The following is a 48686-nucleotide window of genomic DNA, read 5'->3' on the forward strand; positions in this document are numbered from 1 at the left end:
CCGCGAGGGAGGCCGGACGGTGGGCGCCGGGGTCGTCACCGCCATCCACGACTAGCGGAAAGCCCCGGAAAACGAGACGGCGCACAGATATGGCGCAGAAGATACGGATTCGGCTGAAGGCCTTCGATCCAGCGGTGATCGACCAGACGGCGGCGGACATCGTTCGGACGGCGCAGAAGACCGGTGCGTCCGTCAGCGGGCCGATCCCGCTCCCGACGCGCCGTCAGCTGTTCACGGTCCTGCGGAGCCCGCATGTGGACAAGAAGTCGCGGGAACAGTTCGAACTGAAGACGCACAAGCGGCTCATCGATATCCATGACTCCCGTCCGCAGACGATCGACGCGCTGACGAAGCTGGATCTCGCGGCCGGCGTCGATGTGGAAATCAAAGTCGAGTAGCGAGATGCCCGGGTTGATCGGCCGCAAAATCGGCATGACGCAGATCTTCGACGACGACGGGAAGGCCGTCGGCGTCACGGTGCTGGAAGTCGGACCCTGTCCGGTCGTCCAGATCAAGACCGCCGAGCGCGACGGATACGATGCCGTGCAGCTGGGCTTCGGTCGCGTGAAGGAAGGGCGCGTGCGAAAGCCGACGGCGGGCCACGCCGCGCGCGCCGGACTCGACTACGTACCGCGCGTCCTCGCGGAGTTCGACTTCGAAGGCGAGGAGTTCGAGCTGGGCCAGGAGCTCACGGTCGGCATGTTCGATGCCGGATCGCGCGTGAACGTGACGGGAACGACCAAGGGCCGCGGGTTCCAGGGCGTCGTGAAGCGGCACGGCTTCGGCGGAGGTCGCGGCTCCCACGGTGGAACGTCCGTTCTCCGGGCCCCCGGCTCGATCGGGGCCGGCACGGACCCGTCCCGTGTCATCAAGGGGCGGAAGATGGCGGGCCGCATGGGGGGAACGCAGCGGACGGCGATGAGCCGGAGGATCATTCGGGTCGACGCCGAAAAGAACCTTCTGATCGTTCAGGGTTCCGTCCCGGGTGGGCGAAACAACCTCGTCATGGTGAGGCCGGGCCGATGAAAGTCGCGACGTACGGTTCCGACGGCACGGCGGGGGCCGAGCGGGCCCTGCCCGAGACGCCGTTCGACGGCGTGGTCAACGAAGATGTGCTCCATCAGGTCGTCACCGCCGTGCTGGCGAACCGTCGACAGGGGACCGCATCGACGAAGACCCGCTCGACCGTTCGCGGAGGATCGCGGAAGCCCTGGCGGCAGAAGGGGACGGGACGTGCCCGCGCCGGCTCGATCCGTTCGGCGCTGTGGCGCGGCGGCTCGGTCGTCTTCGGCCCGCAGCCGCGCTCCTATCGCGTGCGCGTGCCGAGGCGGATCCGTCGACTGGCGATCCGTTCGGCACTCAACACGAGAGCCATGAACGGCGACCTCGCGCTCATCGAGCCTCTGGGTTTCGATCCGCCGAAGACGCGGCACGTCGCGGCCCTGCTGGCCGGCATCGGCCGCGCTTCGGAGAACATCCTCTTCCTGACGGCGGGCCACAAACCCGACGTCCACCTGTCGGCCAGGAACCTGCCCGGCGTGCGCGTGCTCCCATGGGGAGGGGCGTCGGCGTACGACATCCTCTGGTCCGACCTGGTGCTCGTCGAGTCGTCGGTCTTCGATGCGGCGGGAGACTCCGCCGGGGAAGGTGAAGCATGACGCGCGCGCCGAACGAGATCATCCTGCGTCCGCTCTTCACAGAGAAGACATCTACGAGCCTCCAGTCCGAGGGGACCGACGGGGTGGGACGGCGTCTCCAGGCGCGCATCGACCTCGGCGAGGTGGAGCCCCGTCCGAAATACACCTTCGAGGTGGCGCCGGACGCGAACAAGATCGAGATCCGCCGCGCCTTCGAGGCGATCTTCGAGGGAAGGCGGGTCACCTCCGTGCGCACGATGAACGTGCGGGGGAAGAAGAAGCGCATGGGGCGCACGATGGGCCGTCGGCCGCACTGGAAGAAGGCGATCATCGAAGTCGCGGACGGTCCCGTCGATGTGCTGGAGGGAATCTGATCGATGCCGATTCGCAAGTTCAAGCCGGTCACGGCGGCCTCCAGACACCGGAGCGTATCGACTTTCGAGGAGATCACCCGCAGCGAGCCGGAGCGGTCGCTGACGGAGGGTCTGCCGAAGAAGTCCGGTCGCAACCATCATGGGCATATCACGAGCCGGAGGCGCGGGGGCGGTCACAAGCGGCGTTATCGCCGCATCGACTTCAAGCGCAGGAAGGACGGCGTGCCCGGCGTCATCGCGGAGATCGAATACGATCCGAATCGCTCGGCCCGCATCGCGCTCATCCATTACGCGGACGGGGAGAAGCGCTACATCCTCCACCCGCGGGGTCTCGGTGTCGGTGACACCATCCTCTCCGGGTCCGGGGTCGACCCGAACGTGGGCAACTGCCTGCCGCTGGGCGAGGTTCCGCTCGGGACGGTCGTACACGGCGTGGAACTCGCCCCCGGCAAGGGCGCGCAGCTCGCTCGCTCGGCCGGCGCGTCAGTCCAGGTCGTCGCGAAGGAGCGGGGAACGGTCACCTTGCGGCTCCCCAGCACCGAGATGCGCATGGTGCCGGAATCGTGCCGCGCCACGGTGGGGCAGGTCGGCAACGTCGACCACGAACTCGTTCGAGCCGGGAAGGCGGGCCGCTCGAGGTGGAAGGGCCGGCGGCCCAAGGTGCGCGGCGTAGCGATGAATCCCGTGGACCATCCCCTCGGAGGTGGGGAGGGGCGGAGTTCCGGCGGTCGTCCGCCCGTGTCGCCGTGGGGCAAGCCGGAGGGTCGCAAGACGAGGAAGAAGCACAAGCCGAGCAACAAGCTGATCGTGCGCGGCCGCAAGCGCGGCAGGGCCACGAAGTAGGAGCGAGAGATCCGATGCCGAGAAGCGTGAAGAAGGGACCGTACATCAATGAGAAGCTGCTGATGAAGGTGCAGCGGATGAACGATTCCGGAGACAAGTCGGTCATCAAGACGTGGGCCCGGGCTTCGACCATCAGCCCGGATTTCGTCGGACACACGCTTGCGGTGCACAACGGCAACAAGTTCATCCCGGTCTACGTGACGGAGAACATGGTGGGGCACAAGCTCGGAGAGTTCGCGACGACGCGGACGTTCCGCGGGCACGCCGGTTCCGCGCGAGACCGGAGGGGCAGAGTCTGATGCAGGCGACAGCCAGGGCGAAGAACCTCGGCATGTCCGCCCGGAAGATGCGTCTGGTCATCGACCAGATTCGCGGGCGGGACGTCAACGAGGCCTACGCCATCCTGCAATTCTCGAAGAAGAAGGCGGCGCGCTCGATCGGAAAGCTGCTCCGTTCGGCCGTCGCCAATGCCGTCTACAGGGCGGACGAGGGCGGGGAGACGCTGGACGTGGACGAACTCTATGTGCGCGAGGCCTACGTGGACGAAGGCAGGACGCTTCGGCGCTGGCGAGCGCGCGCCTACGGAAGAGCGACCCCTCGGCTCAAGCGGAGCAGTCACGTGACGGTCGTCGTGGACACGAGAGACTAATGGGCCAGAAGACACACCCGTACGGATTCAGACTCGGCGCGGTCAAGCCGTGGCGGTCGCGCTGGTACGCACAGGGCAAGGAGTTTCCGAAGCTGCTCGCGGAAGACGAGAAGCTGCGGAAGTACCTGCAGGCGCGGCTCGGTCACGCGGCGATTGCCCAGGTGGAGATCGAGCGCAAGCCGTCGAAGATCGTCGTCACGATCCACACGGGTCGCCCCGGCGTCGTCATCGGCAAGCGCGGGGCCGAGGTCGACAAGCTGCGTGACGAACTCGCTCTGCTGACGGACGCGGAAGTTTCCGTCAATGTCGAGGAGATTCGCCGTCCGGAGACCCAGGCTCAACTCGTGGCGGACAACGTGGCCCACCAGTTGACGCAGCGGATCAGCTTCCGCCGCGCGATGAAGCGGGCCGTGCAGGCGGCGATGCGAGCGGGTGCCGGCGGCATCCGCATCCAGTGCGGCGGGCGGCTCGGCGGCGCCGAGATCGCGCGCTCGGAGGGCTATCACGAAGGGCGCGTGCCGCTGCACACGCTGCGTGCGGACATCGACTACGCGGAGCGACAGGCCCGGACGACGTTCGGCACGATCGGCGTGAAGGTGTGGATCTTCCACGGCGAGATCGTGGAAGACCGCCGTGGTCAGACGTACACCGCGGGCGGGCGCCGCCGCGCGGGTCGTGGGCGAGGATAGAGACACATGCTGCAACCGAAGCGGATCAAGTACCGGAAACAGCAGAAGGGGCGCATGCGCGGCGCCGCGCATCGCGGCAACAAGGTCTCGTTCGGCGACTACGCGCTTCAGGCCGTGGAACCGGGCTGGATCACGAACCGTCAGATCGAAGCCGCTCGAGTCGCCATGACGCGGCACATCAAGCGTGGCGGAAAGGTCTGGATCCGCATTTTTCCGGACAAGCCGCTCACGCAGAAGCCCGCGGAGACCCGGATGGGGAAGGGTAAGGGGAATCCCGAGTACTGGGTCGCGCCGGTGAAACCGGGTCGCGTGATGTTCGAGATCGAGGGAGTCGACATCGAACTCGCTCGGCGGGCGATGCAGTTGGCGTCGGCGAAGCTTCCGGTCAAGACACGCTTTCTGGAGCGGGAGGACTAGGTGTCGCTCGAGGCGATGGAGATTCGCGAATTCACCGACGAGGAACTCGACGAGGAACTCGCCCGCGCGAAAGACGAAATCGCTCGTCTGCGCTACCGGGCCGCGTTCGAGGAACTTGAGAACCCGTCGCTCCTGAAGACGTTGCGTCGCGAGATCGCGCGACTGAAGACCGTGCAGGTCGAGCGAGCGCGTAGCGAGGAGAATCAGGTTGGCTGATCAATCGGCGACGAAGGGCCGGCGCAAGGTTCGGGTCGGAACGGTCGTGAGCGACCGCATGGAAAAGACCGTCGTAGTGTCCGTCGAGCGGCGGCTCGCGCACCCGCTGTACGGCAAGCAGGTGAGCCGCGGGAAACGGTACCAGGCACACGACGAAGAGAACGAATACCGGGTGGGTGACGTGGTGCGGATCGAAGAGACCCGCCCGCTCTCCAGGCTCAAGCGCTGGCGCGTGCTCGAGCTGGTCCAGCGTCCGGAGTAACGGGGGCACGACGAGATGATTCAGCAGGAATCGATGGTCCGCATCGCGGACAATTCCGGTGCCCGCCGGGCTCTATGTATTCGAGTCCTCGGGGGGTCGCGCCGCCGGTACGCCCGCGTGGGCGACGTGATCGTCGCGACGATCAAGGACGCGACCCCGCACGGGAACGTGAAGAAGGGCCAGGTGGTTCGGGCGGTCGTCGTGCGAACGGCAAAGGAGAGCCGGCGGCGCGACGGCAGTTACATCCGCTTCGATGAGAACGCGGCGGTAATCATCAACGACGCGGGAGAGCCGACCGCCACACGTATCTTCGGGCCGGTGGCGCGTGAACTGCGCGAGAAGAGATTCATGAAGATCGTGTCGCTTGCCCCCGAAGTGATCTAGCGGCTGCGGGCCGCGAGGTGTCGCACGAGGATCTGAACCGACGATGACACGCAAGAAACTGCATATGAGAGCCGGAGACACGGTCCGGGTGATCGCGGGCAACTATGTCGGCGCCCAGGGCCAGGTGCTGCGCACGATCCCTTCGCGGGGACTCGTCGTGGTGCAGGACGTGAACATGCGCAAGCATCACAAGCGTCCCGTGGCCAACGCGAAGGGCGGGGTCACCGAAGGCGGCATCGTGACCTACGAAGAGCCGATCAGCGCTTCGAACGTGATGCTCGTGTGTCCCCAGTGCGACGAGCCGTCGCGGATACGCCGCCAGCGCGATGCTGACGGCACGATCGAGCGGATCTGCAAGCGTTGTGACGACCCCATCCCGACTGCGAGCTAGCAGCGTGGCTTGGCTACGGGCGACCAGGGACGGCAGAGAAAGATGAGTTCGGAAAACGGAAAGCCGCGGCTGCGGAAACACTACGAGGACACGGTCCGGGCGAAGCTTGCCGATATCTTCGGCTTCGAGAACCCGCACCAGATCCCCAGGCTCGAGAAGATCGTGATCAACGCCGGGCTCGGCGAAGGAAAGGATAATCCGAGGCTGATCGAATCCGCCTCGAACGAGATCGCGGTGATCAGCGGCCAGCGGCCCGTAGTGACGCGGGCGCGGAACTCGATCTCGAACTTCGGTCTGCGTGAAGGCATGCCGATCGGTACGATGGTGACGCTTCGCGGTGCCCGCATGTACGAGTTTCTCGATCGGTTCATCAGTACGGCCGTGCCCCGAATCAGGGACTTCAGGGGGTTCAGGAGCCGGGCGTTCGATGGACGCGGCAACTATACGGTGGGAATCCGGGAGCAGATGGTCTTCGCGGAAGTCGATTACGACGAGATCGTCAAGATTCACGGGCTCAACATCACGTTTGTCACGACGACCAACCGGGACGATGAGGCGCTCGTCCTGCTTCGCGAGATGGGGATGCCGTTTCGCGATGAGGTGCCGGTCGTCATCTAGCGGGAAGAGGCTGAATGGCAAAGACAGCACTGATCGTGAAGGCGAACCGCAAGCCGAAGTTCAGTTCGCGCAGGGTGCGGCGCTGCTATCGCTGCGGCCGGCCCCGCGCCTACATGAGGAAGTTCGGTTTGTGCCGGATCTGTTTCCGGGAGCAGGCGCTCCGCGGAGAGATACCGGGCGTTCGGAAAGCGAGTTGGTGAGATGAGCATGACCGATCCGATCGCGGACATGCTGACGCGCATCCGCAACGCCGGCCGGGCCGGCCACCGGCGCGTCGACATCCCGCTCTCGAAGATCAAGATCGAGATCGCCAGGATCCTGGCGGAGAACCACTTCGTTCGCGGCTACAAGGTGCTGGACGACGACCGGCACGGCCGTCTGCGCGTGTATCTCAAGTACACGTCGGACGAGCGGCCGGTGATTCGACTGCTCGAACGCGTGTCGAAACCCGGCCTCAGGAAGTACGTCGACGCGAACTCGATCCCCAAGGTTCGGGCCGGGATGGGGATCGCGATCATGTCGACATCGAACGGATTGATGACGGACCGTGACGCCCGTCGGCAGCACGTCGGCGGGGAGATCATCGCGAGAATCTACTAGCGGGGCTGCCGGGAGTCGGTGCCGGCGGTCGCCCCCGCGAGGGAGCAGATAGCGTGTCGAGAATCGGAAAGCTGCCAATCCCCGTGCCGGACGGCGTCGAGGTGAGGATCGATGGCGCGCATGTGACGGTGAAGGGCCCTCGGGGTGCGCTCGAGCGGTCGTTCGACCCCGATATGGAGATCACGCAGTCCGAGGGTGCGGTGTCCGTGAAGCGTGCCTCCGATGAGGCGCGGCACCGGGCTCTGCACGGACTCACGCGGTCCCTGATCGCCAACATGGTCACGGGCGTATCCCAGGGGTACGAGAAGCGCCTGGAGATCCACGGCGTCGGGTACCGGGCGGAACAGAAGGGCGACAGCGTCGTGTTCAGCGTCGGGTACAGCCATACGGTCACCGTCGAGCCGCCGGAGGGCATCACGTTGGGCGTCGAGTCACCGACGCTGGTCAAGGTGTCGGGGAACGACAAGGAGAAGGTCGGGCAGATGGCGGCGGAGATCCGCGCGATCAGACCGCCCGAACCCTACAAGGGGAAGGGAATCCGTTACGTGGGCGAGTACGTGCGCCGCAAGGCCGGCAAGGCGACGGCGACAGCCTGAGCGGCAGACCAGACAGAGGGAAGACGATGGACATCAGGGGGCGGACGAAACAGAGGCATCGACTGCGGAGGCGTCGACACGCCCGGATCAAGAAGAAGATCCGGGGAACGGCCGGCCGGCCGCGTCTCGTTGTGTTCCGAAGTCTGCGGCATCTCGAGGGCCAACTGGTGGACGACGATCGGGGCGTTACGCTGCTCGGCGTCTCGACACTTGCCGGCGCGGACGGCGATGCCGGGGAACGCTCCGGCAAGGTCGCCGACGCTTATCTTGCGGGCAGGACACTTGCGGAGAAGGCGGTCGCGGCCGACGTGGGCGAGATCGTGTTCGACCGCGGCGGGTATCCCTATCACGGCCGCGTTCGGGCATTTGCCGAAGGCGCCCGCGACGGCGGTCTCCGCTTCTAACGAGAGGGCTCCATGGCAAGAGGAGGAAAACGGCGCGACGACGGTGACAACTTCAAGGAGAACGTCATCTTCATCAATCGCGTCTCGAAGGTCGTAAAAGGCGGCCGTCGCTTTTCGTTCACCGCGCTCGTGGCGGTCGGTGACGGGCAGGGCCGTGTCGGCATGGCTCTGGGCAAGGCGAACGAGGTTGCCGAGGCGATCCGCAAGGGATTCGAGCAGGCGCGTCAGGCCATGGTCGTCGTGCCGATCGTGAACGGGACCATCCCTCACGAAATCCTCGGGCGCCACGGCGCGGGCCGGGTGCTGCTCAAGCCCGCCGGTCCGGGAACCGGCGTCATCGCCGGCGGTCCGGTCCGGGCGGTACTCGAGTGCGCCGGCGTGCAGGACATCCTCACGAAGAGCCTCGGCACGAACAATCCTCTCAACATCGTTCGCGCCACGATGAGCGGACTGCAGGATCTGGTCACGCCGGAGCAGGTTGCAGCCGAACGCGGGGTGGATGTCGCCACGATCCGGGAGGCCATGCGTGGGTGAGCGGCTGAGGATTCGTCAGGTGAAGAGCGGTCTCGGAGCGCAGCGCAAGCAGCGCGACACGCTTCGCGCCCTCGGCCTCAGGCACCACCAGGACCAGGTGGTGCAGCCGGACAACCGCGCGATACGCGGGATGATCCACGCGGTGGCGCATCTCGTCGAAGTCGAGGAGGTCGGACAAGATGGCTGAACGCGAGCGGATCGGGCTCGACAATCTCTCCCCGCCCCGCGGTTCGAAGTCCTCCGCGAAACGTCGCGGTCGCGGTCACGGATCCGGGCTGGGCAAGACGTCGGGACGCGGTCACAAGGGCCAGAAGTCGCGAAGCGGTGCGTCGATTCCGGCGTGGTTCGAGGGTGGCCAGATGCCCCTCTACCGGCGTACGCCCAAGCGGGGGTTCAAGCCACACCGGCGAACCGAGTGGCACATCGTCAACCTCTCGGAACTGGACCGCGTGGAGGGCAGCGGGATCGATCCCGGCACGCTTCGGGCGAGCGGCGTCATCCGCGGCACGGATCGTCCCGTGAAGATCCTCGGACGCGGGGACGTCGGGCGGGCGGTCGATGTGCGCGCGCACGCCTTCAGCGCATCGGCCCGCGAGAAGATCGAGGCGGCCGGCGGCACCGCCCGGGTCATCGAGTAAGGGATGGCGAACGGCCAGAACGCGGCGGCTGCCGCGGCGAACATCTTCAAGGTGCCGGAGCTGAAGGCGAAGATCCTCTTCACGCTCCTGTGCCTCGCTCTGTATCGGCTCGGCTCCCACATCACGACGCCGGGCGTGAACGTCGTGGCCCTGCAGGCCCTCGCCGGACAGTTCCAGGGCACGATCTTCGGCATCTACGACCTCTTCGTGGGGGGCGGCCTGCAGCGCGCGACCGTCTTCGCCCTCGGCATCATGCCTTACATCTCTGCGAGCATCCTCTTCCAGCTCCTCGCTGCCGTCATGCCGGCGATCGAGAAGCTGCAGAAGGAAGGGGAGGAGGGTCGCCGCAAGCTCACGCAGTGGACGCGATATACCACCGTGGTGCTGTGTATCGGGCAGTCCTACACCTACGCGCTCTTCCTCGAGGCTCAGCCGGGCGCGGTTCTCGATCCCGGTCTCGGATTTCGCCTCCTCACCGTGCTCATGCTTACGACCGGGGGCGTGTTCGTCATGTGGCTCGGCGAGCAGATCACCGAGCGCGGCGTCGGCAACGGCATGTCCCTGCTCATCTTCTTCTCGATTCTGCAGGGCTTCCCGGGAGCGGTGCTCAACACCTTCGAGCTCTACCAGGCCGGCGGCATCTCGCTCATCAAGCTCGCCGCCCTCGCGGCGACGCTCGTGGCCATCATGGCGGCGGTCGTCGCTCTGACGATGGCGCAGCGCAAGATCCCCGTGCAGATCCCGCGGAAGGTCGTGGGCAGAGGCCGGATCCGGGAAGGGCAACGGTCGTTCATCCCCCTGCGGATCAACTCCGCCGGCGTGATGCCGATCATCTTCGCCCAGTCGATCATCATCATCCCGGGGACCCTGGCCGCGTTCATGGGCAATCCCGGGCCGGGCAGCTCCGGCGCCCGGCGTTTCATCTACGAGATGAGCCAGGCGCTCCAGGTGGGGACGGCGTGGTACTACGTGCTGTACGTCGTGCTCATCGTCTACTTCACCTACTTCTACACGTCCATCATCTTCAACCCGACGGACCTGGCGGAGAACCTGAAGCGCCAGGGCGGGTTCATTCCGGGCGTCAAGCCCGGAGCGAAGACGGCGGACTATATCGATCACGTGCTCACGCGGATCACGCTGCCCGGCGCGGTCTACCTGGCGCTGATCGCCGTGCTGCCCTACCTGATCTTCTCGATTTTCGACCTTCAGACCTTTTTCTTCGGCGGCACTTCGCTGCTCATCGTGGTGGGCGTCGCGCTCGATACGATGCAGCAACTCCAACAGCATCTGCTGCTGCGTCAGTACGAGGGATTCATGAAGAAGGGTCGCGTCAAGTATCGCGGCCGACAGCGCTACATGTGATGGGCGCGCGGTTGATCATCATGGGTCCTCCCGGGGTCGGGAAGGGCACCCAGGGCGAGTTTCTGGCCGAACGCTTCGGCGTTCCGCGCCTCTCGACCGGCGACATGATCCGCGCCGCGCTCGAGGCCGGAACCCCGCTCGGCGAGAGGGTTCGAGTCTACTACGAAGCGGGCGAACTCGTGCCGGATGAGGTCGTCCTGGGACTCATCGCCGAGGCGTTCGACGGTTCGGAGGCGAGCGGAGGATTCGTGCTCGACGGATTTCCGCGCACGGTGCCGCAGGCCGATGGCCTCGGCGAACTGCTGGCCGACCGGAGCATCGAACTGGACGCGGTGCTTTCGCTCGAGGCGCCGGAGGAAGAACTCGTTGATCGCATTTCCGGGCGACGGGTGTGCGGAGCGTGCGGCCTCGTGACCCATGTGCGCGCCGTCGGGGCAAACGCGCCCTGCCCGGAGTGCGGAGCCGCTCTTGTCCAGCGCTCGGACGACCGCGCGGAGACCGTTCGCAATCGGCTCGCCGTCTACCGCGCCCAGACCGAGCCCCTGCTCGCCTACTACGCCCGGTCCGAGACGGGACTGACCGCGGTGGACGGCACGGGAACGCTGGAGGCGGTGCGGGATCGCCTCTTCGAGACGTTGCACCTGGCGGAGGTGGCCGGTTGATCCGGCTGAAGTCGGCCGCCCAGATCGACGCCATCGCGGCCGCGGGAGCGATCGTGGCGGAGGTTCTCGAGATGGCGGCGGAGCAGGCCATCCCCGGACGGAGCACCGGGGAGCTGGACGACATGGCGGAGGCGCTGATCCGGGACAACCCGGGCGCGACGCCCGCCTTCAAGGGGTTGTACGGGTTCCCGGCGACGCTGTGCACGAGCATCAACGAGGAGGTCGTACACGGCATTCCGTCGTTCGGGCGTGAATTGGAGTCGGGCGACATCTTGAGCGTGGATGTCGGCGTCAAGCTCGACGGTCTGTTCGCGGACGCGGCCGTTACGATTCCCGTGGGAGAAGTGCTGCCGACGACGGCGCGTCTGCTGGGTGTGACCCGCACGGCGCTTGACGTGGGCATCGAGGCGGCGCGTCCCGGAGCCCAGCTCGGCGATCTGGGCTGGGCGATACAGACGCACGTCGAAGCCGGGGGCTTCAGTGTCATCAGGGAGCTGGTGGGACATGGCGTGGGGGAGGCGCCTCACGAGGAACCGCAGGTTCCGAACTACGGAGTGCGCAACCGCGGGTTTCGGATGCAGGCGGGGCTCGTCATCGCCATCGAGCCGATGGTTAACGCGGGCGGGCCGGAGATCCGTACACTCGACGATGAATGGACGGTGGTGACGGGGGACGGACGCCTCTCCGCGCATTTCGAGCATACCGTGGCGGTGACGTCGGAAGGCCCGCGCGTGTTGACGCGCGTTGCGAGTCCCGCGCGAGCAGCAGGGGAGGCCTGAGTTGGCGAAGGAAGAACCGATCCAGATGACGGGGGAGGTCGCCGAGGCGCTTCCCAACGCGATGTTTCGCGTGGAGTTGGAGAACGGGCATCAGATCGTCTGCCACGTCTCCGGCAAGATTCGAATGAACTACATACGGATCCTGCCGGGGGACCGGGTTGCGGTCGAGCTGTCGCCCTACGATTTGACGAGAGGGCGGATCACGTACCGGTACAAGTGAACCGGCGCAAGCGGTGGTTGTGACGATGGAATTTGTTCGGATCGGTTCAGGCTGGTATTTTGAAGGGTTGCCATCGAACCGCCACGAGAGGACGGTAGCATGAAAGTTCGTTCGAGCGTCAGGCGAATTTGCGAGCACTGCAAGATTATCCGCAGGCGCGGTGTCGTGCGGGTGATCTGCAGTCGAAATCCGAAGTGCAAGCAGCGGCAGGGATAGGCAGGAAACCATGGCACGCATAGCCGGAGTCGATCTCCCGCGGAACAAGCGGATTGAGGTGGGCCTCACATACATCTACGGAATCGGCCACTCGACGGCGCGCAACATCCTGGCCGAAACGGGCGTGGATGGGGATGTTCGCGTCTACCAGCTGTCCGACGACGACGTCAACAAGCTGCGCCGGGTCATCGAGAACCACTACAAGGTCGAGGGTGCGCTGCGTACCGAGACCTCGATGAACGTCAAGCGTCTGATGGACATCGGATGCTATCGCGGGATGCGGCACAGGCGGAATCTGCCCGTGCGCGGCCAGCGAACGCACACCAACGCCCGGACCCGCAAGGGGCCGCGGCGCGCCGTGGCCGGCAAGAAGAAGGCGCCCCGGAAGTAGGGCGCCCGGAAGCAGACGCGACAACCACGTTCGGTCCAAACGGAGGACGCGCAGGGAATGGCAAAGCGGGTAAGAAAGAAGAAGCGCCAGGTCGATGCCGAGGGCGTCGCCCACATCAAGGCGACCTTCAACAATACGATCATCACGATCACGACTCTGACGGGGGACACCGTCGCCTGGGCCAGCGCCGGCAAGGCGGGGTTCAAGGGCTCCAAGAAGTCCACGCCCTTTGCCGCCACCATCGCGGCCGAGACGGTGGGACGCGAGGCCGCCGGCATGGGGATGCGGCGGGTCCACGTGGAGGTGCAGGGCCCCGGGTCGGGACGTGAGTCGGCGATTCAGGCGCTGCAGGCGGCCGGCCTCGCGATCCGTTCGATCAAGGACGTGACGCCGATTCCGCATAACGGATGCCGTCCGCCGAAGAAGCGGAGGGTATAGATGGCTCGCTACACGGGACCCGTTTGCCGGCTGTGCCGGCGCGAGGGAGAGAAGCTCTTCCTCAAGGGGAAGCGCTGTTTCACCGAGAAATGCGCGATCGAGCGACGCGCGTTTCCCCCCGGTCAGCACGGCGGCGGCCGCCGTCGACGGCGCCAGTCGGAGTACGCCGTGCAGTTGCGGGAAAAGCAGAAGGTAAAGCGGATCTACGGACTCGCGGAGAAGCAGTTCCGCTCTCTCTTCACGAAGGCGTCCCGCGTCCCGGGCGTCACGGGCGAGAACCTGCTCGTCGCGCTCGAGAGCCGGCTCGACAATATCGTCTACCGGCTCGGCTTCGCGCCTTCCCGCAAGGCGGCGCGGCAGCTCATTCGGCATCGACACGTGCGGGTCGAAGGGGCGACGGTCGACGTGCCGAGCTATTCCGTGGGGCCCGGCGCGGAAGTGTCGGTGGCGCCGAAGGCACGGAAGTTGCCGGTGGTGATCGAGGCGATCGAGGATCGCCGGTCGCGCGATCAGTTGTCGTGGCTGGGGGTCGACTATGACGCGGCGAGCGGGCGGATGCTCGAGCGCCCGTCCCGGTCCGACATTCCACTCGCCGTCGAAGAACAGTTGATCGTCGAACTCTACAGCAAGTAGGCGCCGCGCGGCCGGCGCGTTCCCCCGCATCCGGCCCGCGGAAGTCGCTGAGCGAAAACAGGGAGTGAAGTGCATATGACGGTGTCGGTAGATCTCGCGGGTCTCGTGCTTCCGGAAGCGATGGAGGAACAGAGGCGATCCCCCAGTGGGGCGCGCGCGTCGTTTCTTCTCCAGCCGCTGGAGCGCGGGTTCGGACACACGATCGGCAACTCGATCCGGCGGATCATGTTGTCCTCGCTTCCCGGGGTGGCCGTTTGGGCCTTCCGGGCGGACGGCGTTCAACATGAACACCAGACGGTCGACGGGGTCGCGGAGGATGTACATCAGATCATCCAGAACCTGAAGCGTCTGGTTCTGGTGATGGACGAGGACAAGGAAGACGCGAAGCTCTCGCTGACGGCGCACAAGGCCGGCCCGGTAACGGCGGAGCAGATCGTGGAGCATGCATCGGTTCAGGTGGTGAATCCGGACCTCGTGCTCTTCACGCTGCAGGAGGACTTGCCCGAGAAACGTCCTCTCACCTTCGACCTGTGGGTGAATCGCGGCCGCGGCTTCGTCATGGCGGAGCACCATGCGCCTCCCGAGGAGACCGAGGCCAGGCGTGACTTCCCGGTCGGGACGATCCGGATAGACGCCGTTTACAATCCCGTGACCCGCGCGAATTTCGATGTAAGGGAGACCCGGGTCGGCCAGCGCACCGACTTCGACCGGCTCGAGGTGGACGTCGAGACGAACGGAGCCCTGAATCCGGCGGAGGCGGTTTCGCAGGCGGCGGAGATCGTCCGGCTGCACCTGTCGTATTTCAGTCAGATGGGGACGGTGCCCACACTGCCGGAGGCCGTCGAGGCGGTTCAGGAGGAGAGGGCGAAGGAGCCGGTCGATTCGGGACTCGTCGAGCTGCTCGAACGCTCGCTCGAGGAGTTCAGCGAGGTCTCGGCCCGCTCGAGGAATACGCTCGAAAAGCAGGGCGTCACGACGCTGGGCGATGTCGTCACACGGTCGCGTGACGATATTCTGGGGCTGGAGAATTTTGGAGAGAAGTCTCTCGAGGAGCTTGCGGAGGTCCTCGGCCGGCACGGACTCCGGTTCGGCATGTCGTTCCTGCGGGATGAAGAGGGGAACCTCTACCTGAAGGAAGATCTGGCGGGGAACGGAGCTCGGAGCGACGATGAGGCATAGAAAGAAGGGGCGGGAACTCAGTCGGACGCGCAGCCATCGGAAGGCGATGCTGCGGAACATGGCGACGAGTCTCATCCTGCACGAGCGGATCCGTACGACCGAGGCGAAGGCGAAGGAGTTGCGGCCGTTCGCCGAAAAGCTCATCACTTTGGCGAAGAGAGGCGATCTGCACAGCAGGCAGCTGGCCGGCCGGCAGATCGCGGACCGCGCCGCGCTGCGGAAGCTCTTCGAGAAGATCGGCCCGCGTTTCGAACAGCGACCGGGCGGATACACGAGGATTCTGAAGCTGGGCGCGCGGAAGGGTGACGGAGCGGAGTTGGCGCTCATCGAATTCACCGATCGCGAGGCGTGAGGAACCGGGAGGAGAGACATGTCCAACAAGGGTGAAGGTGGACTCGGCGTCATCCTGAGCATCGTCGCGCTGGCGGCCATCGGAGGGTTCATGTATTGGCTGAACCTCCAGTCGCGCGACATCGAGGAGGCACGCGCCGCAGCCGAAGCGGCCGAGATCGAGGCGGCCCGTGATCTGGACGCGTCCGACCTCCTGGCCAATCCGCAGGGAGCCGTCAATCGCCGCGTGGTGATCGAAGGAATCCGCGTCGCGACCGGTCTGGGACAGGGCGCGTTTGCTCTCCAGCTTGCCCCGGGCGTCGCCTATCCCGTGCTGTTGGAACCCGATCCGATCCAGATCCTCAGGATGACGGAAACCACGATCTACGGCGGCGACAGCGTCGCCGTCTCGGGGCAGATCTATACATTCAACGATTCGATCGCCGGCGTCTGGGTCGAGTCCGGAGCGGTTCAGGAAGGCATGGGCGAGCTCATTCCATCGTCCCCGACCTTCCTGCTCGCCGACTCCGTGCACGTGCACTGAGCGAATACTGAGCGGGTCATGGCGAATTTCTGTTACGTCTGCGGCAAGGGACCCGGCGTCGGGAACCACGTCAGCAACGCGAACAACAAGCGCAAGCGGCGCTTCATGCCGAACCTCCAGCGGGTGAAGATCGTGGATGGTTCGGGTCGTCGTCGTGTGCTCGTCTGCACGCGGTGCATCAAGGCGGGAAAAGTCGTCAAGGCGTCCTGACACACTAGCAGCGGCGGTCCGGTGATCTCCCCCCCGCTCGCGGGCCAGCATGTGCTCGTCACGCGGCCCGCCGAGCAGGCCGAAGGCTTCCGCACCCTCCTGGAGGCCGCGGGGGCGACCGTAACGACGGCGCCGACCATCCGGTTGATCCCTCCATCCGATCCGGGGGCGCTAAGGCGGGCGGCCGCACGGCTGGCCGAGTACGACTGGATCGTGCTGACGAGTGTGAACGCCGTCCACCGCCTGGGAGAGGCTGCATCGAAGGCGGACTCGATGAGCGCGCCGGCGGCGGGCCGGTTCGCAACCGTGGGTCCGGCGACCGCGGGCGCGCTGCGCGCGCTCGGAGTGGCGGAGTGCCTCGTGCCGGCGGTCTATCGCGGCGAGGCGCTCGCCGAGGAGATCGTCGCGGCGACGGGTCCGGGGAGCCTGTCGGATGCGCGGATCCTGCTCGTGCAGGCCGAGCGGGGCCGACCCGTGCTGCGGGAACGGCTCGTCGCCTCCGGAGCGCGGGTCGATGTCGCCCCGGCCTACGACGTGGAGGTCAACCGGGACGTGCGCGACGCTCTCAGCGAGTTCATCGAACTGGGTCGCGGTGACTGGCTGACCTTCACGGCCTCGTCCGCTGCCCGTGCCTTCGTGGAACTCGTCGGCGCGCAGACCGGCGGCGCTCTCGTGGCGGCCATCAGTCCCGTGACCGCATCGACGCTCTCCGGACTCGGTCTGCCGGTGCACGTCGTGGCGGCCACCCACTCGATGCCCGGGCTCGTGGACGCTCTGGTTGCGTCCGCTGCCCGCCCCGGCCGTTTCGCGGCGACTCACGGCCATGCCTGAAGCCTCGTTCCCCGTCTCCCGGCTGCGCCGTCTGCGTCGCACGGCCGCCCTGCGCGAACTCGTGCGGGAGACACGGCTTGAGGCCTCCGATCTCATCTACCCCATGTTCATCCATGACCGGGGACCGCCCCGGCAGCCGATCCCTTCGATGCCCGGCATCGACCGCCTGAGCGTCGAGACGGCCGTCGAGGAAGCCGGCGCCGCGTTCGACGAAGGGATAAAGGCCGTCCTCTTGTTCGGCCTGCCCGCAAGCAAGGATGCGCGAGGTTCGAGCGCGGACGAGCCGGACGGCGTGATCCAGCGTTCGCTGCGGGCGCTTCGCCGCGCGCTTCCCGATCTGGTCCTGATCACCGATGTCTGCATGTGCGAATACACGGATCACGGCCACTGCGGGCTCCTCGACGGCGACCGCGTCGCGAACGACCCGACGCTTGAGCGGCTCGCCACTCAGGCCGTAACTCACGGGGCCGCGGGGGCGGACATCGTCGCGCCATCGGACATGATGGACGGTCGGGTCGGAGTGATTCGCGCCGCGCTCGACGAAGCGCACCTCGAGGACGTGGCCATACTGTCCTATGCCGCGAAGTACGCGAGCGTCTTCTACGGCCCTTTCCGGGATGCGGCGGACTCCGCACCCGCCTTCGGGGATCGGCGCGGGTATCAGATGGATGTGCGGAACGCGGATGAGGCGATCCGCGAGGTCCGGTTCGACATCGCCGAAGGGGCGGATCTCGTGATGGTGAAACCGGCGCTGCCGAATCTCGACATCATCCGGCGAGTGAAGGATGAGTTCCGGATGCCCACCGCCGCGTACCAGGTGAGCGGAGAATACGCGATGATCGAGGCTGCAGGTGCCCGTGGCTGGCTCGACGCGGAAGCGGCCAGCCTGGAAGCGGTCCTGGCCATCCGGCGTGCGGGGGCGGACCTGGTCGTGACCTATGCCGCGCGACGCCTCGCGCGGGCACTCTAAGTCTCGTGTCCGACGACGCCCGTCGCTCGATGGGGTGCCTCCGGTGAGGGTCCTCGTGACGGGCGGCGACGGGTTCGTCGGACAGCACCTGGTCGACCATCTGCTGGGCCACGGATACGAGGTGACGGCGACGATGCTCGGGGAGGCACCCTCCGCCGGGACCCTTTCACCGGCCGCCCTCGCGGCGGCCGATTGGACGCGGCTCGATGTGCGAGACTCCGACGCCGTTGCCTCCGTCGTGCATGCCGTCCGTCCGCGCCGTGTCTTCCACCTTGCCGGCTTCTCGTCGGGCGCCGAGGCCGGCAGGCGGTCCCGCGAAGCTCTCGCGGTGAACGGCGCGGGCACGCTGAGCCTCGTTGAGGCGATCGCGCGAGCTCCCGTGGACGTGCAGGCCGTTGTCGTGGCGGGTTCCGGGGACGCGTACGGCGGCGGCGGTGGACCGATGGGAGAGCGGACGCCACTTCGGCCGAGGAGCGTGTACGGCGCGACCAAGGCCGCCCAGGATGTTCTCGCGCGCGGAGCGGGCGCGGCGCTGGGCGTACGCGTGGTCGTCGCACGGCTCTTTCCGCTCGTCGGTCCCGGCCAGCGCCCCGCGTTCGTACTCCCGAGCTTCTGCCGTCGTGCCCTCGCGATTCAGCGAGGAACGGCGGAGCCGCGGCTCGCCGTGGGAAATCTGGCTGTGGCGCGCGACTTCACGGATGTGCGCGATGGCGTCCGGGCGCTCGCGGGCATCGCGGACCTCGACGGGACGCCCCACATGGCGTACAACGTGTGCTCCGGGATCGCGACGAAGATCCACCGTCTGCTCGAGTGGGTGCTCGAGAGGGCGGAAATCGAGCCGGAGATCGTGCGCGATCCGGCCCTTGTGCGGCGCGGAGAACCCGAAGTCGTCGTCGGTGACCCCGCGCGGCTGCGGGCCGCGACCGGGTGGCGCGCGGCGCGCGACCTGCGGGCCTGCGTACACGCCACCATGGACTGGGTCGCGACCTCCGGCGCGGCCTGACGCCGAGCCCCTGAACGAAGGACGACGGAGATCTCGATGGAAATCACCGTGATCGGCACCGGATACGTTGGACTCGTGGCGGGGTCCTGTCTGGCCGGATCCGGGAACCGTGTCACCTGCGCCGACGTTGACGAAGAGAAGATCCGGCGTCTGAACTCCGGAGACGTCCCCATCTACGAGGCCGGCATCGAGCGCCTCATCTCGGAGGGCCTCGCCGCTGGACGGCTTCGATTCACGACGGACGCGGCGGAGGGCATCACGACGGCCGACGTGATCTTCGTCGCCGTGGGTACGCCGCCCGGTCAGGACGGGCTGGCGGACCTCGATTTCGTGCTGGACGCGGCTCGCGTGATCGGCGACCACCTGCGTCCCGGCGCCGTCGTCGTCATGAAGAGCACCGTACCCGTCGGGACGAACGACATCGTGCGAGCCGAGATCGCCCGACGGACCGATCTGCCCTTCCACATGTGTTCCAACCCCGAGTTCCTCAAGGAAGGAGACGCGGTGGGGGACTTCCTTTACCCCGACCGGGTCGTCTGCGGCGTGGACTCGGACCGCGCCCGGCGCTGCATGGAGGAGCTCTACGAACCCTTCGTCCGCTCCGGGAACCCGCTGATCTTCATGGACATCGCCTCGGCGGAACTGACCAAGTACGCGGCAAACGCGATGCTCGCCGCCCGGATCAGCATGATGAACCAGTTCGCGGAACTCTGCGAACGAACCGGAGCCGACATCGAGCGCGTCCGCCGTGGCGTGGGCTCGGACCCCCGCATCGGCTCGGCCTTTCTCTATGCCGGCACGGGGTATGGCGGCAGCTGCCTTCCCAAGGACGTGCGGGCGATCATCCGTTCCGCGGAAGAGCAGGGGGTCGACCTCGGCATCCTGAGGTCCGTGGCCGCCGCGAACGATCGCCAGACCACCGTCCTCGTCCGGAAAATCCGGGAGCGGTTCGGCGACGATCTCGCCGGCCTGCGCTTTGCGCTCTGGGGGCTTGCGTTCAAGCCTCGCACGGATGACATGCGCGAGGCGCCCTCGCGCGCGGTCGCCGAGGCGCTGTGCGAACGGGGAGCGTCGGTCGTCGCGCACGATCCCGCCGCCATGGAACAGTCGCGCGAGTTCTATCTGGGGGACGCCGTGGAGTACGCGGCGGACGAGTACGAGGCGCTCGACGGGGCGGACGCGCTCGTCGTCGTGACGGAATGGCTCCAGTACCGGCGTCCCGACTGGTCCCGGTTCGCGAAGCGCATGGCCCGCCCCATCGTATTCGACGGGCGCAACGTGTTCGAACCGGACCGCATGGCTTCGCGGGGGTTCGAGCACTACCCGGTCGGGCGGCGGCAGATCGGTCCGGCGGAGATCGCATGAGGCTGGTCGTCACCGGCGCCGCCGGCTTTCTCGGTTCGCACCTCACCGACCGCCTCCTCGCCGAGGGACACTCGGTCGTCGGCATCGACAGCCTGATCACGGGAACGCGGCGCAATCTCGCCCATCTGCGGGATGAACCGAGGTTCGCGTTTCTCGAGCGGGACGTGTCGGAGCCCATCGAGATCGAGGAGGAGATCGAAGGGGTCTTCCACTTCGCCTCGCCGGCCAGCCCGGTCGACTACCTTCGTTTCCCGATCCAGACGCTGAAGGCGGGCGCCCTGGGCACGCGCAACGCCCTGGGCCTGGCCAGAGCGAGCGGCGCCCGGCTGCTGCTCGCGTCCACCTCGGAGGTCTACGGAGATCCGCTCGTCCACCCGCAGCCCGAAACATACTGGGGCAACGTGAACCCGATCGGTCCGCGCTCCGTGTACGACGAGGCGAAGCGCTTCGCCGAGGCCCTCACGATGGCCTACCACCGCGAGTACGGCGTGGATACGCGCATCGTGCGAATCTTCAACACCTACGGCCCGCGCATGCGTCCGGACGATGGCCGGGTCGTCTCGAACTTCGTCGTCCAGGCGCTCCGGGGGGAGCCGCTCACCATCTACGGAGACGGCTCCCAGTCGCGGAGCTTCTGTTATGTGTCCGACCTTGTGGAGGGGATCTGGCGCCTCTTCAACGCCGATATCCATGCGCCGGTGAACCTGGGCAATCCCGGCGAGTATACGATCCGCGCCCTGTCCGATCTCGTGCTCGCGACCGCGGAATCCGCGTCCACGGTCGAGGTCCGTCCGCTGCCCGACGACGACCCGAGAATGCGCTCTCCGGACATCTCTCTCGCCTCCGCCCGGCTGGACTGGACGCCCCGAATCCCGCTCGAGGTCGGCCTGCAGCGAACGGTCGAGTATTTTCGGGAGGTGCTTCCCGGGGCGGCACGCGAATGATCGTACAGGAGGGAGGCGAGGAGGAGATGGGGCGAGCCCGGGTCTCCGTGGTCATGCCGGTGTACAACGAGGAGGCGACGCTCGAGGCGATCGTCCGGCGCGTGAAGGAGGTGGCCCCGGACGTGGAACTCGTCGCGGTCGACGACGGCTCGGCCGACGCATCCGCGTCGATCCTGAACCGGCTGGAAGCGGAAGGGCTGGTCGACCGGGTCCTCGCGCACGAGCGGAACCAGGGAAAGGGCGCGGCGCTTTCCACCGGGTTCCGGGGCGTCAGCGGCGATATCATCATCATCCAGGATGCCGATCTCGAGTACGACCCCGCCGAGTATCCGCGTCTCCTGGAGCCGATCCTCGCCGGCCGAGCGGATGTCGTCTACGGGTCGCGATTCATGGGGGGGCAGCCGCACCGGGTCCTCTACTACTGGCACTACGTGGGGAACAGGTGGCTGACTCGGCTGTCGAACATGATGACGAACCTCAACCTCACGGACATGGAGACGTGCTACAAGTGCTTCCGCCGGGAAGTGATCGAGCAGCTCACGATCGAGGAGCGGGCCTTCGGCGTCGAACCGGAGATCACGGCGAAGGTCGCCATGGGTGGCTGGCGCGTGTATGAGGTGGGGATCTCGTACGCGGGACGGACGTATGCGGAGGGCAAGAAGATCGGGTGGCGCGATGGCGTTTCCGCGCTGCGCTGTATCTTTCTGTACGGGCTCGTGCGGCGCTGGACGCGCAGGGGCGGGCCGCGCGCCTCGAGCGAGGCAACCGGCGACATCCGTGGCGGCGTCGAAAGCGGGGAGAGTTGAGACATTCGGGGAACGAAGGCCGGCAGGGGCGTCCATGGTGACCGTCCGACAGTGGATCGTTCAGGGGACCGCCGGGGTCCTGGCGGCGCTTGCGGTTGCGGCGTGCGAGGATCCGGTGGACCGGTCCGTCGTGCGCGGGGATCGATACCTGGCCGTCGGGGACGCGGACATGGCGATCGCCGAGTACCTCCTCGCCCGGCGCGTGAGCGGGGACACGGACGACCTCCTCCTGCGGCTCGGGCAGGCCCATGCCGCGCGCGGCGATGTCGACGAGGCGCTCACGGTCTACGAGACGCTTGCGGAGCGCGACCCCCGGCTGCGTCATCAGGCGGCGGCCTCGCTCGCCGGACTCGCGTGGTCCGCGCAGGAGCGGGGGGCGGCCGAGAACATGTCCCGCGCGCTCCAGCCTCTGGTCGATTGGGGACTGGGCTATCTTCCCGCCGACCTCCAGCGCTCCCTGGCCGCCTATCATGCGGCCGAGGGTGACTACGCACGTGCCCTTTCGCTGCGCCTCGCGCTCCTCGCCGGGGAGGGGGAGCCGGAGCCGGCGGTGCTGTACGATGTCGGCCTCGCGTATGAACAGCTCGGCGCATGCACTCGCGCGCTGCCCTTCTATCGGAGTTTCCTCGAGGCGATGGAGGAAAGCCGCTCGAACCCCGAGGACGCCCGCTACCGCTACGGGAATTGCCTCTACGTGTCCGCGGCTGAAGACCGGGCGGAGGGCCGCCCCGCGGCCGCCCTCGAGAAGCTGACCGAAATGGTCGAGCTCGGTGAGCCGCGGACGCACATGGTCGAGGCGCACTTCCTCATCGGCGAACTCCACCTCGCGCTCGGCCAGACGGACGAGGCGCTCGTCAACTACGCCCGCGTGCTGGAACTGAACCCGACGCGCACACACGCTCTCGTCCGGCGGGCGGAGGAGCGGATCCGACAGATCCGCTTCGGCTTCGAATGAGGCTCCCGGCCGGGATGGCGCCGCGCGAGGCGCGCCGCGGAGTGCTCGCCGCCGCGGTCCTCATGCTCACGGGCTGTTCGAGTTCCGGGCCCCCGGGCGACCTGGCGCCGCCGGATCTCTTCCAGTGGGCGCAGGATCGTTTCGACGCCGAGGAATACCGGAGAGCGGCCGACGGCTTCCTCGCCTTCATGGTCCGCGATCCCCTGAATCCGCTCGTCGACAGCGCGCAGTACCTCGCAGCCGAGGGCCAACTCCGGGCGGGCAACGAACTCGACGCCGTGGAGGAGTTCCGGCGCATGGCCACGAACCGGCCCAACAGTCCCCTCGCGGACGACGCCCAGCTGGGGCTGTGCCGGGCGTACCTCGCGGCCTCGCCCCGGGTGACCCTCTCCCAGGAGTTCACACGGCGGGCCCTGGACGAGTGCGAGCGGTTGTTGCAGTTCTTCCCAACGACCCCCTTCCGCGAGCAGGCTGAAGGCCTGATCGCGGAAGCGCGCGCCAAGCTGGCCGAGAAGAGCTACGAAATCGGGAAGTACTACCAGGATCGCATGAGATTGCCGGAGTCCGCGATCGTCTATTTCGAAAAATCGCTGGCCGACGAGCCGACCGGGGCATTCCTGCCGGACCTCCTGTTGCGATTGTATCGCAGTTACAGCCAGGTGGGGTTCGAAACCGAGGCCGGAACCATGAGGGAGCGGCTGCTGTCGGAGTTTCCCGAGTCCGAGGAAACCCGGTTGCTGTTGGCGGACGAAGATCCGGCGGCGGAGGAGGACCGCGCGGGGGATGCCGGGTCCCGTCGCTGAAGTCCCGGCGGCCGGCCGGCGGACGGGCATCCTCGGCGGGAGCTTCGATCCTCCGCACATGGGCCATGTGTCCGTGGCGCGTGATCTTGTCGAAGTGCTGCGCCTCGACCGCCTGCTCGTGATCCCCGCGGGCGATCCGCCGCACCGGCAAGTCACGCTCCCCGCGGAGGTTCGCCTCGACCTCACGCGCCGGGCCGTTGCGGGCCTGCCCGGCATCGAAGTCAGCCCGATGGAGATCGAGCGGGCCGGTCCCTCCTACACCGTGGACACGCTGGAAGCCCTCGCGCGGCGCTTTCCTTCCGACCGGCTCGTCCTCGCGATGGGCGCGGACCAGTTTGCGGCGATCCACCGCTGGGACCGCTGGCGCCGGATTTCGGAGCTGGCCCGCATCGCGGTGATGCCGCGGGGCGGCCGGGAGCCCGCACCCTCCCCGGAATCGACGCCGATCGAGTATGTTGTCGCGAACGTCACGCGAGTGGATATCTCGGCGAGCCGGATCCGGCAGCGCCTCGAGGAGGGCCGTTCGGTCCACCTCCTCGTTCCGGAAACGATCCGACACCATGTCGAGCGCGCCTGGGCCGGACGCCCCGCGCGCCATGTAACCCAGTGAGCCCCGGATGTTGAAGAACGTCGTCACGCAGGTCTTCGGAACGCGCTTCACGCGCGAGATGAAGCGCATGCGGCCGATCATTGCAAGAATCAAGGAACACGAATCGCGGCTCGCGGATCTCCCGGAAGACGCTCTCAAGGCGCAGACGGGGAAGTTCCGGGCGATCATCGCGGAGCGGACCGCCGAGTTCGAGGAGGCCGTCGAGGCGCTGCGGGAAAAGCGTCGCTTCACCGAGAATCCGGCGCGGCGCGCCGATCTCACCGAACGGATCGCGGCGACGGAGGGCGAACTCAACGAGGCGCTGCAGGCCGTGCTCGATGAGGTTCTGCCCGAGGCGTTCGCAACCGTGCGGGAGGCGTGCCGGCGACTCCTCGGGGCGGAGATCGAGGTCACGGGGAACGAAATGGCGTGGGACATGGTCCCCTACGATGTGCAGCTCATCGGAGGGATCGTTCTCCACGAAGGGAAGATCGCCGAGATGGCCACCGGTGAGGGGAAGACGCTCGTGGCCACGATGCCGCTGTACCTCAACGCCCTCCCCGGCCGGGGCGTCCACCTCGTCACCGTCAACGACTATCTCGCCAGACGTGACGCCCAGTGGATGGGCACGGTCTTCGACTATCTCGGCCTCACGGTGGGGGTGCTCGAGGATACGGCGCCGGGAAGCGTCGAGCGGCGGGCCGCCTACCAGGCCGACATCACCTACGGGACGAACAACGAATTCGGGTTCGACTACCTGCGCGACAACATGGTGATCGAACTCCGTCATCGCGTACAGCGCGGACACGCGTACGCGATCATCGACGAGGTCGACTCGGTGCTCATCGATGAGGCCCGCACGCCCCTCATTATCTCCGGACCCGCCGGTCGCGACGAACGCGACGTGTACCAGCGGCACAACGCTCAGGTGGCCGCGATCGCCCGCAGGCAGACGCGGATCGTCAACAGTCTCGTGGCCGAGGGGACGAAGCTGCTCGAAGAGGCCGGAGCCGACGAGGATACGGAGCAGCGCCGGGACGCGGGGCTCAAGCTGCTCGCGGCGCAGCGCGGCGCGCCGAAGAACAAGCGGCTGCTCAAGCTGAAGACGCGCTCCGGCGTCAAGCAGCTCATTCAGCGGACGGAAGCCGACCTCATGCGGGAGAAGCGGCTTCCCGAGATCGATGAAATGCTCCTCTTCTCGATGGACGAGAAGGGGCAGACGATCCAGCTGTCCGAACAGGGCCTCGACGTGCTCTCGCCCGACGACCCCGAGACGTTCGTCGTCCCCGACATCTCGGAGGATGTCCAGGACGTGGAGGACGACGAGTCGCTGACGACGGACGAGAAGCGCGGCGAGATCGAACGTCTCGAACGCGAATACGCGGAGAAGTCGGAGAAGATCCACGTCATCCACCAGCTCGTGAAGGCGTACTCCCTGTACGAGAAGGACGTGGAGTACGTGGTGGAGAACGGCGAAGTCCTGATCGTCGACGAACACACCGGCCGCAAGATGCACGGGCGGCGCTGGTCGGACGGGCTCCACCAGGCGGTCGAGGCGAAGGAGAAGGTCAAGGTGCGGGGCGAGACGCAGACGCTCGCCACGATCACGATCCAGAACTACTTCCGGATGTACGACAAGGTGGCCGGGATGACCGGCACCGCCGAGACGGAAGAGGGCGAGTTCCACGCGATCTACGGCCTCGAGGTCGTCGTCATCCCCACGAACCGGCCGGTGCGGCGACTGGATCACGACGACGTGATCTTTCAGACGAAGAAGGAAAAATACGCCGCGCTGATCGAGGAGATCGAACGGATCAACGGCGAGGGCCTTCCGATCCTCGTGGGGACGACGAGCGTGGAGGTGTCGGAGGTCATCGCCCGCATGCTGAAGCGGCGCGGCCTCGCCCACGAGGTGCTGAACGCCAAGCAGCACGCCCGGGAAGCGGAGATCGTCCGCAACGCGGGCCAGCCGGGCGCGATCACGATCGCGACGAACATGGCCGGACGCGGCACCGACATCAAACTCGCCTCGCCGTGCGTGCAGTGCGACGTGTGCGGGATCCGGTCCGACACCCCGGCGTTCGGCCGTACCGACGAGGAACCGGACCTGTCGCGAGCCGAGATCAAGGAGCGGGGGTGCGAGGAGGAGCCGCCCTGCGGACTCCAGATCCTGGGTACGGAGCGCCACCAGTCCCGCCGCATCGACCGCCAGCTTCGGGGCCGTTCCGGACGCCAGGGGGATCCCGGGGCCAGCCTCTTCTTCCTGTCGCTCGAAGACGACCTCATGCGGCTCTTCATGCACGAGCGCGTGGCGAAGATCATGGATCGCCTGGGCGTGCAGGAGGGCGAAGTCATCAGCCACCCGTGGATCACGAAGTCCGTCGAGCGCGCGCAGAAGCGGGTCGAGACGCAGAACTTCGACGCGCGCAAGCGACTGCTGGACTACGACGACGTGATGAACCAGCAGCGGGAGGTCGTCTACGACCTCCGCCTCTATGCGCTCGAGGGCGGAGAAGACCTCAAGGGCGAGACGTGGGAGATGATCGAAGAGGCGATCCGCGAGGAGATGGACGCCTACGTGCCCGAGGAGAGCTCGCACGACCAGTGGAACCTCCCGGGACTGCGGGAGCACCTCCTCATCGAGTACTTCCTGCACAACGAGTTCCTGCCCAGGGTCGGAGCGGACCGCGGGGAGGCGTCCGAGACGGAGAAGGAAGCGAGCGCCGACAACTGGGCCGGAACCGGCGAGTTGTACGATGCGGTGATCGAGAGCGCCCACGAGCAGTTCCGCGCCAAGCTCGAGAGTTTCGACGAACACTGGGAGCAGGTCCTGCGCTTCATCGTGCTGTCGGTGCTGGACGAGAAATGGAAGGACCACCTCTACGACCTCGACCATCTGCGCTCTTCGATCCAGTTCCGGTCGTGGGGGCAGAAGGACCCGCTCGTCGAATACAAGAAGGAGGCGTACGAGATGTTCGTGAGCCTGATCACGGACATCAGGCAGACGGTGGCGAATCGCTTCTTCCGCGTGCGCATCGAGCGCCGGCCGCCGCTTCCGCCGCCGGCGCCGCAGATCACCGGCATGAGCGGTCCCGTGGAGCCGGGCGGCGGCGCCGCGAGCGGGGTGGCCCCCGGCCGGGGAGCGGCGCCCGCGCCGGCCGCCGCGTCCGGCGAGCCCCCCGCGGGCGAGCCGGCGTTTTCGGCGACCGGCGTCGCGGCCTCCGCCGCAGTGCAGGAACTGGCCCCCGATGACACCGCGGCCCGCGCAGCCCTCCGCGCCGGCCAGCAGCCCCGCCGGACGGGCGCTCCGGCGACGGCCACGAAAGCCCCCGGGCGGAACGAGCCGTGTCCCTGCGGGAGCGGCCGGAAGTACAAGAAGTGCTGCGGCCGTCCCCGCTGAGATCGCCGACAGCGACGCGGATCGCGCGGGTAGCCGTGCGTCGCGGCATGTTCGTCGTCGCGGCGGTACTCGCGTTGGGATGCGGCGGAGAAGGGGAGCCCGCGGAGGCGGCGGATCCGCCCGGCGCGGCCGCAGCCCCGGACGCGGCCGGTTCCGTCTCGGAGCCGGATCTGTCGGCCGTGTACGCGGCCGACGCGGTCGATGTGGCGCTGCTCGAGTACGCGATCGGCATGCCGTCGAGACTGCCGGCGGGGCCTACGGTGCTCCGCCTCAGCAACCAGGGCTTCGAGATGCACAACCTCAAGCTCGTGGACCCCGCGAGCGGGGAGGTTCTCTGGGAGACCGAGACGGACGTGAATACCGGGGAGGTTCGTCTCGTCGAACTCGAACTCTCTCCGGGGAGCTACACCGTGGTGTGCGATGTGGCCGGTCACGACAGCCGCGGGATGCTCATGACGCTCACCGTGGAGGCAGCGCCGGCCCCCTGACCGTGCCCTGACCACGCCCGGCCATCTCCCGGCGGGCCGCCAACCGGAAGGAGCGACCGGCTTGTACCTGAGATACGTGCCCCCGATGGGGATCTACGAGACTCTGTACGCCTTCCTGGGGGCGTTCGGTACCTACATGGGCGAGCCCGGCACAAACCCCTGGAGCCAGGGATTCCCGCGCACGGTCGCCCTGCCGGACGGCCCGGCACTTCCGTCGACCGTGACCGTGACCTCCGAGCACCGCAAGTATCCCAAGGCGTGGGGGCTCCCGGCGCTGAGGGAGGCGATCGCGGCCTACTACCGGCAGTCGTACGGCGTGGAGATCACGGCGGAGAACGTGATGGTGTTCGCGGGCGGGCGTCCCGCGATCGTGGCGCTTCTGCTCTTCCTCGAACCCGACATCGAGGTCCGCCTCGCGTCCACGGAATACACCCCGTACTACGATGTCCTCGAGCGGCTGCGACGCCCCTACCACCTCGTGCACAGCGGCGCGGACAACGGCTTTCGGCCCCCGATCCCGGCCTATACGGCACCGCGGGAGGGGCGCACCCTGATGCTGCTGAGCAATCCGTGCAATCCGACCGGCGTGACGCGGACCGGCGAGGAACTGGCGGCGCTCGTGGAGGCCAGTGCTCTGGACGGCATGGGGCTCCTCGTCGACGAAGCCTATGAGCTTCTCCACGACAAGCCGGTGAGCGCCCTCGCGCACGTCGACGACATCGAGCGCGGCAACCTGTTCGTCGTCGGCGCCGCCACGAAGGGCCTGCAGGCGCCTGGCATCCGCATCGGATGGGCCGTGGCGGCGAAGCGGCACATCGAAGTGCTCTCGAACTTCTCCTCGTTCGGGATGGGCGGCGTGTCCCATCCGTCACAGTGCTACGCCGTCGAACTCCTGGACCCCGAGCGCATGCTCCACGTCCGGGAAGCCGTCCCCGCCTTCTATGCCATGCAACGCGAGCGCTACGGTCGCGCCTTCGAGGATCTCGGCCTCGAACTCTTCTCGGGAGACGGTGGCTTCTATCACTGGTGCCGGCTCCCGAACGGATGGACCGCCCAGCGGCTGAACGAGCGCCTCTTCACGCGCGGGGCCGCGATCCTCAAGGGTACCGACTGCGACATGGAGCGCCTCGGCGACGATTCGCCGCTGTCGAGCTTCTTCCGGTTCTCCTTCGGCCCGCTCGCCCCGGAGTCGTTCGAGGCGGACATCGCCCTCCTTGGCGAGACGCTGCGCGAGATGCGATCCTGAGCGTACGGCGGCCCGGATGGCCGCCGTGGCAGGCTGCCGGATCTCGCGGTTCCCGCGCGATCCGGCGACCGGAAACAAGAGGATGTTCGATGACGATGACACGACGTGAATTCGCGGGGACCACGCTGACCGTGGCGGGCGCTGCGGCCCTCCCGGCGGCAGGGGCCGCAGCATGCGCGGGGGAGACCCGACCATCGACCGATTCCGAAGCGGACGCGGCCGCAGGCGCGGCCCGGCCCGGGCGGCTGCTCATCCTGGGCGGCACCGGCTTCATCGGCCCGCACATGGTGCAGCACGCCCTCGCACGAGGACACGAGGTCACCCTCTTCAACCGCGGGCGCACGAACCCCGGTCTCTTTCCCGGCGTCGAGACCCTCATTGGGGACCGCGACGGGGCGCTCGACGCGCTGCGGGGGAAGGAATGGGATTACGTCATCGACAACAGCGGCTACGTCCCGCGCCTGGTGCGCGACTCGGGCAGCCTCCTGCGCGATGCCGTCGGCCGGTACCTGTTCACCTCCACCGGCTCCGTGTACGACTTCGATCAGGACGAATTGCCGGAGGATGCGCGGCTACTCGAGGTGGCGGACCCGGAGAGCGAGGACGTAGGACGGTACTACGGGGAGCTGAAGGTGCTGTGCGAGGAGGCGGTGCGGGAGATCTACGGCGACCGCGGCACGGTCACCCGTCTGCACGTCGTCGCGGGGCCGGGAGATCCCACCGACCGCTTCACCTACTGGCCGGTCCGGGTCCACCACGGGGGAGAAGTGATCGCGCCGGGCGACATGGACAACCCGGTGCAGTTCATCGATGTGCGGGATCTGGCCGAGTTTTGCATGCACCTGCTGGAGGAGGACACCGGCGGGACCTTCAACGTCGCCGGGCCGACGCTCGACGGGACCCGGATGGACGAGTTCCTGTACGGAATCCGCGCCGTCACGACGTCCCGCGTGTCGTTCACATGGGTGGACGAAGCCTTCCTCCGGAACCGGGAGCCGCCCGTGCGCTTCCCCCTCTGGTACTCGCATCGCGGCCCGACGCGGGGATTGGCGCAGGTCCGCTCGCACCGGGGCGTCGAGGCGGGGCTGCGCTTCCGTCCCCTCGCCGTCACCGCGCGCGAGACGCTCGACTGGTTCCTGGGCGAACCGGAAGAACGCCGGGAGCAACTCCAGTTGAACCTCGACCGCGACGCGGAGATCCTCGCGGACTGGAAGAACCTGTAGATGCCGCTAAAGGCCCTCGGTCGGAGGGTCGCGCTTGTACCGTATGATAGCACTTGCTATCATCGCACATCGGTTCCCGTCTTGACGGAACGAGAGGTACGATGGAAAAGGTACAGATCAACGTCCGGGTGGATGCCGCCGTGAAGCACGCGGTGGATGGATACTGCAAGCCGAGGGGCGTCGCCATGAATCACTTCGTGCAGGAGGCGCTGCTCGATCGCCTGGAGGAGCTTGAGGACATCGAGGATCTGAAGAAGATCAGGCACGAACCTACCCGCCCGTTGGCGGACGTCCTCAGAGAACTCGGCATCGATGGCTCGTTATGAGATCGAGATCTCACGAACGGCGGAGAAACAGCTTCGCAAGCTTCCCCGCGCGGATCGGGAGCGGGTGGCGCACAGGATGTCGAGTCTGGCGCTCGACCCCTACCCGCGGGGAACGAGGAAACTCGCGGGCTATGACGATGTCTTCCGCCTGCGCGTGGGACGCTGGCGGATTCTCTACAGCGTCGGCACGCAGACCCTGATCATCATCATCCTGAAAATCGGGCACCGCGGCGACATCTACCGTTAGCGAAGGCTGTAGCCGGCGCCAGGACCGGCCTCCGGCACTTAGACAAGAGGATGTTCGATGGCGAGAACGGGAGCGGGGCAGCCCGCAAGCGTGGACCAGTCGGACCGGGTCGTGCCCATCAACCTCCGACAGAGCGGACGTACGCCGGTCGAACTGCTCATCTCCACCCGCGTCCGGAAGTCGCCCTACTGGCACCTTTCCCACGAGGCGGGCTGCTGGCGGGCCACGACCTACAACCGCGTGTACCACCCCCGCGGCTACGTGCGGCCCGAGGATGGGGGCGCCGCGGTGGAGCACGAGGCGCTCACCCGCCGCGTCACGATGTGGAACGTCGCCGTGGAGCGGCAGATCCGGGTCCAGGGGGCGGATGCGGAGGCTTTCGTCGACTACGTGATCACGCGCGATGCGACCCGGATCGATCCGATGCGCGCGCGGTACGTCATCCTGTGCAACGAGCGCGGCGGGATCCTCAACGACCCGGTCCTCCTGCGGCTCTCCGGGGACGAGTTCTGGTTCTCGCTCGCCGACTCCGACCTGATGTTCTGGCTCCAGGGCGTGAGCGTCGGGCTCGGCATGCGCGTAGAGATCGATGAGGTCGATGTCTGTCCCCTGCAGATCCAGGGGCCGAGATCGCTCGATCTCATGGTCGACCTTGTGGGCGATGCGGTGCGGGACATCCCCTACTACGGGCTCCTGGAGGCGGAGATCGGCGGCTGCTCCGTCGTGGTCTCGCAGACCGGGTTCTCCGGGGAGAAGGGGTACGAGATCTACCTGAGGGACGCGACGCTGCACGCGGAGAAGTTGTGGAGCGCCGTGCTGGAGGCGGGGAAGGCGCACGAACTGATGGTCACGGCCCCCGGGCACCAGCGCCGCATCCAGGCCGGGATTCTCTCCTGGGGACAGGACATCGACCACGAGACGAGCCCCTTCCAGTGTAATCTCGCCTACCAGGTGCCGCGCGAGAAGCCCGGCGACTACATCGGGCGCGCCGCACTGGAGCGCCAGCGTGCCGAGATCGAGGCGGGACGCACCCCGTTCGCCCTCGTGATGGTGGGGATGAAGCTGGGCGGCAGGCCGATCGACGACTATGCGCCCGACTTCTGGCACGTCTCGCGCGCGGACGGCGGCGATCCGGTGGGGTACCTCACGTCTCCGTGGTACGCGCCCGAGTTGGGCAGCAACATCGCCCTCGGGTACGTCCCGCCCGCCGAAGCCGCCATCGGCACGGAACTCGCGGTGTGGCTCCCGGACGAGTACGCGAGCGAGCGTGGCAAGCCCGATTCCGCCCGCGTGTGCGAGGTCCCTTTCCGCCCGTCCGCGAACCCGAGCACCCGCGAGGTCGCCCTCGCCCAGGGCCGCGACGCGGCGAGGTAGCCCGGTGCTCGGAGGCCGGGGCGCCGCGGCCTCCCCGGGTTACGATCTCATGCGGGTCCCGGTCGGGTCGAAGAGCGCGGTATCGGTCGCCACGGTGACCGGGAAGGCCTCGTTCATGTAGAGGACCCGGAGCCGCGTTCCCGGGGCGGCGAGTTCCGGCGGGAGGTATGCTATGAGGAGGTACTTCCCCACGGAGGGACCCATCCCGGCCGACGTGATGCGGGACTCCCTTCCGCGCGCGTCGACGATCCGCTCCCCGTCCGGCCCCAGCAGCGGCTCGTTGCCTCCGGTGGGGAAGCGGGCGAGGCCGGAAGCGTCGGCGTGATCGTCCATGGTGAGCGTGCGAAGCAGCGCCGCGGGCCCCGCCTCCCGGGCTTTCAGGTAGGCGGCCCTGCCGATGAAGTCCGCCCGCTTCACGCGCGGCCTCGCCAGGCCCGCCTCAACGGGCGAATACTCCGAGGTGAGCTCGGCCCCCATGAGGGCATAGCCCTTCTCCATGCGGCCGGTCGTGCCGTAGACTCCGGCGCCCACGGGCCGCAGGCCGTACTGCCTGCCCGCCTCCCGCACGGCGTCCCACACCCGCGTGGCGAGCCCGGCCTCCACGTAGATCTCCCACCCGCTCTCCCCGACATACGAGATCCGGCACATGGTGACGGGAATCCCGTCCAGAGAGACATCGCGCACGGAGGCGTACGGGAACGCGGCCTGCGAGAGCTTCGCCCCGGAGATCCTCCCCAGAAGCGCCTCGGCCCCGGGGCCCCATACGCCCAGCGCGCAGAGTTCCGCCGAGAGGTCCTCGAAGTGGACGGAGTCTTCGTCCGGCAGGTGTTTGCGGAACCAGGCCGCGTCCCGCGCCCCGTCGAAGGCGCCGGTCACGACGCGGAAACGGTCCGCCGCCAGCCGCTGGATCGTGAGATCGGCCCTGAAGCCCCCGTCCGGCGTCAGCAGCGGAGTGTAGATGGACGTCCCGGGGGGCCGGTCGCACGCGTTGGCCGCCATTCCCTCCAGCCAGGCGAGCGCCCCGGGGCCCGTCACATCGAAGATCTGAAACGCGCCGAGGTCGACGACGCCGACCTTCTCGCGCAGGTGCAGGTGCTCCGCTTCGATGATGGGAGACCACCATCGGCGATCCCACTCGTGCGGCCGGTCCGCGATGCGGTACCGGTCGACGAGGTCGGTGTTCGACTCGTACCACTGCGGGCGCTCCCAGCCGCGGGCCTCGTAGTACACGGCGCCCAGCGCCTCCGTGCGCGCGTGAAGCGCCGAGCGGTGCACGTCGCGGCGGGATTCCCACTGCTCCCGCGGGTGGACGATACCGTACGTCTTGTTGAAGTGCTCGCGGGCGCGGGCCCGGACGTGGCGGCGCGTGCGCTCGTGCGGCTGGAAGCGGGTGACGTCGGACTCGTGCGGGTCGCACAGGCGGGGATGGCCGTGCGTGATCCACTCGGCGAGCAGTCGCGCCGCCCCCGGCCCCTCCTTGATCCAGACCGCCGCCGCGGACCACAGATTGGCCACCTCGGCGGTCTCGCCCAGCACCGGATGCGCGTCGGGGGTGAGGGAGAGAAGGCCGTTGATCGCATACCCCATCTCGGCGTCCCCGAGCAACTCTCCCATGATCTCGTGTGCCTGCTCGAGCTGGGGAGCGAAATCTTCCTCCGTGAATGGCATCTCCGTGGGGGAGCGTTCCGACGCCCCGCGCGACGGGATCTCCTCCGGGTGCACGAGGATGGGGCGGTGCGCGTAGGATCCGACCTCCATCGCTTCGTATTTCTGACGCTCGTACATGAAGGCGTCCATGTCGCGCACGATGGGATAGCCGATCTCGTCGCCGGTGGCGCGGAGAAGGTCGACCGGGCCGACGTCCCCCATCTGATGGACTGCCGGCGTGAGCGGAATCGAGGCGCCGGCCAGCTCCGCGATGAGAGGGCTCCACACGCCGCACGCGATGACCGCGTGCTCGACCTCGATGCGGCCCCGCGCCGTGAGGACGGCCCGCAGGCGGGGGCGTCCCGAGGAACGGTGCTCGACTTCCATTCCCGTAACCTCGGTGTTGTCCAGGATCGTGAGCGCTCCCCGGGACAGGGCTCGCTCCCGCATGAGCGTTCCGGCCCGCACGCCATCGACGACGGACACGGACGACATCCAGAAGCCGCCGAGGATGACGGCGGGGTTCACGAACGGGATCCGTGCGGCGACCTCCCCCGGCGCGAGGAGTTCGGCGTCGATGCCCCACGCCCGCGCGGAGGTCATGCGGCGCCGGAGTTCCTCCATCCGGGCCTCCGTACGGGCGACCTCTACCCCGCCGCACGTCGTCTGCACGCCGAGCGCCTCGTACTGCCGCTGGCTCTCCAGCGTCAGCATGGCCACTTCGCGGTTGTGATCGGTGGGAAAGATGAAGTTCGAAGCGTGACCGGTGGAGCCGCCGGGGTCGGGAAGCGGACCCTTCTCGATGAGGACGAGATCGTCCCAGCCCCGCTGCGCGAGGTGCTCGACGAGGCAGCTGCCGACGATGCCGCCCCCGATGACGGCGATGCTCGCCTGCTGCGGCGGTGGTGTGCGTTCGCTCAAGGCGCGGTCTGCCTGCGTCTGCGAGGCCTCGGGCGGAGCGCCGCGGCGGGCCGCCCGCCGACGGCCCGCCGCCCTTCCGGCCTCAGCGCCGGGGTGGGATGCGGATCGGATCGCCCAGATCCGGCGTCACCGCGAGGTCGCCGAGCAACGCCTCCAGCCGCGGCATGCGCGCGGTCAGAAGCGCGTTGATGCGCTCGGCCACCGGCGGCAGCGCCTCCCACGCCCGATCGATCCGGTACAACTGATCCGCCGTGGGTTCACCGGACCACCCTTCCATCTGCGAGATCCCGGTGCCCCCGGCGGCGTCATCCAGATCGTCGTCGAGCTCCTCGAGTTGGCCGGAGATCGCCTCGGCGATCCCCTCGATCCGTTCGCGGTCGCCATCTTCGATATCCGCGTCATCGAGCAGCGCCCGGATCTCGTCGAGCCGACCGTTCATGGCGCCGATCCGCTGCCGCGCGTCCCGGACCGGACCGGCCAGCGCGTGGGCCCGCATCATCGCGTCCTGTCGCGCGACGAGCGCCGCCCGGCTCGCGTCGCGCCGCGGATCGAGCCGCACGCCGACCTCGGTCTCCTGGCTCTCGTCCCCGACCGTGAGCCGCACCGTGTAGGTGCCCGGCAGCACGCGCGGCCCCGCCCCCGCCGGAGGCCCGCGCGAGAAACCGCCGCCCCCGCCGTCGGCCTCGAAGGCGGGATCGAGGCGGAAGTCCCACAGCACCTCGTTCAGGCCGGCCTCCCCGGCGGCGTCCATGGTGCGCACGACCTCGCCGCCGTCGAGGACCTCGAGGTTCGCCCCGTCCGAGTTGGCCCCGTCGCCCAGGTAGTAGCGCAGGGGGATCCCGGCGGGCGGGTTGGGCGCGTGGAAGGTGGCCGGCTGGAAGGGCCAATCCATGCCCATCGACCACATCGTGCCGCGCCGCGCGCCGAACAGCCGAAAATCGGAGGCGAACACGTCCGCGGACATCTCCTCGAGCGGCGTGATGTCGTCCAGGATCCAGATACTGCGTCCGTGGGTCCCCACGACAAGGTCGTTCTCGCGCGGGTGGATCGCGATGTCGTCCACCGGCACCACGGGCAGGTTGTTCACCATGCGCGCCCAGGATTCACCGCGGTCGATCGACATGTAGACGCCGATCTCGTTTCCGACGAAGAGCAGGTTCGGGTTCCGCGGGTGCTCCCGGATCACGTTCACCGACCAGCCGTCCGGGAGGCCGGCCGTGATCTGCCGCCAGCTCGCCCCGTGGTCCTCGCTCACGTAGGCGTACGGGGCGTAGTCGTCGTTCCGGTGCCCGTCGAAGGTCACATACACTCGTCCATCCACCGCATGTGACGTTTCGAGACGGCTCACGTAGGTGCGAGGCGGCACGCCCGGCACCTGACCGATCACATTCGTCCACGTGGCGCCGCCGTCGAGCGTCACCTGCAGGTTTCCGTCATCCGTCCCCACGTAGAGTCCGTCGGGCGAGTGCTTCGACTCCGCGAAGGCCGTGATGTTGCCGTAGGAGGCGATCCCGTCGTTGTCCGAGAGCGTCTCGTCCGTCACGACGCGGCCCATGATCTCGAGCGTGTCGCGGTCGATCTGCTTCGTGAGGTCGGGGCTTGCCTCCTCCCAGTTCCCGCCCCGGTCCATCGACCGGAACAGGTGGTTCCCGCCCAGGTAGATCGTCGCCCGGTCGTGTCGTGAGATCGCGAACGGCGAGTCCCAGTTGAACCGGTAGCTGCGCTCCTCGCCCTCCGCTTCGTCCCCCGTCGGCCGCGGGAAGGGGCGGATCGACTGCCCCTCGCGCGTGGCCACGTCGATGCGCGCCATGTTCCCGCCCTGCGACTCCGAGAACATGATGTTGGGATCCTCTGGGTCGGAGTGGTTGTGGAACCCGTCCCCGAACCACATGTGCGTCCATTCGCGGTTGCGGACGCCCCAGGTGGATTGCGTCCGGTGCGGCGCGCACCAGTTCCCGTTGTCCTGCAGCCCGCCGCAAACGTTGTACGGGTCGCTCATGTCGACGTCGATCTCGTAGAACTGGCCGATCGCCATGTTCCGGATCGAGCGCCAGGTGACGGACCCGTCGCGCGAGAAAGCGAGCCCGCCGTCGTTCCCGTTGATGAGATGGTTCGAGTTGTGGGGATTGATCCACAGCGCGTGGTGGTCGGAGTGGATCTGGTCCGTCGCGTTCCCCGGCCACCAGGTGCGCCCCCCGTCGTCCGAGGCCGATGACTGGACGCCGCCCAGGTAGATCCGCTCAGGGTTGTTGGGGTCAATCCGGATGAGGGAGAAGTACATCGGCCGCGGGTTGCGATCGCTCATGAACTCCCACGTCTCGCCGCGGTCGGTGGAGCGGTACACGCCCTGGCCCTCGTGCGCCTCGACGATCGCGTACACCAGGTTCCCGTCCCGCCGATAGATGTCGAGGCCGATGCGGCCGAGTTCGCCCTCCGGCAGCCCCTCCCCGAGCCGGGTCCAGTTCTCCCCGCCGTCCGTCGTGCGCCAGAGCCCCGACCCGCCGCCGCCGGCCGCGAAGCCGAAGCCCGTGCGCTGCCGCTGATAGGTCGCGGCGAAGAGCGTGCTCGGGTCGTTGTAGTCCATGACGAGGTCGATGATCCCCGTGTGTTCGTCGATGTAGAGGATGTTCTCCCAGGTCGCCCCGCCATCGGTCGTCTTGAAGAGGCCGCGTTCCTCGTTGGGACCCCACAGGTGGCCGACGGCCCCCACGTACACGACGTCGGGATCCCGAGGATCGATCTTGATCCGGCTGATATGGCGCGTGTCCTCGAGCCCCACGTGCGTCCAGGTGCCGCCCGCGTCCGTCGACTTGAAGACCCCGACCCCCCACGGCGAACTCTGGCGGTTTGCCGGTTCGCCGGTCCCTACCCAGACATGGTTGGGGTTGGAGGGCGCGACGCTCACGGCTCCGACCGACGCTGTCGGCTGGTCGTCAAAGACGGGGTCCCACGTCATTCCGTCGTTCGTTGTCTTCCACACGCCCCCGGCGCCGAGGCCGACGTAGAAGATGCGCGGGTCGCTCTCCACGACCGCGAGATCGGACACGCGCCCCCCCATGATCGCGGGTCCCAGCTCCCGGAAGTCGAGCACCGAGGCCGCGGAGGCCGCGCGTTCGGAGGCCGTCTGGGCCGTGACCGGGTCGGGCGCGGCGGCGCCCAGCGCGAGGGCGAGGGGTACGAGGAGCGTGACGGGAAGACGGGAGAATCGCTCGATCCTGAACGGGAGCGCCATCGGAACCTCCGAGGTGATGGCCGGCATCAGCGGTAAAACGGGACAATCCGCACAGTGGTTCGCCCCTTGCCCGCCGCGCAAGACGGCCTGTCCAGAAAGGCCCGCACGCCCTGCGGAACAAACCGCTTGTGGGGGATTGAGTGACAAATCGACGACGCAGCGGTCATCTTGACGGTCACTATGACGAGACCCCGCGGAACGACCAACGCCACTCCGCTGGCCTCAGCCTGCGTGGCTATCCTTGCGTTATCGGCCATCCTGACCGTGACGGCTGATGCGCGGGTGGGGTCGTTTGCCGGCGCGGTGCGAGCCCCACCTGTGGCGGACTCCGTGCTCCGGATCACGTTTCTGGACGTGGGGCAGGGGGATGCGATCCTCATCCAGGCGCCCGGGGGGCAGGTCGCGCTGGTCGACGCGGGGCCCGACGATATCGTGGCCACGCTCCGTCGGTTCGGCGTGAACGAAATCGACCTCGCAGTCGCCACGCACCCGCATGCAGACCACATCGGCGGCATGGCGGGTGTCATCGCGGCGTTCCCGGTCCGCTTCTACATGGACAACGGCGAGCCGCATACGACGCAGACCTACCGGCGGCTCCTCGCCGCGCTCGACGCGCGCCCGGAGATCACGTACCTGGAGGCCTCCCCGCGGACGCTCACGCTCGGCCAGGTCGAGATCGATGTTCTGCCGCTGCTCCCGCGGGGGACGGCGGGACACAACGATCGCTCCGTCACCCTGTTCGTGCGTTTCGGCGAGTTCAGGGCCTTTCTGAGCGGCGATTCGGAGGTGCGGCAACTGACCCATCTCGTGAATCATGGGGCCGTCCGCGAGGCCGCGCTGCTCAAGGCGCCGCACCACGGGAGCGACAACGGCTTCACGTGGCAGTTCCTGAGCGCCGTCAGGCCCGGGGTCGTCGTCATCTCGGTGGGAAGCAACAACGACTATGGCCACCCGCGGCCGGCTGCCCTACGCGCCTACGAGGCGTCGGGGGCCACCGTCTTCCGCACGGATCGGCACGGCCACGTTTCCGTGCGGGGGCGCGAGAGCGGCGACTACGAAGTCTCGTTTGGCGGGGATGTCGCCTTCAGCGGCCGGGTGGGGGACCGCCCGCCCGCGGCGTCACGCGGCCCGAGCGGTGCCCCCGCCCCGCCGCGTGACGTGCGACTCCAACTCTGGGTGCACGCCGATGCGCCGGGCAACGATCACAGAAATCCGAACGGCGAATATGCCGTGATCCGGAATCTGGAGTCCGGTGACCGATCGATCGGGGGCTGGTCGCTGTGCGACGGGGCCAATCATTGCTTCCGGTTTCCCGCCGGAGCGGTGCTGGTGGCTGGCGGACAACTCGTCGTCCACACCGGTTCCGGGCGTGCCGATGGTGACCGTTACTACATGGGCCGACGCCAGGCCGTGTGGAACAACAACGGCGATACCGCGACCCTCTACGACAGCACCGGGGCGGTGGTGCTCGTGTTCGACTATTGAACGCCCGGCGACACGGACCTGACGCAGTCCCGAGAGACGTCACCTGGGTCGTCGACCGCGTGGAAGACGCGATCGCCGTCCTGGTCCGCGATGAGGACGAGCGCACCGAGGACGTGCCCGTTCGTGCACTGCCCGCCGAGTGCCGTGAAGGGTCCGTGCTACGGGTGCCAGAGGTGGGCGAGCGGGTCGACTGGGCGGCGGCGGTGCTCGACGAAGACGCCCGCCGCGCCCGGCTACGGGAGGCGGAAAAAGTCCTCGAACGCCTGCGACGGCGCGACCCGGGCGGCGACATCAAGCTGTAGGCGTCTTGAACGGAGGGCTGTTCCGGGTCCAGGATAGAAGTCTGCGATCCCCTTGCCAGGAGCCGTCCGATGAAACGCCGAGACTTCCTCGCCACCTCCGCCGCGGCCGCCGCCGGCTCGGGCCTCGTCGCCTGCCGCACACCCGAGACGTCCGCCGCCCCGCCCGTCACCTCCGGGCAGTGGGGTTCCGGTGATTACTCGCACGTCCCCGGTCTGGCCGGGCCCGCGCACGGGACCGTATGGGGCCGGACGGGCGTGACGGCCTGCTCCGACTACTACGCCTCGCTCGCCGGCACGAAGACGATGATGGAGGGCGGGAACGCGATCGACGCGATGGTCGCCGCGTGCGCCACGCTGAACGTGTCGGATCCCTACATGTCCGGCATCGGGGGCTTCGGCGGCTACATGCTCATCTACCTGGCCGAGGAGAACCGCGTCGTCGGGCTCGACGCGCTCGGCAAGTCGCCCGCCGCCTCGTCGCCGGAGACGATGACGCTCGACGACTTCGCGATGGGCTACAAGGCGCCCATCGTGCCCGGCGCCTTCAAGGGCTGGGCCGCCGCTCTGGAGCGGTACGGCACGATGAGCATGGGCGACCTGTTCGAGCCCGCGATCCAGCTCGCCGAGGACGGCTTCGTGATCTCCAAGTTCGACGAGAGCTACACGGCGTCGAGCGCCGACAAGCTGAGCCGCTACCCGTCCACGACGCGCGTGTTCTTTCCGAACGGGCGCCCTCCCCGCATGGGCGAGATCATCAAGCAGCCCGAACTTGCCGCGAGCATGCGCCATCTCGCCCGCGTGGGGGCGAACGACCTCTACGAGGGCGAACTTGCCGACCGTATCGTCGCCTTCCTGGCCGAGAACGGGGGCCACCTGACGAAGGCCGACCTCGAGAGCTACGAGGCCCAGTGGCGGGAGCCGATCAGGACGACCTTCCAGGGTTATGACCTGCACGCCATGCCGCCGGGTTCGTGCGGGATGTCGATGTTCCAGGCGCTCAACATCATGGACGGGTTCGACCTCGGGAGCATGGACCTGTATGGCTCCGAGTTCGTACACCTGTGGCTCGAGGCGATGAAGCTGGCCCTCGCCGACGACGACCGGTACAACACGGGCAAGGAAGACGTGGACATCCCTGTCGACATGATCATCTCCCGGGAGTACGCGGACGAACAGCGGGCGAAGATCGATCCGACGCGCGTCGCTTCCTTTGCGGGGGCACCGCTTCCGTTCTTCGGGACGACGAGCCTTTCCACCGTCGACCGGTGGGGCAACGCGGTCGCCTTCACGCAATCGCTCGTCAACGCGTACGGCAGCGGCGTGATCGCGGGCGACACCGGGATCTTCCTCAACAACGGACACATGTTCGGATTCGTCCTCGAAGAGGGGCATGTGAACCACCTCGAGGGCGGCAAGCGAGCGAAGGGCGTGATGACGCCGTGCATCATGATGAGGGACGGCGACCTCTTCGCGGCGGTCGGAGCCCAGGGCGGCTACACGATCCCGCAGACGGTGGGCCAGGTGATCACGAAGCTTGCGGTGGCCGGCATGGACATGCAGCTCGCGATCGCCTCGCCGCGCATGTGCGTGAACCGCGGCGGGGGCCGAACGCCGGTCCCCGAGGACTCCGTCACCTATCTCGAGGCCGGGTTCCCGCCGGAGGTCTACGAGGCACTGGCGGACCGCGGCCACTACCTGGCCGAGCCCGGCAACCTCGGCGGTGTGCAGGCGGTGCATCGCGACGCCGGGACGGGCGCCCTATCCGGCGGGTCGGATCCGCGCCGGGACGGTCACGCCATCGCCTGGTAACAGGGATAATCGCTCGGGTCGCAGGCCGCGGGGGCGGCTGACGGGATCAGGGAGGAGATCCGCGCCGGGGTGGCCGGCGCCGACCGATCGTCCCGCTCGGCGTCGCAGGGGCCGGGTGCATGACCACCTCGAAATCCTCCTCGAAGCCGACCTGGGTGGGGGACGGGAGGTAGCGGGAGAGATCGAGTCGGGCTCCTTCGAGTTCGCGGTCGAAGGCGTCCATGTCCCGTTGCGATGCCTCGGCGGCCGTGTCGGAGGTGGCGTAGACGATGGGGCCGAGACGCTGCTCCTGGAGCTTCAGCCGGCGCCGCATGAACTCCGCCTCGACGAAGGTCTCGCGGATCGCGGGGAACCGATACCTGAACCCTTCATCTTCCGCCTCCACCTCCGCGCCGAACTCGGCCGCCAGCCGCTCCAGCTCCGTCAGGACCAGCTTCGGCGATACCTGCCGGTCCGCGAGTGCGCGCGTCACGTGGCGGATCGCGTCGGCGGCCGCGACCCACCGGACGGTCTCGACGCTGCGCGAGTAGACCAGCCCCACGAGCAGCCGCCGCACGTTGCGCCGCATGCGCGCACGGTTCTCCCCCGCCAGCGACAACGAGCGGACGATGGGGATCGCGAAGAAGAGGCTGCTGAAGGCGAACGGCACGACGCCCAGCCCATAAAAGGTGACCGGATCCAAAGACGAGGGCAGCCCGAGCACGCTCGCCATCGCCAGGTTGAAGCCGTTCATGGCGCCGATGCCGACGTTGGCCCCGCCGCTGTTGCCCGTCAGCTTCTTGGGGTACTCCAGCCGCATCCATGCCGGTTTCGGCTCTCGCGCCCGGACCGCCCCATGAGCGCTCTTCATCAGCTCGGGGAAGGCGTACACGACCTCGCCCGCGTCCGAAACCCGCGGGTCGCCTCCGTAGGCCCCCGTAAGTCGTCCCATCTCTTCGACGGCGTCGTCGATCGACAGGCCGGTGTGCTCAATCAGCTCCGACGACGTCAGGACGCCCTTCCGCGCCTGGATCAGCTGGACGACCGTGCGATCCTTCTGGAGCTGCGTCGGCCTGGGCTCCTCGGGGCCGAAGATGAAGGCGAAGACCTTCTTGTAGAAGGGCGGGCGGGCGTCCTTCGGGAGCCGCCTGGCATGGTGATCGCCGTAGTAGAGGCCCCTTCGGTCCCACCCGCGTCCTCCGAGCAGCCAGTGGAGGATGAAGAGGTCCCCCAGGCTGAAGCCCCTGCGTCCCCCGGAGCCGCGGCCGTCACGGTTGGCGGTCATCAGCGCGATCAGGATCACGACGAAGACGACGAAGTAAGCGACCAGCATGACCGCCGTCCAGATCTTGAAGCCGACCTTGAAGGCCGACCAGGCGATTCTGCGGAAGCGGGCCCAGAACAGCTCCGCGTCCCGCTCGATGAGCGAGGGATCGAACCGGTAGAGGAGGTCGCCCGAATCGGAGACCTCGAGGTGGCCGCGGTGCGTCTCCAGGAGAGACCGGAGGGTGACCTCGGCCTCGTGGTCCGGCAATCCGGTGGCGGAGACGACATCGCCTAGGGTGGCGCGTCCCTCAAGGCCACGGAGGGCGGCGATGACCGTACCTTCGGGGCGGCGCGGGTCGGCGATGACGGGGTCGTTCACGTGCGATGGCCCTTTCTCCGGGACTTCATGGGCGAGGAGGATGCCGTCTACGATAGCCCATAGGCGGGAGTCGTGCGGCTATTGCGCGGGTTCCCGCCGCCGCGTGCCGGGTCTTGAGCGACGAGCGACCCGGGGTCTAGGATCAAGGTCTGCGATCCCCCCTGCCCAGGAGCCGAGCCATGAAGCGCCGAGACTTCCTCGCCACCTCCGCTGCCGCCGCCGCCGGATCGAGTCTCATCGGATGCAGGCCTCCCGAGACCGCGGGTGCCGCCACCGCCGCCAGCGGGCAGTGGGGCCCGGCCGGCGATTCGAACGTACCGGGCCTGCTCGGACCCGCGCACCGGGCGGTGTGGGGCGCGCGGGGAGTAACGGCCGCTGCCGACTACTACGCCTCCCTTGCCGGTACGACGATCATGATGCAGGGCGGGAACGCGGTGGACGCCATCGTGGCCGCCTCCGCCATGCTGAACGTCTCCGAACCCTACATGTCCGGGATCGGGGGCTTCGGCGGTTTCATGCTCATCTACCTGGCCGAGGAGAACCGGGTCGTCGGACTCGACGCGCTCGGCAAGTCGCCGGCCGCCTCGTCCCCGGAAACGATGACGCTCGACGACTTCGCGGAAGGCTACAAGGCACCCATCGTGCCCGGCGCCTTCAAGGGCTGGGCCGCCGTCCTCGAACGCTACGGGACGATGAGCCTCGGCGACGTGTTCGAGCCCGCGATCCGGCTCGCCGAGGACGGGTTCGTCGTCTCGCGCTTCGACGAGATTCACACGAACGGCGCCGCCGCCGAGAAGCTGGGTCAGTTCCCGTCGACGACGCGCGTCATGTTCCCGAACGGCCGTCCGCCGCGCATGGGCGAGATCATCAGGCAGCCCGACCTCGCCGCGAGCATGCGCCGACTCGCCCGGGAGGGCGCGGACGACTTCTACATGGGAGAGATCGGCGAGCGCGTCGTCTCCTTCCTCGCCGAGAACGGCGGTCACATGACGATGGGCGATCTGGAGTCGTACGATGTCACCTGGAAGGAGCCGATCACGACGACCTTCCAGGGACACGATCTGTACGCGATGCCGCCGGGGTCGTGCGGGATGTCGATGTTCCAGGCGCTCAACATCATGGACGGCTTCGATCTCGCGAACATGGACCTCTACGGCTCCGAGTTCGCGCACCTCTGGCTCGAGGCGTACCGGCTCGCCCTCATCGACGATGACCGCTACAACACGGGGAAGGAAGACGTCGAGATCCCCGTGGACATGATCATCTCGAAGGAATACGCGGACGAGCAGCGGGCAAGGATCGACCCCGCGCGCATCGCCTCCTTCGCCGGGGCTCCGCTCCCCTTCTTCGGGACGACCAGCCTCTCTTCGGCGGACCGCTGGGGGAACGCCGTCGCCTTCACGCAGTCGCTCGTGAGCGGCTACGGGAGCGGCGTGATCGCCGGCGATACCGGCATCTTCCTCAACAACGGCCACACCTTCGGCTTCGTGCTCGAGGAAGGGCACGTGAACCACCTGGAGGGCGGCCAGAAGGCGAAGGGGGTGATGACGCCGTGCGTCGTCATGAAGGACGGCAACCTCGTCGCGGCCGTGGGTGCCGCCGGCGGCTACACCATCCCGCAGACGGTGGGGCAGGTGATCACGAAGCTCACCGCCGGCGGGATGGACATCCAACTCGCGATCGCCTCGCCGCGCATGTGCCTCAACCGGGGCGGCGGACGTACGCCGATCCCGGAGGACTCCGTCACGTACCTGGAGGCGGGCTTCCCGCCCGAGGTGTACGACGAGCTCGAGGACCGGGGCCACAATCTGGCCGAGCCCGGAAACCCCGGCGGCGTGCAGGGCGTGTACCGCGACGCCGAGACCGGCGCCCTCGCCGGCGGATCCGACCCGCGCCGGGACGGTCACGCCATCGCCTGGTGACGGTCACGCCGTAGCCCGGTACGGAAGGGTCGGCTCGCACCCCGGCCGCCGGTGAACGCCGCGGCCGGGGTCTTGAGCGGGGGGCAACCCGCGGCCTAGGATCAGGGTCCGCGATACCCTCCTCTTGCTCAGGAGTCGAGCCATGAAGCGCCGGGACTTCCTCGCCACCTCCGCCGCGGCCGCCGCCGGATCCGGCCTGATCGCCTGCCGCGCCCCCGAGACGGCCGCCGCGCCCCCCGATGGGATCGGACAATGGGGTCCCGCCGGCGACTCGAACGTCCCCGGCCTGCTCGGCCCCGCGCACGGCACCGTGTGGGGCCGCCGCGGCGTGACGGCGGCCGCCGACTACTACGCCTCGCTCGCCGGCACGACGATCATGATGCAGGGCGGAAACGCGATCGATGCCATCGTCGCCGCCTCCGCCACGCTCAACGTCTCCGAACCCTACATGTCCGGGCTCGGCGGCTTCGGCGGCTTCATGCTCATCTACCTGGCGGAGGAGAACCGGGTCGTCGGACTCGACGCGCTCGGCCGGGCGCCGGCGGCCTCCTCCGCGAGCACGATCACGCCGGATGATGTCGAGATGGGGTACCGCGCGCCGATCGTGCCCGGCGCCTTCAAGGGCTGGGCCGCCGTCCTCGAACGCTACGGGACGATGAGCCTCGGCGACGTGTTCGAGCCCGCGATCCAGCTCGCCGAGGACGGCTTCGTCGTCTCGAAGTTCGACGCGCTTCACACCAACGGCAGCGCGGACAAGCTCGGAAGGTTCCCATCCAGCACCCGGATCATGTTCCCGAACGGCCGTCCGCCGCGGATGGGCGAGATCATCAGGCAGCCCGAACTCGCCGCCAGCATGCGCCGGCTCGCCCGTGAAGGCGCGGATGACTTCTACATGGGCGAGATCGGAGACCGCATCGTCGCCTTCCTCGCCGAGAACGGCGGCCACATGACGAAGGCCGATCTCGAGGGCTATGAGGTTGCATGGAGAGAGCCCATCACGACGACCTTCCAGGGGCACGATCTGTACGCCATGCCGCCGGGGTCGTGCGGGATGACGATGTTCCAGGCGCTCAACATCATGGACGGCTTCGATCTCACGAACATGGATCTCTACAGCTCCGAGTTCGCCCACCTGTGGCTTGAGGCGAACCGGCTCGCTCTGATCGACGACGAACGGTACAACACGGGGAACGAAGACGCGGAGATCCCGGTCGACATGCTCATCTCGAAGGAATACGCGGACGAACAGCGGGCGACGATCGATCCCGCCCGCATCGCCTCCTTCTCGGGCGCCCCGCTCCCGTTCTTCGGGACGACGAGCCTCTCTTCCGCCGACCGCTGGGGGAACGCCGTCGCCTTCACCCAGTCTCTCGTCGCGCTCTACGGGAGCGGCGTGATCGCGGGCGACACGGGGATCTTCCTCAACAACGGCCACATGTTCGGCTTCTCCCTGGAGGAGGGGCACGTCAACTACATCGCGGGAGGCCAGAAGGCAAAGGGCGTGATGACGCCGTGCGTGGTCATGAAGGACGGGAATCTCGTCGCGGCTGTCGGCGCCGCCGGCGGCTACACGATCCCGCAGACCGTGGGGCAGGTGATCACGAAGCTGACGGCGGGCAGGATGGACATGCAGCTCGCGATCGCGTCACCCCGCATGTGCCTCAACCGGGGTGGCGGGCTCACGCCGATTCCGGAGGACTCCGTCACGTACCTGGAGGCAGGCTTCCCGCCCGAGGTGTACGGAGAGTTGGCGGACCGCGGGCACAATCTCGTCCAGCCGGGCAACCTCGGTGGCGTACAGGGCGTGTACCGGGATGCGGAGACGGGCGCGCTCGCCGGCGGATCGGATCCACGCCGCGACGGCCACGCGATCGCCTGGTGAGCCGTCGGCGCCGGCGCGGCGTCGGCGCGGCCAGGCGGCGTCTCGCGGGACTGGCGGCGGTCGCTGCGGCGGCCTGCGGGGACGCCGCCCCGGCCGACAGGTCCGCGGCAGGCGATGACGCGCGGGCTACCGGTCGTCCGGTGAGCGCGCTCACGCGCAACCAGGCGCTTCACATCCCGATGCGCGATGGCGTCCGCATCGCCGTCGATGTGTGGCTCCCCGAAGGCATCCGACCCGGGGACCGGCTCCCGGCGATGATGCGGGCGACCCGTTACTGGCGCGCCCGCGGCGAGGTCGGCGTCCCCCTCGAGGAAACCTCGAACTTCGCCGAGGCGGAGCGCTGGAACCGGGCCGGGTACGCGCTCGTCCTCGTGGATGGGCGGGGAAGCGGGGCCTCGTTCGGGATCCGCCGCTTCGAGCTCGCCGAAGATGAGGTCACGGATTACGGGGAGGTCGCGGACTGGATCGCGGATCAGCCCTGGTCGAACGGGCGCGTGGGCGCCTACGGGGTCTCCTACGCGGGGAACACGGCCGAGATGCTCGCGGTCAACCGGAACCCCGCCGTGAAGGCGGTCGCGCCCCTCTTCAACGACTTCGACAACTTCGGCCACCTCATCTTCCCCGGAGGCGTGCTCACGGTCGGCTTCCTCGAGGACTGGTCGAACCGCACGCGCATGCAGGACCTGAACGATATTTGCGGCCTGTCCGACGCGATGGGGGCCGCCTGCGACGAGGTGCAGAGCCGGGTCACCGGCGTGAAACCGGTCGACGCGGACCTCGACGGATCGCTGCTCGCCGCCGCGGTGGCGGAGCACCAGGCGAATACCGTGCCCTTCGAGGCGGCGCTGGAGTACGAGTTCCGGGACGACCCGTTCGGCCCCTACGGCGAGACGAACGTCGGACACCGCCGCAGCCCCTCCGGCCATCTCCCACAGATCGAGGAGTCCGGCGTGGCCATGTTCATCCGGGTCGGCTGGCAGGACGCCGGGACGGTGAACGGCACCCTCGGCCGCTACAACACGATCTCCAACCCGCAGCAGGTCTTCATCGGCCCGTGGGATCACGGCGCGCGCAAC

At 67.9% G+C, this 48686-nt stretch carries 58 protein-coding genes; 55 read left to right on the forward strand and 3 right to left on the reverse strand.

The window, feature by feature from the left end; translation table 11 throughout:
• Positions 1 to 89 precede the first annotated feature (89 nt).
• From rpsJ to RN729_RS13865, 49 genes are all read left to right on the forward strand, one after another.
• Complete coding sequence (gene rpsJ / locus RN729_RS13625) at positions 90 to 398, forward strand: 30S ribosomal protein S10 (protein ID WP_310756558.1); 309 nt, start codon at positions 90 to 92, stop codon at positions 396 to 398.
• Between the two features lie 4 nt (positions 399 to 402).
• Complete coding sequence (gene rplC, locus RN729_RS13630) at positions 403 to 1026, forward strand: 50S ribosomal protein L3 (protein ID WP_310785609.1); 624 nt, start codon at positions 403 to 405, stop codon at positions 1024 to 1026.
• Positions 1023 to 1658, forward strand: a complete 636-nt coding sequence (gene rplD / locus RN729_RS13635; protein ID WP_310785610.1) for a 50S ribosomal protein L4 — start codon at positions 1023 to 1025, stop codon at positions 1656 to 1658. The genes rplC and rplD overlap by 4 nt, the downstream gene beginning before the upstream one ends.
• Complete coding sequence (gene rplW / locus RN729_RS13640) at positions 1655 to 2011, forward strand: 50S ribosomal protein L23 (protein ID WP_310785612.1); 357 nt, start codon at positions 1655 to 1657, stop codon at positions 2009 to 2011. The genes rplD and rplW overlap by 4 nt, the downstream gene beginning before the upstream one ends.
• Positions 2012 to 2014: 3 nt before the next feature.
• Complete coding sequence (gene rplB, locus RN729_RS13645; RefSeq protein ID WP_310785614.1) at positions 2015 to 2854, forward strand: 50S ribosomal protein L2; 840 nt, start codon at positions 2015 to 2017, stop codon at positions 2852 to 2854.
• Positions 2855 to 2868: 14 nt separating this feature from the next.
• Positions 2869 to 3153: a 30S ribosomal protein S19 gene (rpsS, locus tag RN729_RS13650; RefSeq protein WP_310785616.1), complete on the forward strand. Its 285-nt coding sequence runs from the start codon at positions 2869 to 2871 to the stop codon at positions 3151 to 3153.
• Complete coding sequence (gene rplV / locus RN729_RS13655; RefSeq protein WP_310785618.1) at positions 3153 to 3503, forward strand: 50S ribosomal protein L22; 351 nt, start codon at positions 3153 to 3155, stop codon at positions 3501 to 3503. Before rpsS ends, rplV begins: the two co-directional genes overlap by 1 nt.
• Positions 3503 to 4192 (forward strand): 30S ribosomal protein S3, encoded by a 690-nt coding sequence (gene rpsC, locus RN729_RS13660; protein ID WP_310785620.1) that lies wholly within the window; start codon positions 3503 to 3505, stop codon positions 4190 to 4192. The genes rplV and rpsC overlap by 1 nt, the downstream gene beginning before the upstream one ends.
• Positions 4193 to 4198: 6 nt before the next feature.
• Positions 4199 to 4609 (forward strand): 50S ribosomal protein L16, encoded by a 411-nt coding sequence (gene rplP / locus RN729_RS13665; RefSeq protein WP_310785622.1) that lies wholly within the window; start codon positions 4199 to 4201, stop codon positions 4607 to 4609.
• Positions 4610 to 4825: a 50S ribosomal protein L29 gene (rpmC, locus tag RN729_RS13670; protein WP_310785624.1), complete on the forward strand. Its 216-nt coding sequence runs from the start codon at positions 4610 to 4612 to the stop codon at positions 4823 to 4825.
• Complete coding sequence (gene rpsQ / locus RN729_RS13675; RefSeq protein ID WP_310785626.1) at positions 4818 to 5087, forward strand: 30S ribosomal protein S17; 270 nt, start codon at positions 4818 to 4820, stop codon at positions 5085 to 5087. Before rpmC ends, rpsQ begins: the two co-directional genes overlap by 8 nt.
• Before the next feature lie 15 nt (positions 5088 to 5102).
• Positions 5103 to 5471, forward strand: a complete 369-nt coding sequence (gene rplN, locus RN729_RS13680) for a 50S ribosomal protein L14 (protein WP_310785628.1) — start codon at positions 5103 to 5105, stop codon at positions 5469 to 5471.
• A gap of 43 nt (positions 5472 to 5514) precedes the next feature.
• Entirely contained in the window at positions 5515 to 5862 is a 348-nt protein-coding gene (gene rplX / locus RN729_RS13685; protein ID WP_310785630.1) for a 50S ribosomal protein L24, read from the forward strand.
• Between the two features lie 42 nt (positions 5863 to 5904).
• Positions 5905 to 6480 (forward strand): 50S ribosomal protein L5, encoded by a 576-nt coding sequence (rplE, locus tag RN729_RS13690; protein WP_310785632.1) that lies wholly within the window; start codon positions 5905 to 5907, stop codon positions 6478 to 6480.
• A gap of 14 nt (positions 6481 to 6494) precedes the next feature.
• Positions 6495 to 6680 carry a type Z 30S ribosomal protein S14 gene (locus RN729_RS13695; RefSeq protein WP_310785633.1) on the forward strand — a complete coding sequence of 62 codons (186 nt, stop codon included), beginning with the start codon at positions 6495 to 6497 and terminating at the stop codon, positions 6678 to 6680.
• 1 nt (position 6681) lies between these two features.
• Complete coding sequence (rpsH, locus tag RN729_RS13700) at positions 6682 to 7080, forward strand: 30S ribosomal protein S8 (RefSeq protein ID WP_343218935.1); 399 nt, start codon at positions 6682 to 6684, stop codon at positions 7078 to 7080.
• A 53-nt stretch (positions 7081 to 7133) separates the two neighbouring features.
• Positions 7134 to 7676: a 50S ribosomal protein L6 gene (gene rplF, locus RN729_RS13705; protein WP_310785635.1), complete on the forward strand. Its 543-nt coding sequence runs from the start codon at positions 7134 to 7136 to the stop codon at positions 7674 to 7676.
• A gap of 26 nt (positions 7677 to 7702) precedes the next feature.
• Positions 7703 to 8080 (forward strand): 50S ribosomal protein L18, encoded by a 378-nt coding sequence (rplR, locus tag RN729_RS13710; protein ID WP_310785637.1) that lies wholly within the window; start codon positions 7703 to 7705, stop codon positions 8078 to 8080.
• Positions 8081 to 8092: 12 nt separating this feature from the next.
• Positions 8093 to 8614, forward strand: coding sequence for a 30S ribosomal protein S5 (gene rpsE / locus RN729_RS13715; protein ID WP_310756594.1), 522 nt, complete (start codon positions 8093 to 8095; stop codon positions 8612 to 8614).
• Complete coding sequence (gene rpmD / locus RN729_RS13720; RefSeq protein ID WP_310785639.1) at positions 8580 to 8801, forward strand: 50S ribosomal protein L30; 222 nt, start codon at positions 8580 to 8582, stop codon at positions 8799 to 8801. The genes rpsE and rpmD overlap by 35 nt, the downstream gene beginning before the upstream one ends.
• A gap of 10 nt (positions 8802 to 8811) precedes the next feature.
• On the forward strand, positions 8812 to 9252 hold the full coding sequence (gene rplO / locus RN729_RS13725; protein WP_310785703.1) for a 50S ribosomal protein L15: 441 nt from the start codon (positions 8812 to 8814) through the stop codon (positions 9250 to 9252).
• 3 nt (positions 9253 to 9255) lie between these two features.
• Positions 9256 to 10614, forward strand: coding sequence for a preprotein translocase subunit SecY (gene secY, locus RN729_RS13730; RefSeq protein WP_310756598.1), 1359 nt, complete (start codon positions 9256 to 9258; stop codon positions 10612 to 10614).
• Complete coding sequence (locus RN729_RS13735; protein WP_310785641.1) at positions 10614 to 11276, forward strand: adenylate kinase; 663 nt, start codon at positions 10614 to 10616, stop codon at positions 11274 to 11276. Before secY ends, RN729_RS13735 begins: the two co-directional genes overlap by 1 nt.
• Positions 11273 to 12055: a type I methionyl aminopeptidase gene (gene map, locus RN729_RS13740; RefSeq protein ID WP_310785643.1), complete on the forward strand. Its 783-nt coding sequence runs from the start codon at positions 11273 to 11275 to the stop codon at positions 12053 to 12055. Before RN729_RS13735 ends, map begins: the two co-directional genes overlap by 4 nt.
• Before the next feature lies 1 nt (position 12056).
• Complete coding sequence (gene infA / locus RN729_RS13745) at positions 12057 to 12275, forward strand: translation initiation factor IF-1 (RefSeq protein WP_310756603.1); 219 nt, start codon at positions 12057 to 12059, stop codon at positions 12273 to 12275.
• Positions 12276 to 12374: 99 nt separating this feature from the next.
• On the forward strand, positions 12375 to 12491 hold the full coding sequence (rpmJ, locus tag RN729_RS13750) for a 50S ribosomal protein L36 (RefSeq protein WP_310785645.1): 117 nt from the start codon (positions 12375 to 12377) through the stop codon (positions 12489 to 12491).
• 10 nt (positions 12492 to 12501) lie between these two features.
• Complete coding sequence (gene rpsM / locus RN729_RS13755) at positions 12502 to 12882, forward strand: 30S ribosomal protein S13 (protein WP_310785646.1); 381 nt, start codon at positions 12502 to 12504, stop codon at positions 12880 to 12882.
• Positions 12883 to 12939: 57 nt separating this feature from the next.
• Entirely contained in the window at positions 12940 to 13320 is a 381-nt protein-coding gene (gene rpsK, locus RN729_RS13760; RefSeq protein WP_310756609.1) for a 30S ribosomal protein S11, read from the forward strand.
• Complete coding sequence (gene rpsD / locus RN729_RS13765; RefSeq protein ID WP_310785648.1) at positions 13321 to 13953, forward strand: 30S ribosomal protein S4; 633 nt, start codon at positions 13321 to 13323, stop codon at positions 13951 to 13953.
• Between the two features lie 75 nt (positions 13954 to 14028).
• Complete coding sequence (locus RN729_RS13770) at positions 14029 to 15132, forward strand: DNA-directed RNA polymerase subunit alpha (protein ID WP_310785650.1); 1104 nt, start codon at positions 14029 to 14031, stop codon at positions 15130 to 15132.
• On the forward strand, positions 15122 to 15484 hold the full coding sequence (rplQ, locus tag RN729_RS13775; protein ID WP_310779500.1) for a 50S ribosomal protein L17: 363 nt from the start codon (positions 15122 to 15124) through the stop codon (positions 15482 to 15484). Before RN729_RS13770 ends, rplQ begins: the two co-directional genes overlap by 11 nt.
• An 18-nt stretch (positions 15485 to 15502) precedes the next feature.
• Positions 15503 to 16006, forward strand: a complete 504-nt coding sequence (locus RN729_RS13780) for a hypothetical protein (protein ID WP_310785652.1) — start codon at positions 15503 to 15505, stop codon at positions 16004 to 16006.
• Between the two features lie 18 nt (positions 16007 to 16024).
• On the forward strand, positions 16025 to 16216 hold the full coding sequence (gene rpmB, locus RN729_RS13785) for a 50S ribosomal protein L28 (RefSeq protein ID WP_310785654.1): 192 nt from the start codon (positions 16025 to 16027) through the stop codon (positions 16214 to 16216).
• Between the two features lie 21 nt (positions 16217 to 16237).
• Positions 16238 to 17047, forward strand: coding sequence for a uroporphyrinogen-III synthase (locus RN729_RS13790; protein ID WP_310785656.1), 810 nt, complete (start codon positions 16238 to 16240; stop codon positions 17045 to 17047).
• Positions 17040 to 18017 carry a porphobilinogen synthase gene (gene hemB / locus RN729_RS13795; protein WP_310785658.1) on the forward strand — a complete coding sequence of 326 codons (978 nt, stop codon included), beginning with the start codon at positions 17040 to 17042 and terminating at the stop codon, positions 18015 to 18017. Before RN729_RS13790 ends, hemB begins: the two co-directional genes overlap by 8 nt.
• 43 nt (positions 18018 to 18060) lie before the next feature.
• A complete protein-coding gene (locus tag RN729_RS13800) occupies positions 18061 to 19020 on the forward strand; it encodes a GDP-mannose 4,6-dehydratase (RefSeq protein ID WP_310785660.1) in 960 nt (319 codons plus the stop codon).
• Between the two features lie 36 nt (positions 19021 to 19056).
• Positions 19057 to 20385 (forward strand): UDP-glucose/GDP-mannose dehydrogenase family protein, encoded by a 1329-nt coding sequence (locus RN729_RS13805; protein ID WP_310785662.1) that lies wholly within the window; start codon positions 19057 to 19059, stop codon positions 20383 to 20385.
• On the forward strand, positions 20382 to 21329 hold the full coding sequence (locus RN729_RS13810; protein ID WP_310785664.1) for a UDP-glucuronic acid decarboxylase family protein: 948 nt from the start codon (positions 20382 to 20384) through the stop codon (positions 21327 to 21329). The genes RN729_RS13805 and RN729_RS13810 overlap by 4 nt, the downstream gene beginning before the upstream one ends.
• Positions 21326 to 22135, forward strand: coding sequence for a glycosyltransferase family 2 protein (locus RN729_RS13815; RefSeq protein WP_310785666.1), 810 nt, complete (start codon positions 21326 to 21328; stop codon positions 22133 to 22135). Before RN729_RS13810 ends, RN729_RS13815 begins: the two co-directional genes overlap by 4 nt.
• Before the next feature lie 34 nt (positions 22136 to 22169).
• Positions 22170 to 23090: a tetratricopeptide repeat protein gene (locus tag RN729_RS13820; protein ID WP_310785668.1), complete on the forward strand. Its 921-nt coding sequence runs from the start codon at positions 22170 to 22172 to the stop codon at positions 23088 to 23090.
• Entirely contained in the window at positions 23087 to 23893 is an 807-nt protein-coding gene (bamD, locus tag RN729_RS13825) for an outer membrane protein assembly factor BamD (protein ID WP_310785670.1), read from the forward strand. The genes RN729_RS13820 and bamD overlap by 4 nt, the downstream gene beginning before the upstream one ends.
• Complete coding sequence (gene nadD / locus RN729_RS13830) at positions 23874 to 24503, forward strand: nicotinate (nicotinamide) nucleotide adenylyltransferase (protein WP_310785672.1); 630 nt, start codon at positions 23874 to 23876, stop codon at positions 24501 to 24503. The genes bamD and nadD overlap by 20 nt, the downstream gene beginning before the upstream one ends.
• A gap of 7 nt (positions 24504 to 24510) precedes the next feature.
• The gene (secA, locus tag RN729_RS13835; RefSeq protein WP_310785674.1) at positions 24511 to 27882 is read left to right on the forward strand and encodes a preprotein translocase subunit SecA; all 3372 of its coding nucleotides are present in this window, start codon (positions 24511 to 24513) and stop codon (positions 27880 to 27882) included.
• A 35-nt stretch (positions 27883 to 27917) separates the two neighbouring features.
• Positions 27918 to 28370: a hypothetical protein gene (locus RN729_RS13840; RefSeq protein WP_310785676.1), complete on the forward strand. Its 453-nt coding sequence runs from the start codon at positions 27918 to 27920 to the stop codon at positions 28368 to 28370.
• A gap of 61 nt (positions 28371 to 28431) precedes the next feature.
• Positions 28432 to 29616, forward strand: coding sequence for a pyridoxal phosphate-dependent aminotransferase (locus RN729_RS13845; protein WP_310785678.1), 1185 nt, complete (start codon positions 28432 to 28434; stop codon positions 29614 to 29616).
• 95 nt (positions 29617 to 29711) lie between these two features.
• Positions 29712 to 30839: an NAD-dependent epimerase/dehydratase family protein gene (locus tag RN729_RS13850; protein WP_310785680.1), complete on the forward strand. Its 1128-nt coding sequence runs from the start codon at positions 29712 to 29714 to the stop codon at positions 30837 to 30839.
• A gap of 101 nt (positions 30840 to 30940) precedes the next feature.
• A complete protein-coding gene (locus tag RN729_RS13855) occupies positions 30941 to 31165 on the forward strand; it encodes a hypothetical protein (protein WP_310785682.1) in 225 nt (74 codons plus the stop codon).
• Complete coding sequence (locus tag RN729_RS13860; protein WP_310785684.1) at positions 31152 to 31412, forward strand: type II toxin-antitoxin system RelE/ParE family toxin; 261 nt, start codon at positions 31152 to 31154, stop codon at positions 31410 to 31412. The genes RN729_RS13855 and RN729_RS13860 overlap by 14 nt, the downstream gene beginning before the upstream one ends.
• 57 nt (positions 31413 to 31469) lie before the next feature.
• A complete protein-coding gene (locus RN729_RS13865) occupies positions 31470 to 32786 on the forward strand; it encodes a glycine cleavage T C-terminal barrel domain-containing protein (protein ID WP_310785686.1) in 1317 nt (438 codons plus the stop codon).
• A gap of 39 nt (positions 32787 to 32825) precedes the next feature.
• On the opposite strand, the gene RN729_RS13870 is transcribed toward RN729_RS13865, so the two are convergent.
• Both RN729_RS13870 and RN729_RS13875 read right to left on the reverse strand, forming a co-directional pair.
• On the reverse strand, positions 32826 to 35354 hold the full coding sequence (locus RN729_RS13870; RefSeq protein WP_310785688.1) for an FAD-dependent oxidoreductase: 2529 nt from the start codon (positions 35352 to 35354) through the stop codon (positions 32826 to 32828).
• Positions 35355 to 35436: 82 nt separating this feature from the next.
• Positions 35437 to 38586: a hypothetical protein gene (locus tag RN729_RS13875; protein WP_310785690.1), complete on the reverse strand. Its 3150-nt coding sequence runs from the start codon at positions 38584 to 38586 to the stop codon at positions 35437 to 35439.
• Between the two features lie 330 nt (positions 38587 to 38916).
• Here RN729_RS13875 and RN729_RS13880 point away from each other — a divergent pair, with 330 nt between their 5' ends.
• From RN729_RS13880 to ggt (RN729_RS13890), 3 genes are all read left to right on the forward strand, one after another.
• A complete protein-coding gene (locus tag RN729_RS13880) occupies positions 38917 to 40071 on the forward strand; it encodes a lamin tail domain-containing protein (protein ID WP_310785691.1) in 1155 nt (384 codons plus the stop codon).
• 59 nt (positions 40072 to 40130) lie between these two features.
• Complete coding sequence (locus tag RN729_RS13885) at positions 40131 to 40373, forward strand: DUF3006 family protein (RefSeq protein ID WP_310785693.1); 243 nt, start codon at positions 40131 to 40133, stop codon at positions 40371 to 40373.
• A 69-nt stretch (positions 40374 to 40442) separates the two neighbouring features.
• Positions 40443 to 42182, forward strand: a complete 1740-nt coding sequence (gene ggt / locus RN729_RS13890) for a gamma-glutamyltransferase (RefSeq protein ID WP_310785695.1) — start codon at positions 40443 to 40445, stop codon at positions 42180 to 42182.
• 46 nt (positions 42183 to 42228) lie between these two features.
• On the opposite strand, the gene RN729_RS13895 is transcribed toward ggt (RN729_RS13890), so the two are convergent.
• Positions 42229 to 43806, reverse strand: a complete 1578-nt coding sequence (locus RN729_RS13895; protein WP_310785697.1) for a hypothetical protein — start codon at positions 43804 to 43806, stop codon at positions 42229 to 42231.
• A gap of 179 nt (positions 43807 to 43985) precedes the next feature.
• On the opposite strand from RN729_RS13895, the gene ggt (RN729_RS13900) reads away from it, so the two are divergent.
• The 3 genes from ggt (RN729_RS13900) to RN729_RS13910 form a co-directional block, all read left to right on the forward strand.
• Entirely contained in the window at positions 43986 to 45728 is a 1743-nt protein-coding gene (ggt, locus tag RN729_RS13900; RefSeq protein WP_310785699.1) for a gamma-glutamyltransferase, read from the forward strand.
• 142 nt (positions 45729 to 45870) lie between these two features.
• Positions 45871 to 47610: a gamma-glutamyltransferase gene (ggt, locus tag RN729_RS13905; protein ID WP_310785701.1), complete on the forward strand. Its 1740-nt coding sequence runs from the start codon at positions 45871 to 45873 to the stop codon at positions 47608 to 47610.
• Positions 47607 to 48686: CocE/NonD family hydrolase (locus RN729_RS13910; protein WP_310785702.1), on the forward strand; the 1080-nt coding region annotated here is incomplete at its 3' end. The genes ggt (RN729_RS13905) and RN729_RS13910, both read left to right, overlap by 4 nt.

This window comes from Candidatus Palauibacter polyketidifaciens, from assembly GCF_947581785.1.
Taxonomy (GTDB): Bacteria; Gemmatimonadota; Gemmatimonadetes; order Palauibacterales; family Palauibacteraceae; genus Palauibacter; species Palauibacter polyketidifaciens.

Excerpts from the sequence above, each read along its gene's own strand:
- RN729_RS13810 (WP_310785664.1), top strand. The coding sequence starts at position 20,382 with ATGAGGCTGGTCGTCACCGGCGCCGCCGGCTTTCTCGGTTCGCACCTC.
- rpsS (WP_310785616.1), top strand. The coding sequence starts at position 2,869 with ATGCCGAGAAGCGTGAAGAAGGGACCGTACATCAATGAGAAGCTGCTG.
- rplW (WP_310785612.1), top strand. The coding sequence starts at position 1,655 with ATGACGCGCGCGCCGAACGAGATCATCCTGCGTCCGCTCTTCACAGAG.
- nadD (WP_310785672.1), top strand. The coding sequence starts at position 23,874 with ATGCCGGGTCCCGTCGCTGAAGTCCCGGCGGCCGGCCGGCGGACGGGC.
- ggt (WP_310785701.1), top strand. The coding sequence starts at position 45,871 with ATGAAGCGCCGGGACTTCCTCGCCACCTCCGCCGCGGCCGCCGCCGGA.
- rplQ (WP_310779500.1), top strand. The coding sequence starts at position 15,122 with ATGAGGCATAGAAAGAAGGGGCGGGAACTCAGTCGGACGCGCAGCCAT.
- rpsH (WP_343218935.1), top strand. The coding sequence starts at position 6,682 with ATGAGCATGACCGATCCGATCGCGGACATGCTGACGCGCATCCGCAAC.
- RN729_RS13855 (WP_310785682.1), top strand. The coding sequence starts at position 30,941 with ATGGAAAAGGTACAGATCAACGTCCGGGTGGATGCCGCCGTGAAGCAC.
- RN729_RS13860 (WP_310785684.1), top strand. The coding sequence starts at position 31,152 with ATGGCTCGTTATGAGATCGAGATCTCACGAACGGCGGAGAAACAGCTT.
- rpsJ (WP_310756558.1), top strand. The coding sequence starts at position 90 with ATGGCGCAGAAGATACGGATTCGGCTGAAGGCCTTCGATCCAGCGGTG.
- RN729_RS13805 (WP_310785662.1), top strand. The coding sequence starts at position 19,057 with ATGGAAATCACCGTGATCGGCACCGGATACGTTGGACTCGTGGCGGGG.
- rplC (WP_310785609.1), top strand. The coding sequence starts at position 403 with ATGCCCGGGTTGATCGGCCGCAAAATCGGCATGACGCAGATCTTCGAC.
- rpmJ (WP_310785645.1), top strand. The coding sequence starts at position 12,375 with ATGAAAGTTCGTTCGAGCGTCAGGCGAATTTGCGAGCACTGCAAGATT.
- secA (WP_310785674.1), top strand. The coding sequence starts at position 24,511 with ATGTTGAAGAACGTCGTCACGCAGGTCTTCGGAACGCGCTTCACGCGC.
- rplX (WP_310785630.1), top strand. The coding sequence starts at position 5,515 with ATGACACGCAAGAAACTGCATATGAGAGCCGGAGACACGGTCCGGGTG.
- secY (WP_310756598.1), top strand. The coding sequence starts at position 9,256 with ATGGCGAACGGCCAGAACGCGGCGGCTGCCGCGGCGAACATCTTCAAG.
- RN729_RS13850 (WP_310785680.1), top strand. The coding sequence starts at position 29,712 with ATGACACGACGTGAATTCGCGGGGACCACGCTGACCGTGGCGGGCGCT.
- rpsM (WP_310785646.1), top strand. The coding sequence starts at position 12,502 with ATGGCACGCATAGCCGGAGTCGATCTCCCGCGGAACAAGCGGATTGAG.
- rpsD (WP_310785648.1), top strand. The coding sequence starts at position 13,321 with ATGGCTCGCTACACGGGACCCGTTTGCCGGCTGTGCCGGCGCGAGGGA.
- rplP (WP_310785622.1), top strand. The coding sequence starts at position 4,199 with ATGCTGCAACCGAAGCGGATCAAGTACCGGAAACAGCAGAAGGGGCGC.
- RN729_RS13695 (WP_310785633.1), top strand. The coding sequence starts at position 6,495 with ATGGCAAAGACAGCACTGATCGTGAAGGCGAACCGCAAGCCGAAGTTC.
- rpmB (WP_310785654.1), top strand. The coding sequence starts at position 16,025 with ATGGCGAATTTCTGTTACGTCTGCGGCAAGGGACCCGGCGTCGGGAAC.
- rpsE (WP_310756594.1), top strand. The coding sequence starts at position 8,093 with ATGGCAAGAGGAGGAAAACGGCGCGACGACGGTGACAACTTCAAGGAG.
- ggt (WP_310785695.1), top strand. The coding sequence starts at position 40,443 with ATGAAACGCCGAGACTTCCTCGCCACCTCCGCCGCGGCCGCCGCCGGC.
- rpmD (WP_310785639.1), top strand. The coding sequence starts at position 8,580 with ATGTCGCCACGATCCGGGAGGCCATGCGTGGGTGAGCGGCTGAGGATT.
- RN729_RS13865 (WP_310785686.1), top strand. The coding sequence starts at position 31,470 with ATGGCGAGAACGGGAGCGGGGCAGCCCGCAAGCGTGGACCAGTCGGAC.
- rplD (WP_310785610.1), top strand. The coding sequence starts at position 1,023 with ATGAAAGTCGCGACGTACGGTTCCGACGGCACGGCGGGGGCCGAGCGG.
- rplE (WP_310785632.1), top strand. The coding sequence starts at position 5,905 with ATGAGTTCGGAAAACGGAAAGCCGCGGCTGCGGAAACACTACGAGGAC.
- RN729_RS13820 (WP_310785668.1), top strand. The coding sequence starts at position 22,170 with ATGGTGACCGTCCGACAGTGGATCGTTCAGGGGACCGCCGGGGTCCTG.
- rpsK (WP_310756609.1), top strand. The coding sequence starts at position 12,940 with ATGGCAAAGCGGGTAAGAAAGAAGAAGCGCCAGGTCGATGCCGAGGGC.
- rplB (WP_310785614.1), top strand. The coding sequence starts at position 2,015 with ATGCCGATTCGCAAGTTCAAGCCGGTCACGGCGGCCTCCAGACACCGG.
- RN729_RS13875 (WP_310785690.1), bottom strand. The coding sequence starts at position 38,586 with ATGGCGCTCCCGTTCAGGATCGAGCGATTCTCCCGTCTTCCCGTCACG.
- RN729_RS13770 (WP_310785650.1), top strand. The coding sequence starts at position 14,029 with ATGACGGTGTCGGTAGATCTCGCGGGTCTCGTGCTTCCGGAAGCGATG.
- rpsC (WP_310785620.1), top strand. The coding sequence starts at position 3,503 with ATGGGCCAGAAGACACACCCGTACGGATTCAGACTCGGCGCGGTCAAG.
- bamD (WP_310785670.1), top strand. The coding sequence starts at position 23,087 with ATGAGGCTCCCGGCCGGGATGGCGCCGCGCGAGGCGCGCCGCGGAGTG.
- hemB (WP_310785658.1), top strand. The coding sequence starts at position 17,040 with ATGCCTGAAGCCTCGTTCCCCGTCTCCCGGCTGCGCCGTCTGCGTCGC.
- rplV (WP_310785618.1), top strand. The coding sequence starts at position 3,153 with ATGCAGGCGACAGCCAGGGCGAAGAACCTCGGCATGTCCGCCCGGAAG.
- ggt (WP_310785699.1), top strand. The coding sequence starts at position 43,986 with ATGAAGCGCCGAGACTTCCTCGCCACCTCCGCTGCCGCCGCCGCCGGA.
- RN729_RS13780 (WP_310785652.1), top strand. The coding sequence starts at position 15,503 with ATGTCCAACAAGGGTGAAGGTGGACTCGGCGTCATCCTGAGCATCGTC.
- rplN (WP_310785628.1), top strand. The coding sequence starts at position 5,103 with ATGATTCAGCAGGAATCGATGGTCCGCATCGCGGACAATTCCGGTGCC.
- RN729_RS13815 (WP_310785666.1), top strand. The coding sequence starts at position 21,326 with ATGATCGTACAGGAGGGAGGCGAGGAGGAGATGGGGCGAGCCCGGGTC.
- RN729_RS13735 (WP_310785641.1), top strand. The coding sequence starts at position 10,614 with ATGGGCGCGCGGTTGATCATCATGGGTCCTCCCGGGGTCGGGAAGGGC.
- rplR (WP_310785637.1), top strand. The coding sequence starts at position 7,703 with ATGGACATCAGGGGGCGGACGAAACAGAGGCATCGACTGCGGAGGCGT.